The organism is Lacticaseibacillus porcinae, assembly GCF_003946305.1.
Classification (GTDB): Bacteria; Bacillota; Bacilli; order Lactobacillales; family Lactobacillaceae; genus Lacticaseibacillus; species Lacticaseibacillus porcinae.
The window spans coordinates 1-57,671 of sequence record NZ_RHNS01000015.1; the positions used below are offsets into that span (position 1 = coordinate 1).

Consider the following 57,671-nt stretch of genomic DNA (forward strand, 5'->3'; position numbering starts at 1 on the left):
ACTTTATCAGAGAAATCAAAAGTGGTGAACCACGATTCCGTCGAATCATGATCCACCACTAAGGTTAGACTGTTTGTGCGCAACAAAAAGATCCGCTCGCAAAGCCACGTAGGAATGGCTGAACGAACGGATCTTTTCGTTTTTACTAATCAGAAATTATTTACCAGGGACATAATCTTCGTCAATGACCAACACTGGCTTGATGGTTTTACCAGAGCGAGAATCGGCGTTAGCTTCGTTGATTTGATCAAACTTGTAGAACTTTTCGGTTTTATCAAAGTCGAATTGACCAGCTTGATAGAATTGGATCAAGCGAGGAACATCGATTTGGGGAATGGAGTCGCCCATGTTGACACCGACGATCTTCTTGTCATCGACACACAAGTCGTTCCAAGTGTCGACATCGATGTGGTTAGGGGTAACGGCGATGGTGGCAGTGGTGCCGCCTTGAGCTAAGACTTTGATGGAGTTTTCCATGACGGCAGTCACACCAGTGGTATCAACGGCCCAATCAACACCGTAGCCGCCAGTTAGATCTTTAACAGCTTTAACGACATCGACGTCTTTAGAGTTGATAGTGTCAGTGGCGCCGAGTTCTTTAGCTAAAGCCAAACGAGAGTCGACGATATCGATGCCGATGACTTTGACACAGCCAGAGATCTTGCCAGCCATCATCGCAGCTAAACCAACAGCGCCAGTGCCAAAGACGGCAATGGTGTCACCAGGCTTTGGTTGCAAAGTGTTCAACACCGTACCAGAGCCAGTGACATAGCCGCAACCCAGCGGGCCAAGCTTACGCAAGTCGAGTTCTTTAGGGACTTTAACGGCGTTACGTTCGCGGACAACTGTTGTGGAAGTGAAACTCGATTGATCAAACATATCCGCAACATGTTTGCCATCTTCAGTGAAGTGGCTGGAGCCATCAGGACGAATCCCGGACAAATTGTTGTGGGCGTAGTTTTCACATTGCGTTGGAATGCCTTTTAAACAAGACTTACATTGACCACAAGCATAAAATGACAATACCACATGGTCGCCTGGTTGAAATTGGGTGACTTCTGGACCAACTTTTTCAACGATACCTGAACCTTCATGGCCTAAAACAATCGGATAGTCGATCACGGCGTCGCCGATCCGCAAGGCTTCGTCTGAGTGGCAGATACCACTGGCGACCATATGGACTTGGATATCATCTGGGCCCATAGGTGCAAGTTCAATATCATCTTTGATCACAAATGGATCATTTTGCTTTTCAACAACCGCTGCTTTGATTTTCATTGGTGGATCCCTCCTGAATTGGTTTACAGCGTTCATTATTTCACAAAATCACATTAAATCAAGCGCTTACATTATTTATCACAACATATGTTCCGATACGATCGACGATATTGAAACAGTCATTACCTTGATGATGACGCGATTTACCGTCAGACGAAACAGTTTGCTGACAACTGTAATGGAACATATCTACAGTTGATCGATGAATGACGAATTAGCAGCGTTTTGGCGGTCAAACCGTGGCGCGTGGCCGTATTTTTCAGCGTATTTATGATAGAAAAAGCTTTTATTCCGGATGCCAACTGCCGTGCAGATCTCAGTGATCGGCGTTTGGGTGTTTTGAATCAAGTCGTGAGCGCGCAACAAGCGTTCTTCAGTTAACGCCACAGAGAATGGTTTGCCGACGACTTTGGTGAATAAGTTGCTGAGGTAGTTTTTGTTGTAGGCGAATTCGGCAGCCAAGTCATTAAGGGTCAGTTTTTGATAATGGCTGCGGATCTCGTCAAGCATTTGCATCGCGAGCAGTTCGCTTGGCGACAATTGTTGGGCAGTGGTCGGATAATGCCGCACTAATAACGCGATCAAAATCGTCAATTGCGCTTGAATGATGGTGTCGGCAAAGTCGCGTTGTTGATAATATTCACAAATCAACGCTTCAAGAATGGTTTGAATTTCCGGTTGCGCGGTTTGCTTGGCTTGAAATAATAAATGCCGCTGTTGGGTGGTGTCGGCGTGATTCAACAAGAAATCGTAGAACACACTTTTTTGTGCTTGCAGCTGCGTCAGCAAGTCCAGCGATAAATTGCGGTCGCGAAACAAAACGTTGATCATGAGATCATCAGCGCCTAATGCTTTGATCGCATGTTGACTGCCAATATCAAGTAACAACACATCACCTTGATCTAAGTGCAAGGGTTGGCCATCGACGACTTCATCAGCACTGCCGCGCAACATATAGTTGATCTCAAAAAATTGATGAGTGTGTAGTGGATAGTCAGCAAAGCGGTTATGTTTGCGAATGCTGACGCTACTGTTATTGAAGAAATAGTCATTCAACACTGGCATTTGGGTTTGGGAAGTTGCTAGCGTATCGATGGCTGCTGGGGGAATGTCGTCGGCGACCATGTGGCTGTGTTGTTGTTGCCGTTCAACTGAGGTTAAGGCTTGCAGTGATTTTAAAACCGTGATATCCATGTGCCGCCTCCGACTTAGAATAGCTTTAATATAACATTGACCAGACATGTCGTGCGATCTTTTTCAAAAAGCACACATTTCATGGTATGCTTAAGGCAAATCAGCAAAAGGGAGCGATTACATGTTGAGCCTTGCCAAGTATATTGACCATACGTTATTAGCCCCAGATGCCACGCAAGCGCAAATTGATACCGTTATCTCACAAGCTAAAGAATATGGTTTTGCCAGTGTCTGCGTGAATCCTTATTGGGTGCCGCGCGCCCATGCGGCGTTGCGCGATTCTGATGTCAAAGTGTGTACGGTGATCGGCTTTCCGCTAGGGGCGAATACCACTTTTGTGAAAGTCGCTGAAGCCAATCACGCACTTGATGAAGGTGCCCAAGAAATCGACATGGTGTTGAATATCGGTGAATTGAAATTTGGTCATGACGATCACGTCAAAGCCGACATTCAAGCAGTTGCTAGTGCCACTCATGCCAAAGGTGGTTTGTTGAAGGTGATCATCGAAGCCGCATCGTTGACTGATCAACAGAAAGTCCGCGCTTGCGAACTCGCTGAACAAGCCGACGCTGATTTTGTCAAAACCTCTACCGGCTTTGCTAAAGGCGGCGCCACGGTGCATGATGTGGTGCTGATGAAACAGGCAGTCGGTACCCGTTTAGGGGTCAAAGCGGCTGGTGGTATTCACACATTAGCCCAAGCCAAGGCTTTGATCGAAGCTGGGGCCACTCGCATCGGCGCTAGTGCAGGCGTGGAAATCTTGAAGGAGGCTGAACATGAGCAAATTTAACCGGGTCATCGCGATCGTCACCGATTCTATCGGCATTGGGGAAGCCCCAGATGCCGCCAAATATCATGATCTCGGTGCGGATACCTTAGGGCATATCGGAGATCATTTTGATGGGGATCTCTGTTTGCCGAATTGGCAACATTTAGGCCTTGGGAATATTCAACGGCCGCGACCGATTTTAGGCGCCGGTCCAGTGCCTGATCCTAAGGGTTACTATGGCAAAATGTTTGAGATCTCTGCTGGCAAAGACTCGATGGATGGCCACTGGGAAATGATGGGGTTGCCAGTCACGCAACCATTAGGCTTTTTCCCAGCAGGTTTCCCAGATGCGTTGATTCAAAAAATCGAAGCTTTCTCAAAACGTAAAGTGATCGTCAATCTCCCATATTCTGGGACCGAAGTGATCAAAAAATATGGCGAGCAACAACTGCAAACTGGCGACTTGATCGTGTATACTTCCGGCGACTCAGTATTGCAAATCGCTGCTAACACTGCGGTTATTCCATTAGAAGAGTTGTATCGCATTTGTGAATATGCCCGCAGTATCACGATCGACGAGTATCACATCGGTCGGGTGATCGCGCGGCCATATGTTGGGGATGCGGCAGATAACTTTACCCGCACTTCTGATCGCCATGACTACACCCTGAAACCGACGGCGCCGACGGACTTAGATCGCTTGCAACAAGCAGGCGTCCCGACTTATGGAATCGGGAAGATCAACGATATCTTCTCTGGGATCGGCTTAGATGACGGCGTACACACCGTATCTAATGACGACGGCATGGTCAAAACCATTCAAGTGGCGCAGTCTGATCGCAAAGGGTTTATTTTCACGAACTTAGTCGACTTTGATGCGATGTATGGTCATCGTCGCAATGCCCAAGGAGACGGCGAAGCGTTGATGGCGTTTGATCAACGGTTAGGCGAATTGTTGCATGTGTTGAAACCAGATGATTTGTTGTTGATCACTTCCGATCATGGCAATGATCCTGCCTTTCGTGGCACTGACCATACTCGCGAATATGTACCGTTGATCGCTTATAGTCCAAGTTTACAGCAATCAGGTGATCTCGGGGTTCGCAGTCCATTTTCTGATTTTGGGGCCACGATCCTCGACAACTTCAATGTCCCTGCTGGTGAATTCGGACAATCATTCCTGTCGCAACTACAATAGGAGGTCAGGTCATGAGTACACATATTGATGCACCAAAGTCTGCGATCGCGCCGATTGTTTTACTGCCAGGCGATCCACTGCGAGCGAAGTATATTGCCGAAACCTATTTAACGGATGCCAAATGTTACAACACAGTCCGCAACGCTTTTGGTTATACCGGTTACTTTGAAGGTGTCCGCGTATCCGTGCAAGCGACTGGCATGGGGATCCCGTCAATGAGTATTTACGCCACCGAGTTGATGGTGGATTATGATGTGCAAGTGTTGATCCGTGTAGGCACTGCAGGCGGATTGAGTCCAGACGTGCATGTCCGCGATGTGGTGTTAGCCCAAGGGTCGACCACTGATTCATCGATCATTCTCAATACCTTTGGTGCGGGGATGTATTTTGCCCCGCTGGCTGACTTCAAATTACTGGATGCCGCATATCATCAAGCCCAAGCACAAGGCTTAGCGGTGCAAGTGGGCAATGTCCTTGGGGAAGATCGCTTCTATAATGATGAAATGGATCGCCACAAGCTGATCAAATATGGCGTGTTTGCCACTGAAATGGAAACGCCAGCGCTTTATCTGCTAGCGCGAAAGTATCAAAGGCAAGCGTTATCGATTTTAACAGTGTCCAATCATTTGGTGACTGGAGAAGAAACCACCGCCATCGAACGACAAACGAGTTTTGATGACATGATCGCGCTTGCATTTGCGATTGTAAAGGGATTGTAATATTACGCCGACAACCGTGGCCAGCCCCGACTTGTCGGCTTTTTGTATGCCCAGTGAAGCATTTGCGAACACGTATTCGGGTGTGCAAATCCCGTGATGGTGCTATTCTGAAACTATCTATTTAAGAAAATTTAAGCTATTAAAAGTGTCCTTAAGTTTTGATTGGAGGAATCTAGATGACAGAGTCAAAAAAGGCCTTTGCGATCGCTGCAGGTTTAGCTGGGGTTGCAGGTGCTGCCACATTAGTCGCTGCACCAAATACTGTTAGCGCATCGACTGGTACCGTCACCTATTCAGAAGGTGCGACCACAGTTTGGCAAACGCCAGCTTTCAACACTGTGCAACGTTACGTAGTCAAAGACCAGTCCATCGCTATTGTCGGCCAAAAAACCGTCAACGGTACTATTTGGTATCAAATCGGCACAAACGAGTGGATTCCTGAAATCTACCTCCATGTGGATGGCGCAACGCCACAAGCCACTAGCACAGCGAATGTGAAGACGGCTGCGACTACCACCGCGACTGGGACTTTCCAAGTTGAAGCCACTTATACTGAAGGCGCTGTAACTATTTGGAACAGCACCAACTATTCTGATGCTTCAGGCAAGTATTTAACCACTGATGCCACTGCAACGGCTGTATCCACAGTCCAAGCTAACGGTGAAACTTGGTACAAGTTGGCTAACGGCGGCTATGTGCCTGCACGTTTTGCTGCTAAAGCTGGTAGTGCCCAAGCAGTAGCTGCTACTCAACCAGCTGCCACTGCAACGCAAGCAGCAACAACGACAGCACCAGCTGCTGCGACGACTACGCCTGCAGCAGACACGACCAACACTACCACTGGCACGACAGCAGAAGATACGGCAAACACTGCCACGACTGCTGCTGCCGCAACATCCACGACTAGTGCAGCGCCTACCACTGCTGCGACGACCACTGCCACTGCTACCCAAGCACCAGCAGCAGCTCAAAGCACCGCAACGCCTGCCACTAGTGCCACGACTGCCACCGCAACGCAAACTTTGAAAGTGACTTACACAGACTCTGTTGTTACTGAATGGAAGTCTGCAAGCTACTCTCAAGCTGCTGGCAAGTATTTGGCACCAAACCAAACCGTTACTGCAGTTGGGACCACCACTGCAAATGGTGAAACTTGGTATCAATTAAGCGACGGCAACTTTGTTTCAGCTCGCTTCTTCGGCGCTCAAGGCACCGCTAACAGTAGCAAAGCCACGACCACTACACCTGCACCTCAAGCGACAGCGACGACTAGTACGCCAGCTGCAACGCCTGCAAAGACGACCACACCTGCTAAAGTGGCAACACCAGCAGCTACGACGCCAACGACTTCTGCAAGTGCAAATGGCACTCGTGCTGCTCGGATCGCAGCGGTGATCAACGTGGCCAAAGCGCAACTTGGTAAGCCATATGTTTGGGGCGGCAAAGGCCCTAACAGCTTTGATTGCTCTGGTTTAACGCACTACGCTTACTTAAACGGTGCAAACAAAGAAATCGGTGGTTACACCGGTGCCCAAGAATACTCTGGGACTGTGGTTTCCATTGCGAACTTACAAGTTGGGGACTTAGTGTTCTGGGGTACTCGTGGTGCCACTTATCACGTGGCGATTTACCTTGGCGGTGGCCAATACATCGCTGCCCCTCAACCAGGCGAAAACGTCAAAATTTCTTCGATTTCCAGTTACTTTGCACCATCCTTCGGGGTCCGCGTTTTGTAATTGCCAATCAAAAAGCGTCGAACATTGTGTTCGGCGCTTTTTTTTGTGCCCAGTGGTTTTTGAGGCGAACTTAGGTGACTGAGTAGCCTCAAGCGTAGCTAGTCGTGTTACCGTTGCCTCAAAAACCACGCGGTTAAGCTAAATACCGCCCCATGATCGTCAACCAATGGCTCAACTCCAATTTTCTCACTGTCCCTAAACCAGGGAAATGATCTAATGACAACATGGTCTCTAAAGCGTCAGTGCGTGCATCAGGATGCATCGCAAGCCACGGCGCAAGCGTCGCTCGGGCTTCAAAGAATTTGGTGCCAGGATCTTGATAATCGTCATTATTGACCGATACAAAATGCCGCACCCACAGCTGGCCATGTTCGCAATATAGCCAATGCATCGCGATCGCGCGTTGTGGATACCCATGTTCATCAAAATGATGTGTACTCAAAGGATAATCAGCAAAGCCGACGCCAGGCAGTTGACTGCGAGAATATTGATAGAACTCCCGTTGCACTTGATAATAATCTTCTGTTCGTCCGCGGGTGGGATAATGGTCTTCTAAATAAATCGCTTGGGGTAGGTGCATCGCACGCACGCGAGCGGTATTAGGCACCATGGCCAATTGCTCAGGTGGTAGCAGTTGCACTTGACCAAAAGTTTGGGCGATCACGAGATCTGCAGGCAACACGTCAAAATATCGCGCTGTCGCTATTGGCTTTGGTAAAGGCTCAGGTAATACGTGTTTGGGGTGTGATAATAACCCGTATTGGCCAACTTGCGGATTTTTAACGACGAATAATGGCTGGTCGGCTTTTTCAAACGCTTTGACGACGCCGACTAACGCAGGAATATCTTTGACCGGTTCGATCACCGGAATAATATTCGGGCTCAAAGTTTTGGCCATGGTTTTAAGGGCGAGCAAGTCATATTGCCGCCCGCGGATCAAGGGGTAATATTTCATTGATCTGCCGCCATTTTCAATTCAGCTAATTCTGCTGTCAAGGCATCAACTTCTGCTTGCAAGGCGTCGATGGTGTCACTGTGCAATTTGTCGACAAATTGATCATACAAGTTTGCGTCAGGGTCATAAACTTGATAATCTGCCGAGCGTTTACGTAATTCCCGCAACAGTTGCTCATTTGAAAAGGCCCCAAGTCCACGCTTAACGCGCTTGGCTTTGTTGACTTCCCGATCCAAACTGGCAATAAAACGCTCGGTTAACGCCGCCTCATCAACTTGCAACGCTTGATGGCGCGCAGGCTTGGCAATGGTCAATGCACCAGGCGCTAGCGGCGGTTGTGAACTTTCAGCGATGGCTTCTGGATCAAAGGCCCGATAAGTCATCACTCCGATGTGTTCAGGGATCTCCGCTTTGAGTTTGGGATACAAAGTCGCGGGGAAAACAAAATAATTGTAATTCCCGATAAACGACAGTTTCGCATTGGAGTGAAAGTCCGCTTTCGTCACTTTCAGTTCAAAACACCGCCAAATGCCGTCGTTTTGACGCACTAAAGTGTCCACGATCCCAGCGTTGTCAGGCATGGTAACTTCTTCAACGGCAGTGGCGCCTTGTTCTTCCCAATAAGCATATAACGTTTTTTCCAAATCAAGGGTCAAATCAGTTTTCATGAGTCTTCCTTTGTCGTTGCCCAAAATTCTGTCAGCTGTCCTGCCAGTTGTTCCAACCCGTAACTCACTGTGGCATGGGCCCAGTGGGGTGGAAATAACTGCGCATAATCCGGTCGACAAAATCTCGCATCCAGCAATAAAATCACGCCGCGGTCATGCGTCCCACGGATCACCCGGCCACCTGCTTGCAACACATTGTTGAAGCCTGGCAGTTGATAAGCATAAGCAAAGCCGTTGCCATTGACGCGATCAAAATAAGCTTTCAAACGGTCGGTTTCAGAATTTAACCCTGGTAAGCCGACAGACACGATCGCCACGCCGATCAATTGGGCGCCTTTTAAGTCGATGCCTTCACTAAAGATCCCGCCAAGGACGGCAAATCCGATCAACGGTTCTGGATCTTCGCGAAAATGATCTAAAAACTGCGCCCGTGCTTCTGCATCCATGGTCCCAACTTGTTTGACCACTTTCATGTCAGGATTCGCTGCTTCAAAAGCTTCTGCGACTTGCGTTAAATAAGCATATGACGGCAAAAACACCAAATAATGGCCTGGTTGGGCGCCACACATCACCGTTAAGCTGGCGATCACTTCAGGCAAACTTTGCTGGCGCTGCTTATAGGTGGTTTGAATGTTGCCGGTAACGATCACGGCTTGATGTTTCGGGTCAAATGGTGAAGGCAGGCGGTAAGCCAGTGAATTCTCTGAACCACCGAGGACATCTTGATAATAAGGCAAAGGGGATAGCGTTGCGGAAAATAACACAGCACCGCGACCTTTATCAAGGCTGGCACTGATAAATTCTGAAGGATCCAAACACATTTCTTTAATGGTGAGTTTTTGACCATCATCAGTGAGTTTGGTTTCAAAACAATCATTATAAAAGTCGTAGATCCGCAAAAATCCTAAACACACAAAGTATACTGGCAACAACAAGTCGACGACGGCTTGTTGATCGGTCCGCAACTCACCAGATAACCATTCGTGAATACTTTGACTTAAACGATCGAGCGCTTCAACGAAAGCTTCGACTGGATCTGCGCGAAAGACTTCGCGTTGGCCGTCCATACTCAACCGCACCACATCAAATGCGGTGATCAATTTGGTGATATTGCCTTTAATGGCAGGTAAACCTGCCCCTTTGAATGGGGCTAAAGCGACTTTCAATTGCGTAAACGCCGCATCATCGATTTCTGCAGAATACATATCGCGAGCGCGCGACACCAAGTTATGGGCTTCATCGATCAAAAAGAAGTTCGCGTCGTCGGGTTCAGCAAAAAAGCGTTGTAAGAACACTGCTGGATCAAATAAATAGTTATAATCGCAAATGATCACATCACAAAATAAACTGGCATCCAAGGAGAATTCGAAAGGATCCAAGCTGTGTTTGCGGGCGTAAAGTTCGATCGTTTTTTTGGTGATCGCATTTTCATTGGCCAACATATCTTTTAATGCAGGCTTCAGGCGATCGTAATAACCCAGCATATAAGGGTTTTTCGTCGGGTCGTCTGGTTCATCGTCAAAGGTGATGGTGTCTTTGGCGGTCAAGGTGATGCTTTTGGCTACTAAGCCGTGAGTCTCTAGTAATGCCATCGCTGATTCGGCGACATGGCGAGTGGATTGCTTGGCCGTTAAATAAAAACACCGCTGGATCAACCCGGCGCCCATGGCTTTGATCGTTGGGAAAATGGTGGAAATCGTCTTCCCAGTACCAGTGGGCGCTTCGACAAATAAACGTGTGGATGCTGCGATAGTTTTATATGCGGCAGCGGCGAGTTCACGTTGGCCTTGACGATAAGCTGGGAAAGGAAATTCGAGGTCTTCAATGCTTGCGTCACGGGTTTTGATAATGTCGCTACGTAACTTCAACCAATCGCCAAACTCGGCAAGCAAGTCATCGAATTCATCGCTCAAGGCTTCAGCAGTTTGCACTTGAGAAAATCGCGTCACCGCATCATTAGACGTTTGATAATACACGAGATCTAAGGTGATGTGGTCGAGCTCGCGTTCTTGACATAAAAAGTGTCCGTAAACACGTGCTTGTGCCCAATAGCGATCTTTGGTGTTTTGTGGGAGTTGATCCCATGAACGCGCAGACGTTTTGATTTCTTCGACGACGACGCCTTTAGCAGTGGTTTGCACGCCGTCAGCGCGACCATCGATCACATACACTTGATCGTTGACAGTGACAGCGTGTTTCATATAAACTTCTTTTTCATAGGTATCGTCATACGCTGATTGCAGGCGGCGGTGGATCTTGGCCCCGATCAACGCGGTGTTATTTGAATTGGTCGTGACAGGATTGAGATCCCCAGTGCGAACGGTGAATTCCACGAATTCCCGCACCCCGATACGATTGGTGGCCAAGTGCTCACCTCCTTGGTGATGTCGACGGCAGTTTAATCCCTACTAGTATAGAGGAGTTTGGAAAAAAGTTGAACCTTGTCAGAAAAATCGCTATAGTGGGCCTTGTCATGAATTTCTGAAAAAAGGGGATCCCGAAAATGGAAATCAACACCAAAGCCTTCCAAGATGCCATCATGGACGGCAACTACACCACCTTCAATCAAGATGTCACCCCAGAAACTGCAGCCAAAGGCCTAGATGCTGCCTTAGCCCCAGTGTTTGCTGCGGTGGATGATGCGATTGCCGCAGGAAAGCTGATCCAAGCGCAATTGACCATCACTAGCGCCGAACCCACGATCATTCGCTTGGAAACTGGGATCGTGAATTTACCTTTTGCCGATGCCAAAAAAATTATTAATTTCTTAGAACCTGAAGAACAAGTCCCATTGAAACTGTATCTGATCGTGATCGCCGACCATGTCAATGCATCTGGGTTACGCATTGATGAAGTCGCGACTTTAGATCAATACACCGCAAACCCTGCGGCACAACAAGCTGCCATTGTCGCTGCTGGGATGCAAAAGCTCGACGAAATTGCTGAAAATCAATTGCGGCCAGCCCCAGCACCAGTGGAAAAGAAACCTGCTGCTCGCAAAACCACGACGAAGAAAACGACGACTAAACGTAAAACCACGACTCGCAAAACGACTGCTAAGAAAACCACCACTCGCAAGCGCAAGCCAGCAGTGAAAAAGGAGGCTAACGCATGATCACCCAAGCCTTAATTTTTATCGGCGTGGGCCTTGCGGCAGGGATTTTAGGGGCATTATTAGGCCTCGGCGGTGGCATCATCGTCACGCCTGTGATCACCTTGATCCTCGGTTTGCCGATCCAATATGCGATCGCCGCGTCGATCATTGCCGTCATTGCCACAAGTTCAGGGGCGACGATCGCCTATCTTAAAGATGAAATGCTAAACTTGCGAGTGGCGATGTTTTTGGAAATTGCCACGACGGTTGGGGCGGTGCTAGGGGCAGTGGTCACTGGGTTAGTGTCGAGCAAAGTGTTGTATGTCTTGTTTGGCGCGCTGTTGATTTTCTCGACGTATAATATGATCCGTAAAATGATCGGAAAAAAAGACGCCCAACGCGACCCGGTACCGGATCCTGCAGCTGAGAAGTTGCGGTTAAACGGTGCTTACTACGATAAAGCTAGCGACAAAGAAGTCGAATATAAAGTCACCAATGTCCCAGGCGGCTTTGCGATGATGTTTGGTGCCGGGCTTGCGTCAGGACTGCTTGGTATCGGCTCTGGGGCATTTAAAGTCCTTGCCATGGATACGATCATGCAAATGCCTTTGAAGCCTTCTACGGCGACGTCAAACCTGATGATGGGGGTCACTGCCGCAGCTAGTGCCACAGTGTACTTCTTTAACGGTGCTTTGCAACCACAAATTGCCGCGCCTTTAGCCATCGGTATTTTAGTGGGGGCGACCATCGGGACACGGATCATGCAAGTCTTACCAACCAAAGTGTTGCGGCTGATCTTTATTCCAGTGATCGGCTACATGGGCTTGCAAATGCTTTTGAAAGGATTTGGGGTGACCATCTGATGACGCCAGAAATGAAAAAAGAAATCGACGACATCGAAAAAATCATCGGCAAGATCATGCAGATCGGCGTATTGATCGCGGCTGCAGTGATCATTGTCGGGATCTTAGATTTGTTGATCACCGGCTCGACAGGCTATCCAACTGGGGTGCATCCACATGCCCCTGGGACGATCTTGCAAGGGGTCGTGCAATTCAAGTCTTATGCCATCATGATGTTGGGGATCTTTTTATTGATCTTGACGCCAGTGTTGCGAGTGGTGGTATCCATCTATGCATTTATCAAAGAAAAAGATCATCTCTACACTTGGATCACCACGATCGTTTTGATCATTTTAGTGATCGCCATGGTGATCGGCTACTTAGGTTAAAATGAACGCTTCGTGCTTACTGACGGTAGGTGCGAGGCGCTTTTTTGTTTTTTAATGCTGTGACGCTTGTTCATTATAGATGCACACTTTGTTATTAAATTAATGGGATGTATTCCAACTGTTCCTGTTTAGTAACGTTCACGTAAAACTCGCCTGCTAGACTCTAGTTATCAAATGTTGAAGCTTTTGTGATTTTATTAAATCAAAAGCGAACTTTTTTCGAGTATTACGCCAGGAGGAATATCGTGAAAATCAGTAAATTAACCGCATCTTTATTAACCAGTACCGCCGTCTTCGCCGGGGTCCTTGTTGCCCAACAAGGCCAATCGCACACGGTGTCTGCCGACAGCAAATTACGCGTCGACTACTCATCGAACTTGCGTCAACAAGCAGGCACTGACGCCAACATCATCGGTGGCTTAAAAGTCGGCGAAACTTACAGCTATGATAAAACTGCCAATGCCAATGGTTACACTTGGTATGAAATTGGGGCAAACAAGTGGGTCGCTTCTGCCGGCACTAAAGTTACCGGTGGCCAAGTTGTCGTCACTGACGCCTCAAACAAACGCGTTGGCCCATCAACTAGCACCAAGATCGCTGGCGGCTACTACCCAGGTCAAAAGTTGACCTTTACTGAAACCACGCAAGCTGGTGGTTACACTTGGTATAAAGTCGGTAAAAATGCTTGGGTCGCAAGTGCCGGCGTCACTGAAGTTGGCGTAACACGGGTCGCAACAGCATCCGCTACTACGACTGCTGCGCAACCAGCAACCGCGACTACTGCAACTAACGCCCAAACCACTGCCCCTGCAGCAACTGCCACGACACCAGCTGCAAGCACAACCACCACTGCAACACCTGCAACGACGACCACTGCTTCGGCAACACCAACGGTTACTGCTGCTACTGGTAAAGTGCAAACGGCTGTGGCTTCTAACTTACGTAGCAGCGCCAACACTGCTGCAACGATCACTGGGAGCTTGCCAGCAGGCACGATCCGCAACTACACTGCCACCACTGTCGCTGATGGCTACACTTGGTATCAAGTGGGCACTAACCAATGGGTCGCAGGCGCAACGCCATATTACGGGACTGCTAGTGCCACCACTAGCGCACAAAGCACCGCAACCACTGCATCAACTACCACAACGCAAAGCACCGCAGCATCAAGCACGACGACACAATCAAGTGCTACTACCGGTTCCACTTACACTAGCGCCGGCACGCAAACTGCAAAGAACGCTGCAGGTAACACCTATGCTTGGGGCCAATGCACTTGGTATGTGAAGTCTGTTGCACCATGGGCTGGCAACTACTGGGGCAATGGTGGCCAATGGGGCGCTAGTGCTGCCGCTGAAGGCTTCACAGTCAACCACACCCCAAGTGTTGGGTCGATCGTCGTAGTTGCCGGTGGTCAAAACTTCGGTGGCTGGACTGCCGCTGCTGGTTATGGTCACGTTGCTTATGTTGTTGCCGTCAACGGTGACAGTATCACTGTGCAACAAGGCGGCATGGGCTTTACAAACCCTGCAGGTCCTAACACCCAAGTGGTATCAGGCGCAAGCAACTTCACTTACATTCATCGTTAATCACGCCAAAGCGAGTCGTCAACGACTCGCTTTTTGTGTGGTGTTATTTTGACGGCGATCGCATTGTAATATTTGTTATCTTTTAAAACTAAAAAAATACCAAAAATGCTTAAGGATGTTTTAGGATTGTTTGATTTTAGTCATCTTAATGTAACACGACAAGCGTAAACTCAAAAGTGTCAAAAAGTTGATTTTTTGATGTTGAATTTATAAATGAATGTTATTAAAAATGAAATTATTTCGGGGGATCCTATGAAATCAAGCAAGCTTGCCTCATCGTTATTAGCTAGTACTGCAGTATTTGCCGGCGTTTTACTCGCCTCTGGCCACAGCAACAAAGTTTCCGCTGCCAGCTACGTGAAGATCAACTATTCTTCAAATGTGCGTCAAACCCCAACCACTGCCGCTAAAATCGTTGGTGGCTTAAACGTTGGGTCAGTGTTGTCTTACACGAACACTGCCACTGCTAACGGGTACACTTGGTATCAAATCGGGACGAATCGTTGGGTCGCTTCCGCTGGTGCGTCAACGACGAACGCAACGACTAGTACCACTGGCACTGCTGCTAGCGGTAAAGTGCAGATTAAATATGCGTCTAACCAACGCTCAGGTGCCGGAACTGGCTACAGCGTCAACGGCAGTTTACAAGTCGGCGCTGTTTATACTTATACTGCCACAGCTTCTGCGAATGGCTACACTTGGTATAAGATCGGTGATAACCGCTGGGTCGCTTCTGCCGGTGCTGCGGTTTATACCGGTAATGCGTCAACAACGACAAACACGAGCACCTCAACAGGTACCGCAGCGAGTGGCAAAGTTCAAATCAAATACGCCTCTAACCAACGCTCAGGTGCCGGGACTGGTTATGCCGTTAATGGCAGCTTAAAAGTCGGTGCGGTTTATAGCTATACTGCCACAGCTTCTGCCAACGGTTACACCTGGTACAAGATCGGCACCAACGCTTGGGTCGCCAGTGCCGGCGCTTCGGTATATACCGGCAGTGCCTCGACTTCAACGAGCACGTCAACGAGTACGTCCACTTCAACTAACAGTTCTGCTTCTGCAAAAATTGCTGCAGTGATCGCATTAGCGAAAACTGAAATCGGGAAGCCTTACGTATGGGGTGGTAAAGGCCCGAACAGCTTTGATTGCTCAGGGTTGATGTATTACGTCTTCTTACATGCAGCAGGGATCAACATCGGCGGCTACACCGGCGCGCAACAAAATGCCGGCACCCGCGTCAGCTTGTCAGCTTTACAACCAGGGGACATTTTGTTCTGGAGTGCCAATGGCAGCACTTATCATGACGCCTTGTATATCGGGAACAACCAATACATCGCGGCACCTGAACCAGGCGAAACTGTTAAGATCGCCACGATCTCCAGTTACTTCTACCCAAGCTTTGCAGTGCGGGTCTTAAAATAAACCATTGAAAAAACCTTCACGAATTTTTTCGTGAAGGTTTTTTTAGCGGCGTAAACGTTGCGGTTGTGTCAATGCTTGAGCCAATGCATCACATAAAGCAATCGCACCAGTGTTGATTTGAGCAAGGGTCGGACCGGTGAAGTTCAACCGCGCGCCATTGGTCATGCCAGCACCTGGTACCATCACACTAGCTGGGACAAATGAGACATTGGCTTGTGGCATCAAGGTATCATTCATGAAGACTTCAGCGTCAAAGCCAACAGGCAACTGCAACCACAAGAAGAAGCCGCCATCGGGATCATTGACTGTGCAGCCTGCTGGTAAATGTTGCCGCAAAGTGTTGACCATCAAGTTTTTCTTTTCTAAATAGCAAGCGCGGATCTCTTGAATATGAGCGTTCAAGTCGTTGTGTTCAAGATAAGCGTTGATCCCATGCATCATTAAGTTGCTGGATTCAACATCGACGCCACCTTTTAAAGCGGTTAAGTGATGTAATAACTCAGGTTGAGCGACGAGCCAACCGAGGCGTAAACTTGGGGCTAAGATCTTGGAAAAGCTCCCTAAGAAAATCACCCGCCCTTGGGTGTCTAAACTTTGCAACGTTGGTAAGTTGGTGCCGGTGTAGCGTAAATCACGATAAGGGCCATCTTCTAAGATCATCACATCATATTGATTCGCTAAAGCGATCAATGCTTGGCGTTTAGCTAATGACATCACCGTGCCTGTCGGATTTTGAAAATCAGGAATGGTGTAGATCAATTTCACAGATTGCGTCATGAGTACTTTTTGCAACGCTTGTAAGTCCATACCGTCTGCTTCCACTGGCACGGTGTAATAGGTGGGCTGATAGGCATCAAAAGCAGCTAAGGCGCCGACATAAGTAGGACCTTCCACCACCAAGCCGTCGCCGACATTGAGCAGCAACCGCGCGGTGAGATCGATGCCTTGTTGGGCGCCTTGGGTCAATAACACATCGTCATCGGTGACTGCCATACCGTCTTGTTGCATGCGCGTGGCAAGCTTTTGACGTAATGGTTGATAACCAGTTGCTGATGCATATTGCAATAATTCTGGATCTTCGCCAGAGAAGCTGTGAGCGAAGGCTGAGTTGAGTTGTTTGGTGGGGAAAAGTTTGCGATCTGGGTAGCCGCCAGCAAAAGAGATCACCTTGGGGTTGGACGCGGCGAATAACGCCTCTAATCCGGCACTGGCAGTTTGATAATTGCGTTGAGCTAATTCCATGATGATCTTCCTTTCTGTTTGGCTTAACTTGACTTAAGCTTACGTTGTCTTTATGATGAAGTAAAATTCAACTTGTTCAAAGCTACATGAGATTTTCTCATCTATTAGAACAAATAGCGTAACCGCGGGATCTGGAGGCAATTGATGAGTAATTTTAGTTACGAAGTTTTTAGTGCAGTGGTGGAAAAAGGGACCTTTATGCAAGCTGCTCAAGCCTTAAATGTTACCCCAAGTGCGGTATCTCATAGTGTGTCGCAACTGGAAAGTGACCTCGGCTTTCCATTATTCATTCGCAATCGCACTGGGGTGGAATTAACCCCTGATGGGACGGCGATTTTGCCGACGATCCAATCGATTTTGAATTTGGAAGATCAACTGGTGCAAATCGCCGATAACATTAACGGCATCAACACTGGTCGCATTCGCATCGGGGCCTTTTCGTCAGTGTCCAACAACTGGTTACCCGAAATTATTTTGCGGTTTAAGAAACAATATCCTAAAATTGCGGTGTCATTGGTGCAAGCTAGCTTCAATGAAATCGCTGAACAAGTGCGCGTCGGGACCATTGATATCGGGTTTTCATTAATGCCAGTGGCCAAGCAATTGATCGCCATTCCATTGTTGAAAGACCCGATATACTGCATCACCCCGCTGGCTTATACGCCTGCTAACGGGACCTTCATGACGGATCGCGACATGGCGCATCAGAATTTCATTTTGCAACAAGCTGACTATGACCGCGATACGAAAAAGGCCCTTGATCGCTACAATGTGTCAACGAACTCTTTGCATTACTCTTTAGATGACCAATCGATCCTGTCGATGGTAGAAGCAGGACTTGGTCTTGGGGTGTTACCAAAACTGGCGTTAAAGAAGTTAGTTGGGGATGTAAACACCTATTCATTTTCTGAACCTTTTGAACGGACTTTATGTTTGGTGATGAACCCCACCACCCAAAAGTCGCCTTCAGTCGCGCGGATGCAAACCGTGATCGAAGCTTATTTGAAAGAGCATTATCCTGAAGACTGCTTGTTGTAGCCGCCAGTTGCGTTAAAATAATCCTATGAATTAGACGTGAGGAAACCATATATGAATCAAAAACTGATCGCCTTAGATCTAGACGGTACCACCTTAAATCAAGCGGGAACATTGAGCCCGCAAACCATTGCCACGTTACAAGCTGCGCAAACTGCCGGCCATTTAGTGGTGATCGCCACTGGACGGCCTGATTCGATTTCAGAGCATTTCTATGATGAACTCGGCTTAACCGCGCCGATGATCAACTTTAACGGCGCGTTGATCCATAAACCCCATCAACATTGGGGTGGTGAACGACAAGTGGCGTTGACGACGCAAACGGCATTAGCGTTGAAATCATTGAAAACCCAATTTGACATCGAATTGATGGTTGCAGAAGGCAAACAACTGTTACTTGCAGATCACGGATACGTGAATATGCCATTTTTACCAGATCTGCCAGATCCTCAGTCGTTATTTGATGCTGATGGGTTAACGCAAGCCCCGATTTCAGTGACGATGTTTATTCGCGAACACACTTTGACCGCTTTGCAACAAGCGGTCGCCCAACACTTCCCAAGCCTCACCCCAAAAACTTGGGGCGCATGGAGTGGTGAACACACTGCACTTGAAGTGACAGAAGGCAACACCAGCAAATCTCAAGCAGTGGCTTATGTTGCCGGCTTATATGGCATCGATCAAGCAGATGTCATCGCGTTTGGCGATGATTTGAATGATTTGGATTTGATCGATTACGCTGGGGTAGGCGTCGCAATGAAAAATGCGCGACCAGAGATCTTGCAAGCGGCTAATGCAGTGACGGCTTTTGATAATGAAAATTCAGGCATGGCGGATTATTTAGCCGATTACTTAGCCTTGTAAGAAGATGAGTGGATGCAACATACAGTAGAAAATCAAACTTCAGCGCAGTTAGTGGGGATGTTTTGTTGTTCATTGCTGCTCAATGGCTTTGGTAATGGACTGACAGTGGCGATGAACCTCGGCAGTGCGTTGTGGACGACTAGTGCTGTGAATATGAGTCACGCGTTTGGCGTGAGTTTGCTGTTGATCTTGTTGTTAGAAGGGGTGGCTGTGGTGTTGTTTAACGCCGCAGTGCTTGGACATTTGGATTGGCGGCGGATCGCAGGGAACTTTATATTTATGATCCCATTTTCATTTTTGGTATCAGCGTTTGCTGATGTGATCAAAATGACCCCTTTAGTGACGATGCCGTTGGTTATCCGGGTGGGGTTAGATTTAATCGGGATCATTTGCATTGGCTGTGCGATTTCGATTTATCAACGCATTAACGTGGTGATTCATCCCAATGATGACCTGATGCAGATCATTCGCTTTAAATTCTTCCATGGCAATGCTGCAATCGCCCAAGTGGTATCGTTTCTGCCTCCGATCATCATCGATATCTTGTGCGTGTCGTTTACACGGCAGATTTATGCCATTAACATCGGAACCTTGTTTTCCTTGGTGGCGCAAGGTGCAGTGATCGGCTTTGCAGATATGCATGTCTTCCCGAAATTGAAACATCGCCATTTGCAGGTGTAAGATGCTATCGGCGAAGTGTCGGTTATGATGATTGCAAGTAGGCGACAGTGGTCGGGCATTGCGGAGGTGAATTGAACCATTGCCAGTGAAAGTGAAATCAAGAAAGACGCTGGGTTTGCGGCTTGCGCAGATTTCACCGGCAGAATTTGAAACAAAGTGCTTTTCTTTGGTTCAAATTCTAGGTGGAAGAACATCGGCGCACTTTGCCGATTTCTGGAGCCGGCCGCACTGGCAATGGTTCAATTCACCGGAGTGATGCCTGACCTTGCCACCACCACGTTTCTCATAAATTGTTCACGCCCTTGTCAGATTCGATTGCTACACTATTTGCAACAAGCGAAAAGAGGGATTCACATGACGTCGCGCAAACTTACGCAACGCGAATTACTATTTATTGGCACCATGTTGTTCGGCTTATTCTTTGGTGCAGGCAACTTAATTTTTCCAGTATTTGTCGGCCAACAAGCTGGGGATCACTTATGGCCAGCGGTGATCGGCTTTTTAATTTCTGGCGTCGGCTTACCGTTGCTTGGTGTCGCTGCTATTGGGATCACCAAAGTCGATGGGGTGTTTGGCCTTGCTGAAAAAGCAAATCGTCCATTTGCCTATCTATTTACGATTTTGTTGTATCTGTGTATTGGCCCGTTGTTTGCACTGCCGCGATTGGCGTCGATTTCTTATGAGATCGGGTTGACGCGCTTTGTCAGCAATGCGCACCAAACGCCGGCGCTTGCGGTTTATTCAGTGCTGTTCTTTGCAGTGGCGTGGTGGTTTGCGCGCAAACCCAGCAAGATCATGGTGTATGTGGGCAAAGTGCTGACGCCAGTGTTTTTAGTGGTACTGGCGGTGTTATTGATCGCAGTGGTGGTGTCGCCTTTAGGGCATGGCCAATCAGCAGTGGGCACTTATCAAACCGCCGCGTTATCGACGGGCTTTACCGCTGGGTATTCCACCATGGATGCCCTTGCCGCGTTAGCTTTTGGGATCATTGTTGTCAATGCGATCAAACAACTTGGCATTACCCAACCGACTGCGATTGCTAAGCACACGGTGTTAGCGGGGACGCTAGCGGCAGCTTTGATGGGCGTGATCTATGCACTACTGGCATTGCTCGGACGCAATGCCTTAGGGGTATTTTCCCGCGCAGATAACGGTGGGGTGATCCTAAGTAATGTCGCGCATCAATATTTTGGGACCTTTGGTAACGTGTTATTAGCTGTGATCGTCGTGATCGCCTGTTTGAAAACCGCGATCGGCTTGATCACTGCTTTTGGGGATACCGCCAAAGAAATGTTTCCTCGCATCCCTTATCAAGCGGTGATCGCAGTGGCAACGCTGGTGCCGATGTTTTTTGCCAATGTTGGCCTTGATCGCTTGTTAAAGGTGTCGACGCCGGTGTTAATGGCGCTATATCCTTTTGCCATTGTGTTGATCTTAGTGGGGTTGTTGTCAGTGCTGTTTCAACAACATCGCTGGTTGTTCAACTTATCGCTGTTGTTTACCGCGATCTCAGCCTTGCTTGATGGGTTAAATGCCACTGGGTTGCAAGCTAGCTGGTGTACCAGTTTGTTGAAAATCGGGAAATTTTTGCCTGGATTTGCTTCAGGATTAGGCTGGACGATCCCTGCGTTAGTGGGTGCGGTGCTTGGCATCGTTGTCGATCGCGTCACGTTAGCGAAAAAAAATTCTCTTAAAAAATTTTAATTGGCCCACAATTTGTTGAATATAAAGCAATTATGCCTTTGAAAAGGCCGGTATGACGCAACTTTCAGCACAATATGTGGGATCTGATCAAAATCAGGTGATTTTAATTCAGATTTGCCAATACGATGAAATTTAGCTATCGTATAAGAGTGAGTAATTTGAAAGGATGGCGTAAAGCTATGACTAAGTCGATCACTGATCTGACGTCTGATGCGCAAATTAAAGCCCTCAGCGACTTTATTGATTTTTATTTGGATAAATTCCGTAATGAAGGTTTGGACCTGATCGCCCAAGCTGATACCACTGGCCACATCGCCGATATTAATGCTTGGTTGATGGCTAACCAATCCTTTAACAAAGAAGAATTGAAGTCCGGGCTGTTGTCTGAACGTGGGGAAAACTTGATCGCCTTGTTAAAGACGATCAACGCCCCATTTAACGACAATGGGTTGCCTGTAACGCCTTGGAATGAATGGTTCAAAGCGGACCTCGACACGATTCCACAAGGACGTTAAACGGTACTGACGGCTGCAGTTTAGCCGTCTTTTTTTTCAGGAGGGAACCCATGGACAAGTATCTGATCATTTCAGACATCGACGGCACTTTGGCATATGACCATCAACATGTCAGCGCCAAAACCATTGCCGTATTACAACAATTATTAGATGCCGGCCATGAATTCTACGCTGCGACTGGCCGCATGTATAACTTAGCAAAAGTCATCGCCGATCAAGTTGATGACCGCGCCGAGATCATCGCCTCAAACGGTGCCGTGTATGACTTTAACGGCGAACGTGTCCATCATTTAATGGGGGAGCATGCGTTGAGGTTGACGGAACAAGCCGCCGCCATGCAAAATCTTCCGGCAGTGTACTTCACTGATGACACCGTTTATTACACCAAAACGCCAAGTCAATCGGTGATCGATACCATGATGAGCTTTGCTAGCACTGCCGCCAATATTGCCGTTAAGCAAGTGCACACCATTGAAAATTTGCTTGGCCATGTCAACGAGATCACCAATGGGATCATCTTTAGCCCTCATGATCCAGAATCATTGGCACGCACAATGATGACGTTAGCTGCAAGTAACGCGATGCATTTATCTGCTAGTGACGCCACCAATATTGAATTGATCCCCAAACATGTCGACAAGTCGACTGCGATCGCCGAACTCCAAGCCAAAACTGGGATTCCAGCCAGTCGTACGATTGTCTTTGGCGATGGGTTAAATGATTTGGGGATGCTTAAAGCTGCTGGGATCTCAGTGGCGATGGGCAATGCGGTACCAGATGTTGCCAAAGCTGCGCGTTTTCAAACGCAAAGCAACACAGAAGACGGCATCGCGCATTTCTTAGAAAACTATTTCGCATAGTTAAAAGAGGCCTTGTGCCTCTTTTTTTGTGCAGCTGCGAGTAGCGTGCATTTTTTAGTGAAATGATTTGGAAGTTATGAGCTAGTATTGGAAACGGTAACATGCGACAATAAGGCCATCGAGAAAGGATGATAGGGATGTATGAAGCAAAAGCAACGCGGTATGATCACCTAGCAGTACGATCGGTCGGCAATTCTGGTTTGCGATTGCCAGCGGTGTCGTTAGGGTTGTGGCAGCGATTTGACGCGCAGGCACCGTTTGACGAACGGCAAGCCTTGTTGTTGCATGCGTTTGATGCAGGCGTATTTCATTTTGATGTGGCTGATCACTACGGCATTCCTTATGGCTCTAGCGAAGCGTTACTTGGCAAAGTCCTTGCCAAAGAGCTGAAAGGGTACCGCGATGAGTTGGTGATCGCCACCAAAGTCGGTTTTACCATTGGTGCCGGACCTTATGGCGACGGGTTATCGCGCAAGGCGATCATGCAACATATCGATGGGTCACTGCAACGGTTGCAAACTGATTATGTCGATGTTTACTACGCCCATCGCTTTGATGAAACAGTGCCGCTTGAAGAAACGGCATCGGCCTTAGATACCGTCGTTAAAAGTGGTAAAGCGCGCTATATTGGCATTTCCAATTACAATGTCGAACAAACCCAAGCGGTATTGGCGTTGTTTGAAACTTACCATACGCCGGTGGTGGTGTCGCAAATGAGCTACAACATGTTCAATCGCTCAGTGGAAACTAGCGGTTTGTTAGACGTGTTGCAGAAACATCATCAAGGGTTAGTGGCATATGGGCCGCTATCAGAAGGCTTGTTGTCTGATCGTTATTTGAACGGATTGCCGCCAGACTTCAAGATCCACCACACCAATCAAGCGACCTTAAGTGTTGGCGCTGACGCTTTAGTTGAAAAACTAAACGCCTTAAATGCCATTGCCCAAAATCGCGGACAAAGTTTGAGTCAATTGGCATTAGCATGGTTATTGCGCGATCCAGTAGTCGCCAGTGTGATCATTGGGACCACTAGCGCCGCCCATTTAGATGATAATTTACAAGCCGCCCAAAATACGACGTTTACTGCCGATGAATTAGCTGCCATTGATCAAATCGTCACATTGTAGTTGAACAACAAGGAAAGATAAATGCCAACAAGAATGGGGAACCGCACCAAACACAAACGCATATGGGTCGTCATCGGGATCTTATTACCGATCATTTTAGTGATCGGAGGCTTAGTTTATGCGTATAGCGGGACTGACGATGCTGGCGACCACCAACAAACAAGCGCAAGTCAGGTATCAAGTAAGACTAGCAGTAAAAAAACTCGCTCAACGTCTACATCTAGCAGTGCGACCAGCTCATCCAGCAGTTCAACGCAACCAGATCTCACTGGCTTAGGGTTTCAAATCATGCCTGTCTTGTTCAATGGTGAAGGCGTCGATCAAGCGATGGCGGAGAACAAGGCGCCACAAAATACTGTGCATGATGGGGTGATGTTGGGGTATTTCATCAATCAAACGCAAGCACGGGTCAGTGGTTTAGCGCGCTATATGTACGCTCACACGATCGGCTACAGTGTTAATGGTCAGGTGCTGGCGATGAATGGTTGGCAGATCCCGTTAACTGTAACTGACGGACAACTCCAAACCGTGCAGTGGCAGGCACAAGATTCACAAGGCAATACCTTGACTTGGAAACTCGATGCCCTAGATGATGCCCAAACTGAAGTCGACGGCCACGCCAACCCAGATGAAGTCGCCAGTTCAGTCGATGTTCACAACCTCACCACTGCGCAAATGGAACATTGGGTCAGAACTTACCTTCAGTCTACAGTATCGACTTATAACGCCAGTGATTACACCTTTACGCAAAAGTTTGTCGATGGCTATGCAGAAGTTTATCAATATACCGATCAACAGTTAACGCGAGTCTTTCGCGTTGACGCCCAAGGTAATTTACAAGTGAGAAACCCTGCCGACAGTCACTGGCAAATGGCGTCAGACACTTATCAATAACGCAAAAGGGAGGCCACCGTGGCCTCCCTTTTCAGGTTATGATTCAAAATGGTTTAAATGTTCCTTTAAAAACTTCGCAGTGTGGCCACTGCCTGCAGCGACTTGTTCAGGGGTGCCACTAGCAACAAGCTTACCGCCAAATTCACCGCCTTCAGGACCCATATCAAATAAATAATCAGCATTGGCGATCATATCGAGGTCATGTTCGATCGCAAGTACTGTCGCCCCTTGATCGATCAACCGTTGAAAGACTTGGAGCAATACTTGTACATCTAGCGGATGCAACCCAACGCTAGGTTCATCAAACACAAACAAAGTCCCACGTTGCGTTCGCCCAAGATGACTGGTCAACCGCAAACGTTGCGCTTCACCACCAGATAACGCAGGGGTGCTTTCGCCAAGTTGTAAATACCCTAAGCCCATATCATGCAAGGTTTGTAAGGTCGCCGCAATGGCAGGTTGTGTTGCAAAGAATACTTGCGCATCATCAACTGATTGGGCGAGGCATTCAGCAATGTTTTTCCCGTGCCATTGGATCTTTAATAATTCTGGATTGTAGCGTTGGCCGTGGCAAGTCGGACAAGTTTCTTGCATGTCTGGTAAGTATTGAATATCTAAATTGATCTGTCCGGTCCCACCACATGTCGGACAAGCCCCGAGTTTGACGTTATAAGAGAAGTTACTGGCGGTATAGCCTGCAGCCTGGCTTTCAGGTAAACTGGCAAACAATGTTCGTAAATGATCGAGAATATCGGTGTAAGTCGCAACTGTTGAGCGCACATTTTTCCCGACTGGGGTCGCGTCGATGGCAACGACACGTTTGATACCGCCAGTTTGAATGTTTGACACAAAACTTGGTGCCGGTTGTTTCTTAGTCGCTGTTAATGCCGGCACCAACGCATCAAGGACTAAGGTTGATTTGCCAGCACCAGAGAAGCCGGATACCACAGAGAATTGATTGATCGGAAAGTTTGCGGTCAAATGGTGCAAGTTAAAACGATCAGATACTGTCACCCCGAAATGCTTTTTTGCAGGTTGTGGTTGCGGTCGTACCCGCAACGTCGCAGACCCATTGAGAAATGGTGCGATCAATGAATTCGACGCTTTGGACACTTCAGCAGGCGTCCCGAGATTCAACAACTTCCCACCGGCGTTACCAGCTTCTGGTCCGATTTCTAATACTGTGTCTGCGGCTTCAATAATCGCGGTGTCATGATCGACCACTACTACAGAGTTGCCTTGCGCGACCAGTGCCCGCATCACTTCGATCAACCCTTCAACATTGGCGGCGTGCAACCCAATACTTGGTTCATCTAACACGTATAATACACCGGTGGTTTGTGTGCGTAAGGTGCGGGCGAGTTGAATCCGTTGCAATTCACCTGTTGATAACGTGTTGCCAGCACGACTTAACGCGAGGTAACTTAAGCCGAGATCAAGCAAAGGTTTTAGAATTTGGTCGAGCTCGCGTAAAATGTCATCAGCAAGCGCGTGCATGTTCTTTGGCAACCACGCTTTGATCTGTGGCAAAAAGTCATGGAGTTCACTTAGCGTCAGATCTGAAACTTCAGCAATGTTTTTGCCGTCGATGGTTTGGGTGAGGAGCTTTTGATCAAAACGTGAGCCGTGGCACACTGGGCAAACCCCGAATTCGTAGAAACGGTTCAACCGTTGGATGGCGCGTTCATTGGTCGTGGTCGCCATGGAGTCGAGCACTGCGTTATAGGCATTTTCATAAACGGCGTTGTCCATATGGAAGATCTTGCCGGTTTTAGACGGAATGTTGATCGCGTAAGTGCGCTTGGGACCATGCCACACCATGTCTTGTTGATCTTTAGGCAGTTCATTGAAAGGCGTGTCGATATCGATACCTGCGTATTGCGCGACGATTTGCATGAAGTTGCGCCCAGGCAAACGCCATGATGCTACCGCACCTTCACGAATGGTTTTGGTCGGGTCTGGGATCAATCGCGATACGGCTAAAGTTTTGGCAACGCCGGTGCCGTTGCATTCAGTACAAGCGCCAACCGAATTAAACGCAAAACTTTCGGCACCAAACAATCGCACAGGCGCCCCGCACTCGGGACACTTCAACGTTGCTTTTTCCCCTTGGGTGTCCATTAAATGCGCAATGTCGATGGTTGGTGGGATTTGGTGACCATTGGGGCATTGCGGTGACCCTAATCGCGAAAACATCAGCCGCACCACATTCAACGCTTCCGTTGTGGTGCCGACTGTACTGCGGACGCCAGGGACGACAGGACGCTGACGCAAGGCAATGGCACTGGGGATGTGTTCGACTTTATCGACTTGGGCATGACCGACTTGGCCTAAACGCCGGCGCGTGTAAGTCGAAAGCGCTGAGACATATCGCCGCATGCCTTCTGCATATAACACCCCCATCGCTAAACTTGATTTGCCAGAGCCAGAGCGGCCAGTGATGGCAACGAGTTGATGTAAAGGAATGTCGACATTGAGATTTTTTAAGTTATTCACATGGGCGCCACGCACCACAATGTGAGTGGGAATCGTGTTATCATGAACCATATTGAAAACCTTCTTTGAAATGGAGTGACTGTTTTGGATCAAAATGCGTTAGCGCATCGCAGTATTCGTCAATTTAAAGCCCAGCCGATCGACTGGCAAAGCTTAGTGGCCGCAGCGCAAGCCACCAGCTCTAGTGAATTTTTACAATCATTTTCACTGATCCGCGTCACTGATCCAACGCTACGGCAAGCGATTCAGGCTATTTCCACCAGCCCTTGCATCACTGGCAACGGCGAATTATTTATTTTTGTGGTAGACACCGCCCGCGACATTGCGCAAACGCCACAAGCTGCTGACTTAGCTCATTTCACCAACTGGAATGCCTTTTTAGCCGGGTGCTTTGATGCGACACTGGCGGCACAAAACATGCTGAGCACCGCTGAACATAGCGGCTTAGGTGGCGTGATGCTGGGGAGCATCTTGAATGATCCGGCCCAAATGATCAACTTGTTGCATTTGCCGAAGTACACCTTCCCATTGTTAGGGTTGATGATCGGGGTGCCTGATCAAACCACAGAGTTGAAACCGCGCCTGCCGCAAGCAGCGGTACTTGGTGAGAATACCTATCCCAAGCGTGTTGATTTATCCGCGTATGATGCGCAAGTTAGCGACTATTATACCCATCGTTCTAGTGGCGCGCGGGTTGAATCTTTCACCAGCTTGATTGCAAAGCATTTACACGCTGATCAACATCACCGTGATGAAATCGGTGCGATTTTAAAGTCGCAAGGGTTCAACTTACCCCAATAGTGTAACGAATTGGAAGGCAAAATGAAAATTTCAAGTTTACAAACTTATGCTGAAACGGTGGCGCAACATGATGCTAGCGGCCATGCTGCCGACCACATCAAACGCGTTGTGGCGACGGTGAAACAATTATTAAAGCAAACGCCTAAAGCTGATGTCGACATCACCATTGCCGCAGCCACCCTTCATGATACTTACGACGATAAATTAGTGGCTGATGTCGCCGCTGCTAAAGCACAAACCGCCACACAATTGACGCTTGCAGGTGCCACCGACGATCAGCAACACGCCATCTTTGAGATCATCGACCATATGAGCTACAAAGCAAACTTAGCGCATCACTTTCAGTTAAGTCTTGAAGGCCAATTGGTGCAAGACGCAGATCGCTTAGATGCCATCGGCGCCATCGGCATTGCGCGCACGTTTATGTACGGCGGCGCTCACGGCAGTATGATGTATGACCCAGCGATCCCACCGCGCACTGAACTCACGGCTAAAGCTTATCGCCAAACGCAAAGTCCCGTGTTGAATCATTTTGAAGAAAAGCTATTCAAGCTTGAGGCGCAAATGAATACCCCAGCGGCCAAGCGCGTTGCTAAAGCGCGGACGCAGGTAATGCATGATTTTGTTGATGAATTCTTAGCCGAGTATGACGGTCGTCGATGATTTTCCCGCCAAAAGGTTGCAAGGCGTTGGTGGGTTACGGTATATTGAATGAGCAGTTGTTTAACGCAACTGGTCATGCCGTCTTAGCTCAGGAGGTAGAGCGCAGCCATGGTAAGGCTGAGGTCGCTGGTTCAAATCCAGTAGACGGCAGCGCTAAGCCTTCATCATGAAGGCTTTTTTGTTATTTAACCTAGGAGGCAAGCCTGTGGATATTTGGAAAATCATTCGGCGTTGTGCTGGCGTCGTCGCGCTGTTTGCGTTGTACATGATCGCTGAAATGATCGTGATGATCCCAACCGTTGCGACTAATGGCAAAGCCAGCAGCGTGTTAGTCGCCTTGGTGTTTGCCATTGTTTTTGGGAGTTTGATCTATTTGCTGGCGACCACTTACCGCTATTATTTAAGACCAGATCCTGAAGGCTTCGAACCGCATGCCCCAATGCGTGAAACTTGGGTGTTCATGGGAAAAATGGTGCTGGCCTTGGTGGTGGTACAAGTCCTCAGCGGCATTGCCATCAGTTTGCATTGGACCGCAGAATCACAAAATCAAGATGCCTTAATGCAAGTGTTGCAACAAGCACCGCTGACCATGGTGTTGATCGCGGTGGTCGGCGCACCACCAATCGAAGAACTATTGTTTCGGGGGTTGTTGATGCACAGCTTTGGTTCACTGAAAGATAAACGGCGCTTATGGGCGGCGTCGATCATTTCTAGTGTGGTATTTGGTTTAATGCATGCAGGCCCTAGTGAGCCGCTGAATATGATTTCCTATATTGCCATGGGGGCGATTTTTACTGCCACTTATGTTAAAACCAAAGACATTCGCTACAGCATCGCCTTACATTTCTTAAATAATTTCGTCGCCTTAATGCTATAAAAAGGCTGCGACAAAAAGCGGTTTTAGCCCAAAATATAAGTGCCCCTGTGCCACGGTTTGGTTTTAAACCGCGGTGCAGGGGCATTTATATTGCTGGGCGTTGCTTTTTGGAACGCGACTATCAACATATTTGAAATGTTGCGCGACTTTTGCGTTTAAACAGGTAATTCCAGCGGTTGGTACAAGTCCTGTGGCAATGCGGTGATCAAAGGACTGGGTTCATTGATCCCGATCAAGATCAAGTGATGCAAGGCGCGGGTACTTAACGTATATAAAATATCGCGCATCGCTTCGCCGTGGTAGGTGCTTGCTGAAACATCCCAACCGATCACCGCATCAAATTCTAACCCTTTGGCCAAATACACAGGCATGATCAAACAGCCGTTGTGTAAATGGTGATCTTGTGGCGTCAATAAATGCGTCGGGGTGTCGATTTTAAGGGTGGTGTAAAGTTGTTCGGCGGCAGCACGATTTTTGGTGAGGATCGCAACAGTGTGATTGCTGCGCAACAAGGTGTTGGCGAGTTTGGTGACGCCAGCCATCGCTTGATTTTGCGGCAGGCACAAAACTTTGGGCTTTTCACCATCGCGATTGAAGGCGAGGATATGGTCGCTTTCTGGTAGTAAGGCTTTGCCGAAGTTGGTGATCGGCTGCGTTGAGCGATAAGATTTATTTAACGCAATTTGATCGATGCGCATGCCTTTGAACACTAGCTTCAGACTGTCAAAGTAAGGACTAGCTTGATAGTTGCTGGTGAACACATCTTGTTTGGCGTCGCCAAGTAAGGTGAGCTTGGCTTTAGGAAAGGCGTGGTGCAAGTATTTCAATTGCGCCATGGTGTAATCTTGCATTTCATCGACGAACACATATTGGATCTGATGATTTTGACCAGTGCCTGAAATCGCATCGCGCAAATATAAAATCGGCGCGGCATCTTCTAACCGTAAATGATGGGACTCAAGGTCGTCTGCGACAGCTTGACTCATCGTTGCCCAAACGTTTGAGGCAACGTCTGGAACTTGCACCGTCGCCAAAAAGTGTTGATATTCTTGATACTCATCTAAGAAGTAGTCATTATAAATGGCGTCATATACTGGTGCGAAAGCTTTTCTCACCACGGCTTCCGCTAAGAATTGCGCTTCGTCGTCACCAGATTCAAATTCATGGCCGGCTAACAGTTGACGACTGACTTCATCTGACATGAGTTCCAGTTGGGTTTGCACCCAATCGTCATAAACCGCGAGTTTGATGCGGGTGTGGAGGCGTTTGATCAACGCATTTTTGGTGTCGAGGAATTTGTTTGCGGCAGTCGCGCGAGCGGGTTGGGCGGCGTAAATTTTTTGAATGGTGCTAGCTTTGAAGAACACTTCACCATTCAACATGATATCGATGAATGCTGGGACATGACCAGGGGCGTCAACAAAGTGCTGAATCTCATCTAAATAATTGGCGGCTTCTTTATAGCGGCGGATCTTTTTAGTGGTTTCTGGTAAGTTGAGTTGATCTTGTTCGAAGCGTTCAAATAATGTTTGGACATGTAAGCCAGCAAAACGTTTGGCGAAGAATTCATACATGGTGGCTTGGCGCATGTTTTTTTCACCAAGCGATGGCAACACTTCAGAAATATAGTTCGCAAACAATTGGTTAGGAGAGAACAATACCATTTGATCGGCGTCTAGTGTGGTGCGAGCGTGATATAACAAATAGGCCACGCGTTGCAACACCGCAGAAGTTTTCCCAGATCCCGCGACGCCTTGGACAACTAAGACGTCAGCTTTGGTGTTTCGGATAATGTCGTTTTGTTCTTGTTGAATGGTGGCGACGATGTTTTGCATGTAATCATCAGATTGCGCGCCAAGCACTGCTTGCAGGACTTCATCGCCGACAGTTTCTGAGGTGTCAAACATGTTGGTGATCTCGCCATGTTGGATCATGAACTGACGTTTTTTGGTGAGATCGACTTGGCGCTTGCCAACCGGTGTTTCATAAGTCACCGGACCTAATGTGCCGTTGTAATATACGGAAGAAATCGGTGCGCGCCAATCATACACGAGAAACTGGTTATCGTCATCTTGGAAGGTGCCAGTGCCAATATATAACGTTTCTGCGCCATCGACGTCATTGATATCGATGCGACCAAAATATGGATTTGACGCCAAGCGGGTGAGGCGCGTTTGTTCATGTTCTAAAATGGTTTCATTTTCAACTGCGCGGGCGACCATCATTTTCTGCTGTTGGACCGCGGCGTTAGTTTCCATTCGGTCATCGATTTCAGTGATGTTGACTTTGGTGGCATCACCATAGCTTTGTTCGATGCGTTTGGTATCTTCATGGGCTTCTTTTAATTGCCGCGCGATGACGTCTAGGCGCTGGTGGAGTTTGGCTAGGACTTGCGTGACGCGATGTTGTTCTTGAGTTTGGGATGACGACATGCACAAAAGCCTCCTTAGTGATTTGCAATGAGAACGTGCGTTTGCTACACTGTGGGCAACAAATTGGTCTATCTAGTTTATTGCATGTCGCGGCTTTGTGCAAGTGATATGCTGTGAATTAGTAAGCAACACGCGACAAAGTATGGTAAACTGAGAAATATTCAAAGTCGGAAATAATGGGTGTATGGAGGGCTTATGAGCAATTTATGGCAGACCTTTATAGAACGCCGCGGGGACTTATTGGTGGCGTTAGGTCAACATATTCAAATTTCGTTAGTGGCACTGGTGATCGCGGTGGTGATCGCGTTGCCGCTGGCGGTATTTTCCCTTGGCCATAAGCGCTTAGCCAATGTGTTGTTGCAACTCACCGGTATCTTGCAAACCATTCCTTCACTGGCATTGTTAGGGTTGTTGATCCCATTTGTCGGTATCGGCACAACCCCTGCGATCATTGCGTTGGTGGTGTACGCGCTGCTCCCGATTTTTCAAAACACTTATGTCGGCTTATCAGAAATCGATCCTGCTTTTGAAGAAGCAGCGGAAGCTTTTGGGATGACGCGGTTTCAAAAATTACGAAAAGTCGAACTCCCATTAGCATTACCAGTGATCATGGGTGGGATTCGCACGGCGACGGTGTTGATCATTGGGACAGCGACGCTTGCCGCGTTGATCGGCGGCGGTGGCCTAGGGACCTTCATTATGTCTGGGATCAATCGCAATGATACGACCTTGACCTTACTTGGGGCATTAGCCTCGGCTGCCTTAGCGTTAGTGTTTTCTGCAGGACTGGCGTTGATTCAAAAAGTTCGCTTTCGTTGGGTGGTGACTGGATTAGTGACTTTAGGCGTCATCGGCGGTGGTGTTTGGAGCTACCAAGCGTTGCGGCCACAACCAGAAACCATCACCATTGCCGGGAAGCTCGGCAGTGAGCCAGAAGTGTTGATCAACATGTACAAATTGTTGATCGAAGATGGTTCAGACAATGTCGATGTGGTGTTGAAACCAAACTTTGGCCAAACCAGCTTTTTATTTGATGCCTTGAAGTCTGGAAAAATCGATTTATATCCTGAATTCACTGGGACGGTGGTTACTAGCTTAGTAAAACCTAGTGCTAAGCAAACCGCTGCCATCAACCACGGCGCGGATTCTTATCCGATCGCCAATTCATTATTGAAGCAACAAGGTTTAACGTTGTTGAAGCCGATGAAATACAACAACACTTATGCCTTGGTGGTGCGGCAAAGCACTGCCAAGCAATATGGATTGAAAACCATCAGCGATTTGAACAAACTGCCTAACGGTACCGCTGGTTTTGACCTTGAATTCTCTGGTCGCGCCGATGGTTATGCAGGGATCAAACAACAATATGGTTTAAATCTAAAGGTCAATTCACTAGATGCGTCGCTACGTTATCAAGCCTTGTCGCAAAACCATGTGGAGGTGACTGACGGGTATTCCACAGATTCACAAATCGCACAATACAAGCTGCTTGCTTTACAAGATCCGAAACATGTTTTTGCCACTTACCGCGGAGCGCCGATGATGAAAGCAAGCTGGGCGAAGCAACATCCTGCGATCATCAAGCGGTTGAACCGCTTAGCCGGTAAAATTTCAGAAACTGATATGCAACAGATGAATTATGATGTGAATGTGAAGAAGCAATCTGCCGCAAGTGTTGCCAAACATTATTTGACGACTCATCATTTATTGGAGGCGCAAAAATGAGTGAACTCATCGCATTTGATCACGTCACCAAAACTTATGCCTCAGGCGACGCGGTGCAAGATCTCAACCTTAAGATCCACACTGGCGAATTATTTGTGTTAGTTGGCGAATCTGGCAGTGGCAAAACCACCACCTTAAAAATGATCAACCGCTTGATCGCGCCAACTAGCGGTACGATTCAATTCAAAGGCCAAGACATCACTTCATATCCCATTCGTGAATTGCGTTGGCAAATTGGCTACGTCTTGCAGCAAATCGCCTTATTCCCGAATATGACCGTGGGGCAAAACATTGCCTTGATCCCAGAGCTTCGCCATATGCCAAAAGCTGAAGTTACCAATCGCGTTGATGAATTACTTGATTCAGTGGGCTTACCCCCGGAACAATATCGCAATCGCTTCCCTAAAGCCTTATCTGGCGGTGAACAACAACGGGTCGGCATTTTGCGCGCCTTTGCCAACAAGCCGCCAGTGGTGTTGATGGATGAACCGTTCTCAGCCCTTGATCCATTGTCCCGCAATCAATTGCAAGAATTAGTGTTGGACTTGCATCAACGGTTGAACATGACCATTGTCTTTGTCACCCATGATATGAACGAAGCGATGCGGTTAGGTGATCGCATTGCGGTGATGCGCGACGGGCAGTTGGTCCAATGCGACACTCCACAAGCCATTGCCAAAAGCCCGGCAACCGATTGGGTCGCTGAATTTTTTGCAGGGACTAAAGCACGGTTAATGGAAGCCCCACTGCGGAAGCTGACAGCCTTTGCGACACCAGACACCGCGCCAAACCGCCCGTTGACGTCACCAGACGCGTTGTTGAAAAGCATTTTACCAGTGATCGCACAAGGCGAAAAAGTGACAATTCAAACGGATTCGGGTAAGTTTAAGATAGACGCGCAAGCAGTGTTGAATTTTTTAGCTGCCAACGCCTAGTTTTGAGCAAATAGTCGCCGATTGATAACGAAAGGTGAGGATGTGGCATGAATCATTATGATGTGATCATTATTGGGGCAGGACCTGCTGGGGTCGCTGCTGCAAGTGCACTAGCCGACCATAAGCGGGTGATGATTTTTGAACGCGATCTTTGGGGTGGCACTTGTCCAAACCGCGGTTGTGATCCAAAGAAAATGTTGTATCGCGCCGCCGAATTGAAAACAGCGACTCGCGACATGCAACCAGCTGGGGTACGCGGTGAACTGACGATCAACTGGCCAGAACTCATGGCGCACAAGCGCAGTTACACCAACACAGTACCAGGTGGGACACTCACTGGCTTACATGCTTCAGGGGTCAACACCCGCCATGGGGAACTTGAATTTATCAATCGCTACACTGTGTCATTAGGTGGTGATTTATTTGATGCTGATGACATCATCATCGCGACTGGTCGCAAACCATCAATACCTGATATTCCAGGTGCTGATTTATTGAAAACTTCTAATGAATTCCTTGATTTGGATCAACTGCCGCAGCGGATTGCGTTTATCGGTGCCGGCTATGTGTCAGTTGAACTGGCGAATATCGCTGCGGCGGCAGGCGCTGAAGTGCACATCATCAACCGCTCAGAAACGATTTTACGGGGGTGGGATCAACGGGCGACGGCGACATTGAAACAAGCCATGACCAGTGCCCATATTCACTGGCATGATAATATTCACCTCACTAGCGTTGGCAAATCTGACCTTGGTGTGTGGCTTCATGGCGACGACAATTTCAGTTTAAATGTGAATGCGGCATTTGCTGCGACTGGTCGCTCTGCAGATCTGGGGATCGATTTATCGCCGATCGGCTTAACCATGACGCCAAAAGGGTTGCCTGTTGATCAATTCATGCAAACTAAGATCCCTCACATTTATGCGATCGGGGATGCTGTTGATAAAACGCAACCGAAGCTTACGCCAGTGGCTAGTTTTGAAGGCCGCTATATCGCCAAGCATTTGTTAGGGATGAGCGAACCGATCCAATACCCAGTGATCCCAGAAATCGTGTTTGGTACCACTGAAATTGCGCGCGTCGGCATGGATGTCGCCGTTGCTAAAGCAGATCCTGAACGTTATCAAGTGTTCGATCAACCAGTGTCGACGTGGTACACTTATCATCGACAACTCGATGATACCGCGCGCGTGGTCACCATCACCGATCAACACACCGGCTTATTAGTCGGCGCGTTAGTGGTGGGGTTACATGCAGAAGAATTGATCAATCAATTCACTTTGATCATTCAACAACACCAAGCCTTTGATCCGCAAAGCATGTTGTTTGCTTATCCCAGCGCTTCTAGTGATTTACAATATCTGCTTTAAAGGAGCTTTTTATGTCTGCCTATACTTCAATTCTTGTGATCTCAGCGGTGATCCTAGCGATTATTTTCGGTTTTATTTTTGCGATCGGCCGCAAATTCAAATCAGAAAATCCCGGCTTCGGCAAAGCGATGATGATCGTCGGCGTCGTTGGTGCAGTGGTTTGCGTGATCGCTGGGATCGTTGCGGCGATGTTGTAGTCACATTGACATCGCTTTAATCATCTACTATCATGAAGATTAACGTCAAAGCTTGCGATGGTAGTGTCAATTTGCTGGTGTGCAGAGAACTCTTGTGACTGAAAAAAGAGTCACCAGCTGACATGATTTGGCTCGCAAGGGACAATCGGTGTACGCGCCTTAAGCGATTTGAGAGGTCTCAAAACTGATTTTTGAGGCAAGTTAGGTGGTACCGCGCTCAGCCGTCCTATGTTTAACGACATTTGGACGGCTTTTTTATCTATTCAGGAGGAAAACAACATGGCAAAACATACCTTTTTAACTGGGGATCGCCCCACTGGCCGCTTACACATTGGCCATTACATCGGCAGTTTACAAAACCGCGTTGCTTTGCAAAACTCAGGCGACTACAACAACTTTGTGATGATTGCCGACACGCAAGCGTTAACTGACAATGCCAACAACCCAGAAAAAATCCGCAACTCCTTGATGGAAGTGGCTTTGGACTATTTAGCAGTCGGCATCGACCCGAAGAAAACGACGATTTTAGTGCAATCTGCGATCCCGGCATTGTCTGAATTGACGATGTATTACTTGGATTTGGTCACTGTCGCGCGGCTAAACCGCAACCCAACGGTGAAAACTGAAATTAAACAAAAAGCTTTCGGTGAATCAGTGCCTGCCGGCTTCTTTGTTTACCCAGTGTCTCAAGCCGCTGACATCACCGCGTTTAAAGCAGACACAGTGCCAGTGGGTGATGATCAAGAACCGATGTTGGAACAAACTCGCGAAATCGTCCGCACCTTCAACCGCACTTATAACGCTGACGTGTTAGTGGAACCAGAAGGCTACTTCCCACCTAAGGGGTCTGGTCGTTTGCCTGGTATCGATGGCAACGCCAAAATGTCGAAGTCATTAGGCAACGGCATTTACTTAGCTGATGACGCCGACACAGTCCAAAAGAAGATCATGTCCATGTACACCGATCCTAACCACATTCATGTATCCGACCCAGGTCAAGTGGAAGGCAACGTCGTCTTCACTTATCTCGATATCTTCGATCCTGACAAACAACATGTCGCTGATTTAAAAGCTGAATATCAACATGGTGGCTTAGGCGATGTGAAGATCAAACGTTACTTAAACGATGTGATGGATGCCGTGCTTTCACCGATCCGCAACCGTCGTTTGGAATACGCTAAAGACATGGCTTCTGTGCAACAGATTTTGATCGATGGCACAGCCCATGCCAATGAAGTCGCCAACCAAACCTTACAAGAAGTTCGCGATGCCATCGGCTTCAACTACTTCAAATAATCAATCAAAATAGGATCGCAAAGCTGAATTGGCTTTGCGATCCTATTTTTGTGGGGCCGTGATTTGAAGACTTGATCTCTGAACGAAGAAAAGTTGTGGGCGAAGATGATTGGGCAAAACGAAGGTGAACTGGACCATTGCCTGTGGCAGTAAAATCAAGTGAAACGCCGCTTTGTGGCGGTTCGCGCAGATTTTACCGGCAGAATTTGAAACAAAGCGATGTTCTTTGGTTCAAATTCTAGACGAAAGAACATCGGCGGGCTTTGCCGATTTCTGCAGTCGGCCGCACTGGCAACTGGTCCAGTTCACCGTAGTGACGCCAAATCGTCGGCGTCCACAGCTTTTCGCACTGTGACGGTTAGTTGATGAACTTGAATTTGCTCCAAGGCTTGATGAAATCGAGCAACATCAATTCTTCTGGGGCAATGCTGCCGATTTTGTTTTTCCGTGGTTCTTGGTGTGGCTTCAAAATGATTTGCAGTTCATTTTTGTAAATGCCGAAGTTGTCATTGCCGACCACCACGTCACCAGGTTGGAAGGTGATGTCGTTGTCATGTGGGGCATTCGGCACCGCTTTGTAAGTCACCCGAGAAATTGTGGAGCGGATCGCGTTAGGGTTGATGTCGCCGCGGCGGAAGTGTTGTGGGGTCAAAGCGATCGTTTTTTCAATGTCATTGACCTGGTCGACAAAGTCAATGTGAAATTGTACTTGATAGCGGTCCATGTCAGCTAAAGCTTTGAGTTCTGCTTCGCTGGCATAGGCATTGCCAATGATCACATCATCGATCAAATTCGAGGCAAATAAGTGCTTGGCTTGCACTTCGATCGGCAAATAGCGATCAGCTTCAAGCGTTGGCAAGCCGTCGTTGACATTCCATGGCCCCATGTTGCCGACTTGGCTGGCGACAAAGGCCGCTGAGTGAATGTTGAACTTCCGGAAACGTTCAGAGCAAACTTTGAAGAAGTCATAAGGCAAGGCAGTACCGACTTGCGGATAGAAGTTGTGACACCCATATAAAAAGGCAGTGTTAGCTTGATAGCTAATAATGTTGTTTAAGTAATCCACATTGTTGGACATGTTCAACTCAATGATCAAGCCATAAGGATTATAAGACAGCATCGCTTCAGTGGCGCCGTCAAAGCCTTGATCTAAGCGAATGCCAGCCACATGGAGATCGGCAAAGAATTTCAAATCGGAATATGAAATGCCAAGTTGATCAAAAATGCGTGGCGACACGTCTAAAATGGTTTGATAACCGAGGTCGTTGCCGACATCGATAATTTTTTGATATTTGGCTTGCGTGGCGGCTTTTGATTCACCAGCTTCCAACATGCTCATAAAGATGCGAGTGAAGCCGTATTTGTGGCCCAGTTCCAAGTATGCTTTGTTTGCTTCAAAATCACTGTGATCAGGATAAATGGAAAGTCCTAATTGTCTCATTGTCATGGTGAAATGACCTCCGTATTAGATTTATTTTAACCACCGCTGCCAAAAAATCACGCCGCGGCTATTGTTGGTGGTGACCACCACCGGTTGAATTTGTGGGTATTGGGCTTGCACTGTCGCAATCAACGCTTCACGAAACATCGCGTTATGCGTCAACACCGATCCAGATAATGCCAGTTGCATCGGTGCCGGTTGTTGATAGCGGGCCAACAAACCTAAACATTCGCCGCCTAGTGCTTCAGCCGCATGAGTGATGATCGCCGTTGCCGCTGAATCGCCACTGTCAGCTGATTCAGCGATTTTAGCCGCAAAAGCGGCAATGGTTTCGCGAGAAAGTTGATAATACTGACGGACTGCCGCTTTCATGTCGTCTGCATGTAGCAATTCACACATCAGCGTTTGTAAGGCACTATCGCGTTTGCGATCATAATCGTCTAGCGCCTGTTTCATCGCGGCTTCGCTGATCTTATACGCACTGCCAGTGTCGCCGAGCAACTGCCCCCAGCCGCCGAAGCGTGTGATTTGGCCTTGTTGGCGACCGTAGACGATCGAGCCAGTCCCGGCGATGATCAAAGTGCCATCTGCGCCTTCCAAACCGTTGAGCAAAGCCAGTTGAGCATCGGAAATGACTGCAGTGGGCAGATGGAACGTCGCTTCTAATTCTTGGGCGACATCTGCGGCGTTATTGGTGGTTTCCACACCGGCGATACCAATGAGCACTTGGCTACAAGGCTGATCGGCTAATTGTGTGGTCAACGCTTGGATCACTTGCTTGAGGTTGATCAACGTTTGCGTATCATTTAAAAAAATATTTCCTGGTCCAGCAGTGGTTTGGGCTAATAGTTTCCCGTCAGCTTGCCAAGCACTCCCCACAATATGGGTGCCGCCGCTATCGATCCCGATTAAATAAGTCATGTGCTTTCCTCACTTTAATAACTGATGATCCGCCTTTGTTTACCCTTACATTTTAACGAATGGAAATCTTTTTTCAAGCTTTTGTTGAATTTTATGTTTTTTTGTTTTATAAATAGCATGAAACGGATTTTCTTTTATTTGACATGAATATGAGAAAGGAAGGGACAAATTGGCTCATTTGACCTTAACTCGCGCGTCAACCATTTTAGCCAATCAAATGACCATTCACGTGGTCATGCCAGACACCTTACCGGATCAGCCATTACGTACATTATGGCTGTTTCATGGGTTAGGGGATGATGGTTCCGGTTGGTTGCGCAAAACGATGATCGAACCTTTAGCGATCAAAGCTGGCATCGCGGTGGTGATGCCAGCAATGGCTCGCAGTTTTTATCGCAACAGTCCCGGCGCCTTATATGGCGATTATTTGGAACAAGAAGTTTTTGCTGGCATGCGGCAATTGTTGCCGTTGAGTCGCCGCTCGGAAGATAATTTTATTGCCGGCAACTCAATGGGCGGCTTTGGTGCGATGCAATATGCTTGTGCACATCCTGAACAATTCAGTGCAGTGGCGGCGTTATCGCCAGTGTGTGATCTATCAGTGGTGCCGACGATCATGCCAGATTATCAACATGTTTTTGAAGCGCCGATTCAAGACGACCTGCTTGAACAAACCTTCCGCCACAGCGATTTGCTCGCATTGAAGCAGTTGCGGTGGTATCACGGCGAGGGGCTTGATGATTTCATGAAAGCCGATAACGATCGCTTCAATATTTTTTTAACGCAAACATTAGGTCTCAATGTCACTTACCGCACGACCCCAGGAAGCCATGATTGGTTTTACTGGGCCCAAGCGATCACCGATGTGTTTGCTTGGTTATTTGATTAAGGAGTTAATACCCATGGAAAAACCAACAGAAGCCCGAAATCCCGCTACTAGCCATATCGATACCATGAGCACCCAAGCAATCTTGCAAGTGATCAACCAACAAGATCAGCAAGTGCCCAAAGTGATCGCCGCACCCAAAGTGATGACGCCACTGACCACAATCACTGATCAAGTGGTCGAATCTTTGCGCAACGGTGGGCGTTTATTTTATATCGGCGCTGGTACCAGTGGTCGCCTCGGCGTATTAGATGCTGCCGAATGTGTTCCAACTTATGGGACCTCCCCAGAACTGGTGCAAGGATTGATCGCAGGCGGTCAAAAAGCCATGACGGAAGCTGTCGAAGGGGCTGAAGATAGTGCCGTTGGCGGTGCCGATGACCTCAAAGCCCATCAGCTGTCAGCAAAAGATTTTGTCTTAGGATTAGCCGCGTCTGGTCGTACGCCTTATGTCATCGGCGGGTTAGATTATGCGCGTTCGATCGGGGCAAAAACTGGGGCGTTAGCTTGCAATCCTGATGCTGAAATCTCCAAACACGCAGACACCGCGATCGAAGCGGTGGTCGGCCCTGAAGTGGTGACTGGCTCCACGCGAATGAAAGCCGGCACCGTTGAGAAATTGTTGTTAAATATGCTGTCAACGACAGTGATGATCAAGCTAGGGAAAGTCTATGGGAACTTGATGGTTGATGTGAAAGCCACCAACTTGAAGCTGATCGATCGGGCTAAGCGGATCATCGCTGATGCCACAGGGGCGGATTTTGACACTGCCGCGGATTATTATGAACGCGCTCATCATGAACCAAAAATTGCGATCGTAATGTTAGAAGGTCACGTGGATTACGCCCAAGCGACTGCTGCATTAAAGGCAGCTGATGGGTTTATTGCCCGTGCGCTACACGCATTGAATTAAAAGGAGAAGTGATCACATGTCTGTGAATGGTCGCATTTTAAATGCTCGCGGTGATTTGTCTAAAGCGGAGATCAAAATTGCTGATTACATTTTGGCGCACCCGCGAGACGTCATTAACATGACCGCTTCAGAACTGGCAAAAGAAGCAGGGTCTAGTCCGGCAACGGTGATCCGGTTGACCAAAAGCCTCGATATCGAAGGTTTCACTACCTTGAAGATCTTGTTGACGGCAGACATCACCAAGAATCAATCAGTCCCGCAAGATTATGCTGATATCACCCCTAACGAAGACTTAGATTCGATCAAAGACAAATTGCTCGCCAGTGCCTTGCAATCGATCCGTGAAACCACTGATCAAGTCAACGCCCAAGAAGTGTCGGAATTGATCAAAGCCGTGGCTTCCGCTAAGCAATTATTTGTCTTTGGGATCGGCGCTTCTGGCTTAGCCGCGCAAAACATTTGTCAAAAATGGAACCGCATCGGCTATCCCACTGTCGCAGATGACGATTTAAATAACTTATTACCCAAAATGGTCAATGCTCAACCAGGGGATGTGTTATGGGTGATCTCAAATTCAGGGGAATCACCGGAAGCATTAGTTGCCGCCAAATTTGCCCGAGAAATCGGCATTAAGTTGGTGTCTTTGACGCGCTTTGGGAACAACTCTTTAGCCAAAGCCTCAGATATTGCGGTGCATACCTCTCAACCAAAAGAAACGCCAAATCGGATTGCCGCAACCAACTCACTGTTAGCCCAATTTATGATCATCGATATTATTTTCTATGACTTTGTCAGCAACAATTTTGAAGCCAGTTCTGTGGCGTTAGAGAATTCCCATAAAATCGTTCGCGATTATAAACGCCAATTAGGCTAATATTGTAAACGAATAAAATAATAATTCCTTGTTTAAACTTTTTTGAATTAATTCTTGAAATTTAATTTTAACCTGCTACAATTCAAAATGAAGACGATTACATGTCTTCAAGTCGAACTTATTCATACTCACATTACAAGGAGTGATTACTTTGGACAAAACAATGAAATGGGTCGAAAAGCGACTTGTTCCACCAATGGCGAAGATCGGGACCCAACGTCATCTGCTTGCCATCCGTAACGGGGTTGTTTCGTCACTGTCCTTGATTTTGATCGGGACGTTCTTCATGGTGTTTATCAACTTGCCAATTGCCGCATGGGCCAAGTTTTTAGCACCATACTCTGCAACTATCGTTTTGCCATACCGCATGACCATGGGCTTGATGGCCATTTACGCCACCTTCGTCATGGGGCAAGACCTCGCCAAGTCATACAAGCTTGATGGGGTCACCGGTGGGATCTTGTCACTGGGTGCTTTCTTCATGTTACAAATGCCAGTTAACGTGCTGACCCCAAAGTCTGCACCACTTGGCTTTGTCATCCCAATGAGCTCATTAGGGGCTTCTGGGATGTTTGCTGGGATCTTGGCGATGATTTTTGCGGTTGAAACTTATCGCTTCTTCAAGACTCACAACATCACCATCAAAATGCCTGAACAAGTGCCACCAGCGGTATCACGTTCTTTTGAAGCCTTGATCCCTGGGGCTGTGATCATCACTTTTGTTTGGTTGATCCGCGACGTTGCCGGCTTTGACGTCAACGCGGCATTATTATCTTTGTTCCAACCTTTGACCAACATTTTAGGCAATAACTTGTTAGGTGCCTTACTCCCAATGTTCTTGATCCACTTGCTGTGGAGCTTCGGGATCCACGGGATGTCCATCGTCGGTTCTGTGGTTCGCCCAATGTGGTTGATCATGTTGAATGCCAACGGCGATGCTTTAGCTAAAGGCACTGCTGCGACGAAGTTACCTTACATCGCGCCAGAACAATTCTATCAATGGACAGTTACCATTGGTGGTGCTGGGGCAACGCTTGTGGTTGCGATTTTGTTCTTGACCATTTGCAAGTCCAAGTTCTTAAAAGAAGTCGGTCGCTTCTCCATTATTCCTGGGATCTTCAACATTAACGAACCAATGATTTTCGGGGCACCAATGATGTTGAACCCATACATGTTCATTCCATTTAACTTAGTGCCACTGATCTTGACGACAATTTCATACTTCGCCGTTAAGTTCGGGTTAGTCAACGGCTTCACCACGATCCCTGCATGGACGCTGCCAGCACCAATTGGTGGGTTCTTATCTGCTGGGAACGACTGGCGGATGATCGTCTTGATCTTGTTCAACATGTTTGTGGCCTTCATCATCTACCTGCCATTTGTTAAAGCATATGACAACAAGATGTACCTTGATGAACAAAGTGGTCATGGTAAACTGGATGAAGATACTACCGAAGCTGCTAACTAGAATTTGAATTGAGGGATGCCTGATGTTATATTGGTTGATCATTTTCGTCGGATTTTTATTACTCTTTGCGCTTGCGCAATGGCTGATCGCGGTATTAAAGCGGAAGAATATTAAAATCAATCGTTGGGTTTGGGCCTGGGCTGCATTTTTGGTCATGATCATTCCTTATGCGATTTGGCCACATTTGAATAACATTGTCAGTGCTATTCTATACGGGCTGTGTGCGATTTGTGCGATCACCTTTATGATCGAGGAGCACAGTTACTTCTTAGTCAAAGGGCATATGTAAACTCAACGGAAGTGTCGTCTGCGGACGGCACTTTTTTCGATCATTGCTGGACCGCCATCAGGCGGCTGCGCGCTAGCTCCGATACAGTGAGTTGAAATTTGGACTCCAGCTGGCTCGCCGCTACATAGTGAGGGTCCTCGGGAAAGCTAGCCGAGCGCTTCGCTACGCTCACCTCTCGCCGGATCTTTCCCTGCGGCTTTCCGTAAGCGACAAGTCGCTAACGGAAATCTCACCATGTAGCGGCGGCCAGCTTCCGTCCCAATTTCAAATCACTTCCACTCCGCGATCCCGCTGTTACCTGATGGCGATGAAACGTGTGAGGCTGGATGTCATTTAGTTTAGCCACTTTTTCAAATATGTAGGAGGTTTGAAATGTTAGCAGTCGGTTTAATGTCGGGGACGTCGCTAGATGGCGTCGATGCGGCATTAGTGGAAATTAACGGCGTTTCAGAATCAACGCAAGTCAAACTGCGCGCCTTTGAAACGTTGCCATTTGCTCCAGGCTTTAAAGCGTTGATCGCCAAATCATTGAACAATGACACCGCCACGCTAGAAGAGATCTGTAGTTTAGATTTTGCGTTAGGGCAAAAATTTGCTGAAGCAGTGCGACATTTGTGCACCAAAGCCGGCGTTGATTTAGAAGCTTTAGATTTTGTGGCCAGCCATGGGCAAACTATTTATCACTTGCCCAAGCCGCCTGTCGGTGAAGTGGCGTCGACGATGCAAATTGGTAATGCGGCGGTGCTTTGCGAACTCACTCACACCACAGTGGTCAGTGACTTTCGCTCGCGAGATATGGCCGTTGGCGGCTTAGGCGCGCCGATCGTGCCATATTCTGAATATGTGTTGTATCGCAGTGACACCAAGACGCGACTACTCCAAAATATCGGCGGCATCGCCAATGTCACCGTGATCCCGCAACATGCGGGGATGTTTGATCTGTTAGCCTTTGATACCGGGCCAGGGAATATGGTGATCGATGAATTGTGTCGGCGCTATTTCAACGAAGAATATGACGCTAATGGTCAACATGCCGCAGCAGGGCACGTCGATCAAACGGTGTTAAAGGCGTTGCTTGCAGATGATTACTTTAAGCAGACGCCTCCTAAAACCACCGGACGCGAACGTTTCGGGAAACAATATGTCGATCAACTGCTGGCAAACAGTCACCTTGCGCCTGACGATTGGATCGCGACAGCGACTGAGCTAACAGCACAAACCATTGCTGATGCACTACGGCCGTTTTGCCATGAAGAAACGGAATTGATCGTTGGTGGCGGCGGGAGTTATAATCCGACGTTAATGCGTCGAATTCAAATGTTGTTACCAGTGGCCACGGTGTTGCGTCAAGAAGACTTAGGGCTGCGCTCTGATGCCAAAGAAGCCGTCGCCATGGTCGTGTTAGGCAATCAAACCTTGCATCATGAGCCTAGCAATGTGCCAAGCGCCACAGGTGCTAGGCGGCCGGTGATCTTAGGTAGTGTCACGTATTATGATTGATTTCAAAAAGGCGGCGTGATGCCGTCTTTTTGAATACGTGCAGATATCCGCCTTAAGGCTGACGCGACGGGCGTGCGACATGGTACACTTAACTTATTATGAGAGGGGTTATTACCATGCAAAGCAAACGATTAAGTCCTGTGGCCATCACCGGCTTGATCATCGCAGCCGTTGCGGTGATCTTCGGGATCTACGGGGTCAGCACCTACAACAGCTTAGCCAAGCAAAATCAGGAAGTCACAGCGCAATGGAGTCAAGTGGAAAACGTCATGCAACGGCGTGCCGATTTGATCCCAAACTTAGTCAGCGCCGTCAAAGGCTCGATGAATCACGAAACTGAGATTTTTGACAATATCGCCAAGGCTCGCAGCAACTACAACAACGCGACAACAACTAAAGCAAAAGCAACAGCTGACAGTCAATTACAAGCCCAAACGGCAAACTTGATCTCAGTGATCAAAGAATCTTATCCACAGTTGTCATCTCAAGCAAATGTTCAAACCTTGATGACACAACTGGAAGGTAGCGAAAACCGCATCAGCACCGAACGTCAACGCTATATCGAAGACGTGAAGGCCTACAACCAAAGTGTTGTGACCTTCCCGAAGAACATTTTTGCGAATATGATGGGCCTCGGCCAAAAGGCGACTTTCAAAGCAGATCCATCAGCTAGCGAAGTGCCAAAGGTCGACTTGAATAACTGAAAGATGTGATGAGATGAAAAAGCATCGCTGGTGGCTTTTATTATTACCAGTTTTCATGTGGTTGTTTGCCGCCCAGCCGGTGCAAGCTGCCGCCGTACCAGCTAAACCTGCTGGCGTGAATTATTATGATGGGTTGAATTTGTTAGATGATCAAAGTAAATCGTTGATCAATTCAACCAACAAAGCCTGGAGCAACACCACCCAGCAGCCGCAAATCGGGGTTGCTGTGGTGAAATCCAGTGGTGGCGACATTGCCAGTTACGCCGCAGACATTTTGCACAATTGGGGCGTTGGCAATGCTAAGCGCAACAACGGCGTCGTGATCGTGTTTGCCAAAAACAACGGCAACAACAATATGTTCATTTCCACCGGCTATGGCATGGAGTCAGACCTCACTGACGCGCAAGCTGAACAGATCTTACAAGCGCACAAAGCAGACATCAAGTCGAAGTCTGATGCGCAGGTGAACACTGCGATTCGCGGAGTGTTCAAAGATGTTGCCAAAGTCATCGACCAAAAGTACAAATTCAAATCGTCAACGACTGATGCGAATAGTGAATCGCAACAACAAACGGAATCTCGCAGTAACAGTTTGTTTAGCGGCATCATGAAAGTGGCCTTTGGCGTGGTGATCGCGATCATTATCTTGCTGTCTATTGGTGGCGGTGGTGGTAATGGTGGCGGCGGTCGCCGACGTCGCGGCAACAACGACTGGATCTTGTGGGGCCTGCTCGGGAGTTTGCTTGGCAGTGGTCGTCGTGGCCCACGCGGACCGTTTGATGGCGGTTCTGGCGGTGGTTTCGGCGGCGGCGGAGGATTTGGCGGCGGCTCTGGTTGGGGCGGCGGCGATGGTGGCGGCGGTGGCGCTGGCATTTAATCGACGTACGCAACTTCACAAATCGTGAAACACTCAGACTTTTTGGTCTGGGTGTTTTTACATATCATCTTTTATGAAAATACAATAATCTTTATTTACATCGCCTGAACCTAATGACTTTTGGTGCAAACTGGCATAAGATACTCGGAGTTGAAGAAATCGGTTACGCAAAGGAGGGGTAGTGTGCGCACGTTAACAAAAGGCAATCCGTTGAAATTGGTGATTTTATTTACCATTCCACTTTTGATCGGGAATGTCTTTCAACAGTTATATAGTTTCATGGATGCGTTGATTGTTGGCCGAACGATCGGCAAAGATGCGTTAGCTGCCGTTGGGGCGACTGGGAGTATCAACTTTTTGATCATCGGTTTTGCCCAAGGTACCACCGCAGGACTTTCGGTGTTGACCGCTCAAGCTTTTGGGGCGCGCGATGAACAAGGCGTGCGTAAAAGCTTTGGGTCAAGCATTTGGATCAGCGTGGCGTTGACGGCGATATTGACCGTCGTTTCCGTATCAATGACGCGGCCATTGCTGGAATTAATGCAAACGCCACCTGAGATCATCGATCAATCTGTCGCCTTTGTGCGCGTGATCTTCATCGGGGTATTTGCGTCGATGGCGTTTAACTTGTTAAGCAACATGATGCGAGCACTTGGGGATTCGCGGACGCCGTTGATTTTCTTGATCATCGCCACTGTCGTGAACATTTGCCTGGAATTGCTGTTTATTCTCGGATTTCACTGGGGTGTTGCTGGTGCCGGCTGGGCAACGGTGATCGCGCAGACTTTCTCCGCGATCCTGTGTTGGTTGTTCATTAAAAAACATATCCCACTGTTGGTGATTCGCAAACAAGATCTCACGTTTGATTGGCCAAGTATTGTCAAACACTTGAAAGTTGGCTTGCCAATGGGCTTTAGCATGTCGATCATCGCCATCGGATCAGTGATCTTGCAAGTGATGCTCAACACCTTAGGGACTGATGCAGTTGCCGCATATACCGCAGCTGGGCGCATCGATCAACTGGCAACGTTGCCGGCGTCATCGTTTGGATTGGCGATGGCGACCTTTGCTGCCCAAAACTTAGGTGCGCGTGAATATGGTCGCATTCGCCGCGGTGTCCATCAAACCTTAGCGTTGAATGTTGGGGTTTCTGCCGTACTCGGTGCGCTGATCATTTTGTTTGGTAAGCCGTTGGTTAACTTATTCTTAGGTCCCAATCAACCGGCAGTCACAGCGCTGGCCCAAACTTATTTCCACTACAACGCCAGCATGTACTGGTTGCTTGCGATTTTGTTCACCATGCGGAATTTGCTGCAAGGGTTAGGCAAAACGATGGTGCCAACAGTCGCTGGGTTGTTTGAATTAATGATGCGGGCGTTTGCGGGGATCGTGTTAGTGACGCACTTAGGCTTTGCCGGGGCCTCAATGGCGAATCCGCTGGCATGGCTAGGCTCAGTCTTCGTGTTAGTCAACGTCTACTTCAGAACGATGAAGAAGATCCGTCAAAAAGAAGATCGTCAAGCTGCTCAAAAAGCAGCAGAAGCATCAGGCGAGTCGATTTAAAAATTGATAGGATTCGTTGATTCAATGACGAAAGCAAATACGGACAACTGGTTGTGATGACCGGTTGTCCGTGTTTTTATGCGATTTGATACGATTATCTTATTGATAATGATTGATAAAATAACATGCAATAGCCGGCGTCATGTCAGCCATGGGATAATGGAAGTGCGCTGAGTTGATTGCGCGGTGGTCTCACAATCGAAGGGAGTGGTGCAAATGGGTTACCCAGGCACTGGAACTGATCCTAGAGAAAGGAGTCCTAGCTTGTTAACTGTGATAGTCGTCATCGTGGCGATCATCACGTTGCGTAAAAGCTCATGACAGCGATCGATCGAATTTTTTCCAAGTTCGTGAACATCGAAGAGACAGTGCTTAGACATCGTCGCGTCAAACGGGAGCTGATCGCGACTAAAGGTCCAACAAGACCGAAAAAATGCAAGCGAAAAGCCGTACAGAGACTTTGGCGAGTTGGCGTACGGCTTTCTAGTTGGCACTATTAAGATTTAATCACTCGACCACCGCCATAAGACGGTCGCGCGGCCCATATCACATTTGTGGTATGGGTTTTTCAATATCCAAATCATAACATGGGTGTCTAGTCGGGTGCAGGGAACAAAATTCTCGTCGCGATGAGTCGTGAAAGGCTGATGGCACACCAAATCCACGAAACAGTTGCCTATTTCGTGGACCTGTGGCTTTAATGCCGATTCAATTACGTTTTAGCGTGATAACAATACATGTGCGTATCTGCGTCGCCGAAACTTATTAGGCGTCGACCACTTTAGGGACTATTCAGCAATGCATTAGCCTTTCGTCCACAGGCGCACAAGCTTCCTATGTCGCCATAGGGAACTCGACCCGGTGTCACTGGTTTGAACCCCACAGGGGCCCTTCAGTACCGGCACTCTGATACGAGAGATCCAGCGTTGCACAACAACCAAACGTGAGTCGCTGCGGCGCTGCGGGTCTGTCTCATTCGGTTTAACGAAGCTCTTCCGCTTCGCCATGAAGTGGTACAGGCGACTTGGCCTAAGCCGTCTACTCCTCCTGACGATGATGATAACGCGTCCGGCTACCCGTGACAAGACCAAACCCTATGAATGTTTTTTATAAATAAGCTGAAATCATGCGTTTAAGCTTGATGTATCAGACTTTTCGCGCTAAAAAATTGTTTTGGTTGGTGCAATTTTTTCGCAAAAAGTGTGAATTCCAACCAAGGCATTGCAATTGCGGTATAATCGATGCACCAAATCTTGGAGGTCATGCGATGCCCACTGCACAAGAAATTTTTGACGCGATCAAACAAGATCCAGCCAACGCTGAATTCACTAAAGCTGGGATCGAGCCGCTGTATCACGTTGAACCTGAAGCGACGATTTTGATCGTCAGCCAAGCACCGAGCCGCTCGGCACAACTGGCGAAAACTTATTGGCGTGATGCGTCAGGGGATCGTTTGCGAGAGTGGATGGGTGTCACTGCTGAAGAATTCTATGATTCTGGTAAAATCGGCGTGGTGCCGCTAGATTTCTATTATCCTGGCCGCGGGAAAAGTGGTGACTTGCCACCGCGCAAAGGTTTCGCCGAAAAGTGGCATCAACCAATCTTGCAATTGATGCCTCATGTGAAGTTGACGCTGTTGATCGGAATGTATGCCGTGAAATATTATTTGCCCAAACGCGAGCACACGTTGACGGAAACGGTCCGCAATTTTGAAGCCTACCAACCGTATTTTCCCTTGGTCCACCCTTCACCGTTAAACTATGGTTGGTTGCACAAAAATCCGTGGTTTCAACAAAGCGTGTTGCCTGAGTTACAACGCCAAGTGCGTGCAAATTTCTGATAACGATAACAGGTCGCAAATGCTTGCGCTTACATTGTCTCAACTTGTATCCTATAGCTAGGAGAAAGGCGGTGGGCGTATGGCACATTGGTATGATCAAGCAATCATTTATCAGATCTATCCCAAGTCATTTCAAGATTCAAATGGTGATGGCATCGGGGATCTTAATGGGATCAAACAGCGGATCCCATATTTAAAAGCATTGGGGATCAACACTGTGTGGTTGAATCCCGTGTTTGCCTCGCCTCAAGTTGATAACGGCTATGATGTCGCCAATTATTATACGATCGATCAAAGCCTCGGGACGATGGCGGACATGGAAGCGTTGATTCAGGCGTTGCACGACGCTGATATGCATTTGTTGTTGGATATCGCGTTGAATCACACGTCAGATCAACACCCTTGGTTTCAAGATGCGACGAGCTCAGTGAACTCAATTTATCGCGATTATTATATTTTCGCTGGTCACGATGGCAAAAAGCCGAATAACTGGGGAAGCTTTTTTGGTGGGTCGGTGTGGAGCCCAGACCCTACAGGGAGTGGTGCGTCATACTTCCACTTGTTTGATACGCATATGCCAGATCTCAACTGGGCGAATCCAGAACTCCGTCACGCGATGGAAGATGTGTGTGATTTCTGGTTAGCTAAAGGGATCGATGGCTTGCGTGCTGATGCCTTTATTCATATTGCCAAAGCTCCGCTAAATCAAAATTATCCCACTGCCACTGGCGACGATGAAGCAGTGGTGGCAGAAAGCTTTTTTGCTAATCTGCCGCAAGTAAAAACTTGGCTGCAGCCGTTTGTCACCCATTTGAAAACTGACTATCCAAATATGTTCTTATTGGGGGAAGCGGCCAGTGCCAGTGTTGAACTTGGCACGCGTTACACCGATCATTTAATGGATGCGGTGATCACCTTTCGGTATTTCACTGCTGACGCCACCCAGACGGATCCAGCGTTGCCACAAGCCTATCAGCCGTTGCCAATGGATTGGTTAGCCTTCAAGCAACAACAAGTGATTTGGCAGCAGACTTTGCCAAGTGCACCGATTTTATATTGGGGCAATCATGATATGGCGCGGGTGTACGGGCGCGTGGCGCATAGCGAACTTGCAGCTAAAAGTTTAGCGTTGTTGATGTATTTGCAACGAGGCTTGCCGATCATTTATTACGGTGAAGAACTCGGCATGCAGAATTTAACGTTTGAAACGGCTACGGACTTTGACGATCAAACTGTCGATACTTTTATGCAAGCGGCGCACAAACAAGGCCTCACAGCCGATGAAGCACTCGCGATGGTCAATGCGACCCATAAGCTACCTGCCCGAGGCCCAATGCTTTGGGATACGTCTGCTCATGCCGGTTTTTCAACGCAGACACCTTGGCTTGAAGGCCACAGTCACGCGACGGATACTGTGAGTGTTCAGCGCCAAGCACCTGATAGCATGTTGCACTTTTATCAACAAGTGCTGGCGTTGAAGCAGTTGCCGTTGTTTCAACAAGGGGATTATTTGCAACTGACCACTGATGATCAAAGTTATGTGTATCAACGTCAACTTGATGCGCAAACTGCAATCGTCGCGGTTGCGATCGGCACCCAAAAAACCACGTTAACCCTACCTGCAAGTGATTTTGAAGTGGCGCTAGCTTGTGGCGACTATCAACTCGATGGTGACCGCTTGACGTTAATGCCTGAAGCAGGAGTGGTATTGCGCAAAGGAGGAATTCATGAAACTTGAGGCCATCAGTCATCGTCCGCAGTCAGAAGACTGTTTTATGATTACTGCCAACACTGTCCGTCTGCGAGTCCATGCGGCAATCGATGACTTGCAACAGGTCACGGTGTTTTATGGTGATCCTTATGCAACGCAACCAGAATCTGCGCAGTGGCAAAGTTTCTCTAAGTCAATGACGAAAGTGGCCAAAGGTGAAGTCCATGACTATTGGCAAGCGGATGTAACAGTCCCTAATGCGCGTCTGCAGTATTGGTTTATTGTCTCAGATCATGCTGGTGGTCGTATGTTACTTGGCGATCGCGGCTTTCGCGCTGACACGCAAGCGATGCGTCAAGATCCAAATAATGCCTTTCATCTCCCGTATTTACATCCAGAAGGCCAAGTTGATGTGCCGCAATGGGTGACGCAAACGGTGTGGTATCAAATTTTCCCTGATCGTTTTGCCAATGGCGATGTGCAATTAGATCCGCCTTCAGTGCGGCCTTGGGATCCACAAGCTCATCCCAATCGCGAAGATTTCTTTGGTGGCGATTTGCAAGGGGTGATCGATCATTTAGATGATTTAGCAGCGCTTGGGATCAACGGCTTATATTTTTGCCCAGTGTTTAAAGCCAAGTCCAATCACAAATATGATACTTGCGATTATTTCCAAATCGATCCCGGCTTTGGGGATCTGGACTTATTTAAGCGGTTGGTCGCCGACGCGCATGCCCGCGGAATGCATGTGATGCTTGATGCGGTATTCAATCATATCGGGTATTTCTCACCGCAATGGCAAGATGTTTTAGAAAAAGGGCAACAGTCGCCATATGTTGATTGGTTTCACATTCACGAGTGGCCCCTGATCCCCTATCGCGATCCAAACCAAGGCGCTGGCCAACCGCAATATGAAACTTTTGCTTATGAATCGCAAATGCCGAAGCTCAACACAGAAAACCTTGAGGTGCAAGCATTTTTATTAAAAATCGCGACTTATTGGATCCAAGTCGCAGATATTGATGCTTGGCGGTTGGATGTGGCCAATGAAGTTGATCATCACTTTTGGCGAATGTTACGGCAAGCCGTGACAGCATTGAAGCCTGATGTTTATTTGGTGGGTGAAGTGTGGCACAATGCGCAACCTTGGTTGAATGGCGACGAATTTACTGGAGTGATGAATTATCCTTTCACCCAACAAATCGCCGATCACTTTTTAACTGGGGCAAGCACGGCAGCGCAAATGATCGCGCGGTTGTCCGATCAATTGATGCATTATCGCACAGCCACTAACACTGCGATGTTGAATCAACTGGATTCCCATGATACCCCACGCTTATTGACGCAAGCAGGCGGTGATATCAGCAAAATGTTGCAAGCCTTAGCCTTTATGTTCATTCAACCAGGGGCGCCATGTTTGTATTACGGCACGGAAATGGGGATGTTTGGCGATGACGATCCTGACGATCGCAAAGCAATGGACTGGGCACAACTTGGTGAATCCACGTGGCAAAAGGTCCATACCCTGGTCCAAATGCGTCGGCAATATTCTGAATTGTTAAGTCAAGGCATCCTGCAATATCACCTCACCGATCATGGGTTGATCAAAGTGACTCGCCAAACTTCGACCCAACAACTCACGGCATGGTTTAACACCACCAGCGCTTCTGTCGCGTTTAAACCCACAGGCCAGTGGCAACAAGGGGCGGCATTTGGTGAATTATCACCACATGGTTTTGTGATCACTGTTGAATAAGTTACGAACAGGCAAGTGCAAGCTTGCCTTTTTGTATGGGTTAAATTTCTGATAACGGTAACAGCCGCTCACCACTTGTAAAAGCGCTTTCCAGGCTGGTACGCTGGAGTAGTGAAAAGTGAAACGGAGTGAGTATAAATGAGTGTAAAACGATTATTTGATATCGATGCTTGGCTGGTGCCCACTCACCAGTTAGATCGAGAAAATAAACGCCTGCAAGAATCTTTGACGGCGATTGGGAATGGCTACATGGGCATGCGTGGGAACTTTGAAGAAGGCTATTCTGGCGACACCTTGTTAGGGACCTACTTAGCAGGGGTGTGGTTCCCAGATAAAACCCGCGTCGGCTGGTGGAAAAACGGCTATCCAGAATATTTTGGCAAAGCGATCAACGCCCCGAGTTTTATTAACTTAGGGATCACCATCAATGGTGAAAAACTCGACTTGGCTAAAAACGATTTCCGCGACTTCAACTTACAATTGGACTTGCATCAAGGACTGTTGACTCGCAGTTTCGTTTATGTTGGCGCGGATGTTGAAGTCGCCTTCAAATTTGAACGGTTCGTCTCAAACGCTATGCAACAAGCTGGCTTGATCAAGGTCGATGCCAAGGTGTTGAAAGGTAGCGCCCAGTTGACTTTTGACGCAGCGATCGATGGCAATGTCACCAACGAAGATGCCAATTTCGACGAACATTTCTGGATCCCGCAACATGAAGACGCAGATCTCGGATCGATCCAATTGGAAACTAAAGCCAATCCTTTCGGTGTGCCGCAGTTTACGGTATTGCTTAAACAAGCGCTGAAAGTTAATGGTGATGCGATCACTGGGTTGCGGGCAACGAGTGCTGGCCGTTTAGATGAAACCTTGAACTATGATTTAGCGCAAGGTGATACCCTCACCGTTGAAAAGCGCGTGATCGTCTTAACCAGCCGCGATGTTGAACCAGCCCAACAACCAGACCTTGCCGAAAAGCTGATGGCAGAACTATTGCCACAAAGCTTTGACGACGCCTTAGCTGCACACACTGCAGTTTGGACCAAGCGCTGGGCCCAATCAGATGTGGTGATCGACGGCGACGCTGCGGCGCAACAAGGCATTCGTTTCAGCATTGCGCAACTGTTTATGACCTATTACGGCGAAGACACGCGCTTAAACATTGGTCCTAAAGGCTTCACCGGTGAAAAATATGGTGGTGCCACTTATTGGGACACTGAAGCTTACGTGGTGCCAATGTATTTAGCCGTGACGCCACCGCATGTTACTCGGGCTTTGTTGCAATATCGGCATGATCAATTGCCAGGTGCTTATCACAACGCCCAACAACAAGGATTAGCCGGGGCGTTGTTCCCAATGGTGACCTTCAACGGCATTGAATGCCACAACGAATGGGAGATCACGTTTGAAGAACTCCACCGTAACTCTGATATTGCTTTTGCCATTAAGCAATACACCGACTACACCGGCGATGAATCATATGTTAACGGCGATGGCATCGACGTGTTAGTTGGCGTTGCCCGCTTTTGGGCAGATCGGGTCCATTTTTCCAAACGTCATGGGCAATATATGATCCATGGTGTCACTGGCCCTAACGAATATGAAAACAACGTCAACAACAACTGGTTTACCAACACCATGGCAGCTTGGGAGTTGCAATACACCCTTGAACGCCTACCAAAAGCTGATGTTGATAAAGTGAGTGCGCTGGCTGTTACTGACGACGAAAAGGCCCATTGGCAAGATATTGTTGATCGGATGTATTATCCAGAAGATAAAGATTTAGGGATCTTTGTGCAACACGATACGTTCTTGGATAAAGACTTGCGGCCAGCTAGTTCGATCCCAGCAGATCAACGCCCACTGAATCAACACTGGTCATGGGATAAGATCTTGCGGTCACCATTCATCAAACAAGCTGACGTGTTGCAAGGCATTTACTTCTTGAATGATCGCTTCACCCGCGAGCAAAAAGAAGCGAACTTTGACTTCTATGAACCGATGACAGTGCATGAATCGTCACTGTCTGCTTCAATTCACGCGATTTTAGCTGCAGAATTGGGCAAAGAAGAAAAAGCGGTCGAACTTTACGCACGGACTGCACGTCTAGACCTTGATGATTACAACAACGACACTGAAGATGGGCTCCACATCACGTCGATGTCTGGTGGTTGGTTAGCGATCGTCCAAGGCTTTGCCGGGATGCGTTACACCAATGGTCAACTAAGCTTTAAGCCGTTCGTACCAAAAGGTTGGACCCATTATAGCTTCACCTTGAATTATCGCGGCCGGTTGATCGCCGTTGATGTTGCAGATGACACCACGTTGAAGCTGGTGTCAGGTGATCCGATCGATGTCTTAGTCAACAACGAAACTGTCCATTTAAGTTAGGAGAGGTTGCATGCTCAAAGGATTGATTTTTGATTTAGATGGCGTGATCGCAGATACGGCACGCTTTCATTTACAAGCGTGGAACCAATTGGCCAAACGCCTTGATATCGTGTTGCCACCAGAGGCCAACGACGCGCTACGTGGGCGTTCACGGCTGGACTCACTGAATTTGATCTTAAGCTATGGCAACAAAGTCGATGCCTATTCAGACGACGAAAAAGCCGCTTTTGCCAAAAGCAAAAACGACTTATACCTCGAATTGATTCAAACGCTGACGCCTGAAGATATTTTACCAGGCATTGCGCAATTGTTACGGGATGCCAAAGCCCAAGGGTTGCATATGAGTATCGCGTCAGCGTCAAAAAACGCCCCGACGATCTTGCAACATTTGCAACTAAGCGACGCTTTTGATGCGATCGTGGATCCCGCAAAACTTCATCGCGGCAAGCCAGATCCAGAAATTTTTGAACTGGCCCAACAAGCGTTGCACCTTAACGCCGATGAAGTGATCAGCTTTGAAGACGCGTCAGCTGGGGTGCAAGCGATTAAAGCAGCGAACCAATTTGCTGTCGGGATCGGGGATGCCAAAGTGTTGCATCAAGCTGATTACATTGTGCCAAGTACAGCAGACTTATCACTTGATGCAATTCGCCAAGCATTTGACGCTTAATGTCAAAACCTTTAAGGAGGTGGGGTCTATGGCTTAATAAAGTTTGCCTTGACCCAGGCCAACAGCGGTTGGTCTAATGCCACCATCGGCACGAACAAGCAAGTGCTTAATACGATCAAAAGCAATGGGCTAAACCAAGCACCGATCGCAAAGCCGATGAAGACAAGTAATAAATTAGCGAACAGCGTTAATTTGTTCGCCGCAAACCCACCGATGGCCAAACGCCAGTAATCACGGTATTGGAAGGTGAAATTGGCATTGATCATCCACACGGCAGTTTGCAATAGCAATAATACCAAG

50 protein-coding genes and 1 tRNA gene (1 of these 51 running past the window's edge) are annotated in these 57,671 nt (G+C 48.0%); 40 read left to right on the top strand and 11 right to left on the bottom strand.

The window, feature by feature from the left end:
- Positions 1-156 precede the first annotated feature (156 nt).
- Together EKM92_RS10615 and EKM92_RS10620 are read right to left on the bottom strand one after the other, a co-directional pair.
- Complete coding sequence (locus EKM92_RS10615; RefSeq protein WP_125710605.1) at positions 157-1,278, bottom strand: NAD(P)-dependent alcohol dehydrogenase; 1,122 nt, start codon at positions 1,276-1,278, stop codon at positions 157-159.
- 189 nt (positions 1,279-1,467) lie between these two features.
- A complete protein-coding gene (locus tag EKM92_RS10620; RefSeq protein ID WP_125710607.1) occupies positions 1,468-2,472 on the bottom strand; it encodes an AraC family transcriptional regulator in 1,005 nt (334 codons plus the stop codon).
- A gap of 121 nt (positions 2,473-2,593) precedes the next feature.
- Here EKM92_RS10620 and deoC point away from each other — a divergent pair, with 121 nt between their 5' ends.
- From deoC to EKM92_RS10640, 4 genes are all read left to right on the top strand, one after another.
- Positions 2,594-3,262, top strand: a complete 669-nt coding sequence (deoC, locus tag EKM92_RS10625) for a deoxyribose-phosphate aldolase (protein WP_125710609.1) — start codon at positions 2,594-2,596, stop codon at positions 3,260-3,262.
- Positions 3,249-4,439, top strand: coding sequence for a phosphopentomutase (locus tag EKM92_RS10630; protein WP_125710611.1), 1,191 nt, complete (start codon positions 3,249-3,251; stop codon positions 4,437-4,439). The genes deoC and EKM92_RS10630 overlap by 14 nt, the downstream gene beginning before the upstream one ends.
- A gap of 11 nt (positions 4,440-4,450) precedes the next feature.
- Positions 4,451-5,158 carry a purine-nucleoside phosphorylase gene (gene deoD, locus EKM92_RS10635; RefSeq protein WP_125710613.1) on the top strand — a complete coding sequence of 236 codons (708 nt, stop codon included), beginning with the start codon at positions 4,451-4,453 and terminating at the stop codon, positions 5,156-5,158.
- Positions 5,159-5,334: 176 nt separating this feature from the next.
- Positions 5,335-6,894 (top strand): C40 family peptidase, encoded by a 1,560-nt coding sequence (locus EKM92_RS10640; protein WP_125710615.1) that lies wholly within the window; start codon positions 5,335-5,337, stop codon positions 6,892-6,894.
- A gap of 133 nt (positions 6,895-7,027) precedes the next feature.
- Here EKM92_RS10640 and EKM92_RS10645 read toward each other — a convergent pair whose 3' ends face one another.
- The 3 genes from EKM92_RS10645 to EKM92_RS10655 are packed head-to-tail and all read right to left on the bottom strand — an operon-like array spanning position 7,028 to position 10,883.
- Positions 7,028-7,849 (bottom strand): sce7725 family protein, encoded by an 822-nt coding sequence (locus EKM92_RS10645; RefSeq protein WP_125710617.1) that lies wholly within the window; start codon positions 7,847-7,849, stop codon positions 7,028-7,030.
- The gene (locus EKM92_RS10650; protein ID WP_125710619.1) at positions 7,846-8,517 is read right to left on the bottom strand and encodes a hypothetical protein; all 672 of its coding nucleotides are present in this window, start codon (positions 8,515-8,517) and stop codon (positions 7,846-7,848) included. Before EKM92_RS10650 ends, EKM92_RS10645 begins: the two co-directional genes overlap by 4 nt.
- Positions 8,514-10,883, bottom strand: a complete 2,370-nt coding sequence (locus tag EKM92_RS10655; RefSeq protein WP_125710621.1) for an ATP-dependent DNA helicase — start codon at positions 10,881-10,883, stop codon at positions 8,514-8,516. Before EKM92_RS10655 ends, EKM92_RS10650 begins: the two co-directional genes overlap by 4 nt.
- Before the next feature lie 137 nt (positions 10,884-11,020).
- On the opposite strand from EKM92_RS10655, the gene EKM92_RS10660 reads away from it, so the two are divergent.
- The 5 genes from EKM92_RS10660 to EKM92_RS10680 all read left to right on the top strand — a co-directional run bounded on the left by EKM92_RS10660 (position 11,021) and on the right by EKM92_RS10680 (position 15,856).
- On the top strand, positions 11,021-11,632 hold the full coding sequence (locus EKM92_RS10660) for a hypothetical protein (RefSeq protein WP_125710623.1): 612 nt from the start codon (positions 11,021-11,023) through the stop codon (positions 11,630-11,632).
- Complete coding sequence (locus tag EKM92_RS10665) at positions 11,629-12,474, top strand: sulfite exporter TauE/SafE family protein (protein ID WP_125710625.1); 846 nt, start codon at positions 11,629-11,631, stop codon at positions 12,472-12,474. The genes EKM92_RS10660 and EKM92_RS10665 overlap by 4 nt, the downstream gene beginning before the upstream one ends.
- Positions 12,474-12,842 carry a DUF1634 domain-containing protein gene (locus EKM92_RS10670; protein ID WP_125710627.1) on the top strand — a complete coding sequence of 123 codons (369 nt, stop codon included), beginning with the start codon at positions 12,474-12,476 and terminating at the stop codon, positions 12,840-12,842. Before EKM92_RS10665 ends, EKM92_RS10670 begins: the two co-directional genes overlap by 1 nt.
- A gap of 245 nt (positions 12,843-13,087) precedes the next feature.
- A complete protein-coding gene (locus EKM92_RS13845; RefSeq protein ID WP_275937826.1) occupies positions 13,088-14,431 on the top strand; it encodes a CHAP domain-containing protein in 1,344 nt (447 codons plus the stop codon).
- Between the two features lie 252 nt (positions 14,432-14,683).
- A complete protein-coding gene (locus EKM92_RS10680; protein ID WP_225420792.1) occupies positions 14,684-15,856 on the top strand; it encodes a C40 family peptidase in 1,173 nt (390 codons plus the stop codon).
- Positions 15,857-15,898: 42 nt separating this feature from the next.
- Here the strand turns inward: EKM92_RS10680 and EKM92_RS10685 are convergent, their stop codons facing one another.
- Complete coding sequence (locus EKM92_RS10685) at positions 15,899-17,098, bottom strand: aminotransferase-like domain-containing protein (RefSeq protein WP_125710631.1); 1,200 nt, start codon at positions 17,096-17,098, stop codon at positions 15,899-15,901.
- A 144-nt stretch (positions 17,099-17,242) separates the two neighbouring features.
- On the opposite strand from EKM92_RS10685, the gene EKM92_RS10690 reads away from it, so the two are divergent.
- The 8 genes from EKM92_RS10690 (at position 17,243) to EKM92_RS10725 (ending at position 24,778) form a co-directional block, all read left to right on the top strand.
- A complete protein-coding gene (locus EKM92_RS10690; protein ID WP_125710633.1) occupies positions 17,243-18,136 on the top strand; it encodes a LysR family transcriptional regulator in 894 nt (297 codons plus the stop codon).
- 51 nt (positions 18,137-18,187) lie between these two features.
- Complete coding sequence (locus tag EKM92_RS10695) at positions 18,188-18,997, top strand: Cof-type HAD-IIB family hydrolase (RefSeq protein WP_125710635.1); 810 nt, start codon at positions 18,188-18,190, stop codon at positions 18,995-18,997.
- A 12-nt stretch (positions 18,998-19,009) separates the two neighbouring features.
- Positions 19,010-19,678, top strand: coding sequence for a DUF6198 family protein (locus EKM92_RS10700; protein WP_125710637.1), 669 nt, complete (start codon positions 19,010-19,012; stop codon positions 19,676-19,678).
- Positions 19,679-20,032: 354 nt separating this feature from the next.
- A complete protein-coding gene (gene brnQ / locus EKM92_RS10705; RefSeq protein WP_125710639.1) occupies positions 20,033-21,382 on the top strand; it encodes a branched-chain amino acid transport system II carrier protein in 1,350 nt (449 codons plus the stop codon).
- A gap of 179 nt (positions 21,383-21,561) precedes the next feature.
- Positions 21,562-21,897 carry a hypothetical protein gene (locus tag EKM92_RS10710; RefSeq protein WP_125710641.1) on the top strand — a complete coding sequence of 112 codons (336 nt, stop codon included), beginning with the start codon at positions 21,562-21,564 and terminating at the stop codon, positions 21,895-21,897.
- Positions 21,898-21,947: 50 nt separating this feature from the next.
- A complete protein-coding gene (locus tag EKM92_RS10715) occupies positions 21,948-22,757 on the top strand; it encodes an HAD family hydrolase (protein ID WP_125710643.1) in 810 nt (269 codons plus the stop codon).
- Between the two features lie 137 nt (positions 22,758-22,894).
- Complete coding sequence (locus EKM92_RS10720) at positions 22,895-23,884, top strand: aldo/keto reductase (RefSeq protein WP_125710645.1); 990 nt, start codon at positions 22,895-22,897, stop codon at positions 23,882-23,884.
- Positions 23,885-23,905: 21 nt separating this feature from the next.
- Positions 23,906-24,778 (top strand): hypothetical protein, encoded by an 873-nt coding sequence (locus EKM92_RS10725; protein ID WP_125710647.1) that lies wholly within the window; start codon positions 23,906-23,908, stop codon positions 24,776-24,778.
- Between the two features lie 36 nt (positions 24,779-24,814).
- Here EKM92_RS10725 and EKM92_RS10730 read toward each other — a convergent pair whose 3' ends face one another.
- Positions 24,815-27,325 carry an excinuclease ABC subunit UvrA gene (locus EKM92_RS10730; RefSeq protein ID WP_125710649.1) on the bottom strand — a complete coding sequence of 837 codons (2,511 nt, stop codon included), beginning with the start codon at positions 27,323-27,325 and terminating at the stop codon, positions 24,815-24,817.
- A 33-nt stretch (positions 27,326-27,358) separates the two neighbouring features.
- On the opposite strand from EKM92_RS10730, the gene EKM92_RS10735 reads away from it, so the two are divergent.
- The 4 genes from EKM92_RS10735 (at position 27,359) to EKM92_RS10750 (ending at position 29,615) form a co-directional block, all read left to right on the top strand.
- A complete protein-coding gene (locus EKM92_RS10735; RefSeq protein WP_164509976.1) occupies positions 27,359-28,075 on the top strand; it encodes a nitroreductase family protein in 717 nt (238 codons plus the stop codon).
- A gap of 21 nt (positions 28,076-28,096) precedes the next feature.
- A complete protein-coding gene (locus tag EKM92_RS10740) occupies positions 28,097-28,738 on the top strand; it encodes an HD domain-containing protein (protein WP_125710653.1) in 642 nt (213 codons plus the stop codon).
- A 77-nt stretch (positions 28,739-28,815) separates the two neighbouring features.
- Positions 28,816-28,888: transfer RNA gene (locus tag EKM92_RS10745), tRNA-Thr, on the top strand.
- Positions 28,889-28,943: 55 nt separating this feature from the next.
- The gene (locus EKM92_RS10750; RefSeq protein ID WP_164509977.1) at positions 28,944-29,615 is read left to right on the top strand and encodes a CPBP family intramembrane glutamic endopeptidase; all 672 of its coding nucleotides are present in this window, start codon (positions 28,944-28,946) and stop codon (positions 29,613-29,615) included.
- Positions 29,616-29,770: 155 nt separating this feature from the next.
- Here the strand turns inward: EKM92_RS10750 and helD are convergent, their stop codons facing one another.
- Positions 29,771-32,047, bottom strand: coding sequence for an RNA polymerase recycling motor HelD (gene helD / locus EKM92_RS10755; protein WP_125710657.1), 2,277 nt, complete (start codon positions 32,045-32,047; stop codon positions 29,771-29,773).
- Between the two features lie 195 nt (positions 32,048-32,242).
- On the opposite strand from helD, the gene EKM92_RS10760 reads away from it, so the two are divergent.
- From EKM92_RS10760 to trpS, 5 genes are all read left to right on the top strand, one after another.
- Positions 32,243-33,772, top strand: a complete 1,530-nt coding sequence (locus tag EKM92_RS10760) for an ABC transporter permease/substrate-binding protein (RefSeq protein WP_125710659.1) — start codon at positions 32,243-32,245, stop codon at positions 33,770-33,772.
- Positions 33,769-34,707: an ABC transporter ATP-binding protein gene (locus EKM92_RS10765; protein ID WP_125710661.1), complete on the top strand. Its 939-nt coding sequence runs from the start codon at positions 33,769-33,771 to the stop codon at positions 34,705-34,707. The genes EKM92_RS10760 and EKM92_RS10765 overlap by 4 nt, the downstream gene beginning before the upstream one ends.
- Before the next feature lie 47 nt (positions 34,708-34,754).
- Positions 34,755-36,077 (top strand): dihydrolipoyl dehydrogenase family protein, encoded by a 1,323-nt coding sequence (locus EKM92_RS10770; RefSeq protein ID WP_125710663.1) that lies wholly within the window; start codon positions 34,755-34,757, stop codon positions 36,075-36,077.
- 11 nt (positions 36,078-36,088) lie between these two features.
- Positions 36,089-36,274 (top strand): hypothetical protein, encoded by a 186-nt coding sequence (locus EKM92_RS10775; RefSeq protein WP_125710665.1) that lies wholly within the window; start codon positions 36,089-36,091, stop codon positions 36,272-36,274.
- Positions 36,275-36,553: 279 nt separating this feature from the next.
- Positions 36,554-37,570, top strand: a complete 1,017-nt coding sequence (gene trpS, locus EKM92_RS10780) for a tryptophan--tRNA ligase (protein ID WP_125710667.1) — start codon at positions 36,554-36,556, stop codon at positions 37,568-37,570.
- 358 nt (positions 37,571-37,928) lie between these two features.
- Here the strand turns inward: trpS and EKM92_RS10785 are convergent, their stop codons facing one another.
- Positions 37,929-39,017: a DUF871 domain-containing protein gene (locus EKM92_RS10785; RefSeq protein ID WP_125710669.1), complete on the bottom strand. Its 1,089-nt coding sequence runs from the start codon at positions 39,015-39,017 to the stop codon at positions 37,929-37,931.
- A gap of 24 nt (positions 39,018-39,041) precedes the next feature.
- Positions 39,042-39,932, bottom strand: coding sequence for an N-acetylglucosamine kinase (locus EKM92_RS10790; RefSeq protein ID WP_125710671.1), 891 nt, complete (start codon positions 39,930-39,932; stop codon positions 39,042-39,044).
- A gap of 169 nt (positions 39,933-40,101) precedes the next feature.
- On the opposite strand from EKM92_RS10790, the gene EKM92_RS10795 reads away from it, so the two are divergent.
- From EKM92_RS10795 to pgmB, 14 genes are all read left to right on the top strand, one after another.
- Positions 40,102-40,821 carry an alpha/beta hydrolase gene (locus tag EKM92_RS10795; protein ID WP_125710673.1) on the top strand — a complete coding sequence of 240 codons (720 nt, stop codon included), beginning with the start codon at positions 40,102-40,104 and terminating at the stop codon, positions 40,819-40,821.
- A 13-nt stretch (positions 40,822-40,834) separates the two neighbouring features.
- Positions 40,835-41,731, top strand: a complete 897-nt coding sequence (murQ, locus tag EKM92_RS10800; RefSeq protein ID WP_125710675.1) for an N-acetylmuramic acid 6-phosphate etherase — start codon at positions 40,835-40,837, stop codon at positions 41,729-41,731.
- Between the two features lie 16 nt (positions 41,732-41,747).
- Complete coding sequence (locus tag EKM92_RS10805) at positions 41,748-42,605, top strand: MurR/RpiR family transcriptional regulator (RefSeq protein ID WP_125710677.1); 858 nt, start codon at positions 41,748-41,750, stop codon at positions 42,603-42,605.
- A 151-nt stretch (positions 42,606-42,756) separates the two neighbouring features.
- Positions 42,757-44,073 (top strand): PTS sugar transporter subunit IIC, encoded by a 1,317-nt coding sequence (locus EKM92_RS10810; RefSeq protein ID WP_125710679.1) that lies wholly within the window; start codon positions 42,757-42,759, stop codon positions 44,071-44,073.
- A 22-nt stretch (positions 44,074-44,095) separates the two neighbouring features.
- On the top strand, positions 44,096-44,362 hold the full coding sequence (locus EKM92_RS10815; RefSeq protein WP_125710681.1) for a diacylglycerol kinase: 267 nt from the start codon (positions 44,096-44,098) through the stop codon (positions 44,360-44,362).
- Positions 44,363-44,734: 372 nt separating this feature from the next.
- Entirely contained in the window at positions 44,735-45,862 is a 1,128-nt protein-coding gene (gene anmK, locus EKM92_RS10820) for an anhydro-N-acetylmuramic acid kinase AnmK (protein WP_125710683.1), read from the top strand.
- A gap of 116 nt (positions 45,863-45,978) precedes the next feature.
- On the top strand, positions 45,979-46,566 hold the full coding sequence (locus EKM92_RS10825; protein ID WP_125710685.1) for a LemA family protein: 588 nt from the start codon (positions 45,979-45,981) through the stop codon (positions 46,564-46,566).
- A 13-nt stretch (positions 46,567-46,579) separates the two neighbouring features.
- The gene (locus tag EKM92_RS13830) at positions 46,580-47,443 is read left to right on the top strand and encodes a TPM domain-containing protein (protein WP_164509978.1); all 864 of its coding nucleotides are present in this window, start codon (positions 46,580-46,582) and stop codon (positions 47,441-47,443) included.
- Positions 47,444-47,626: 183 nt separating this feature from the next.
- Positions 47,627-49,006, top strand: a complete 1,380-nt coding sequence (locus EKM92_RS10835) for an MATE family efflux transporter (protein ID WP_125710687.1) — start codon at positions 47,627-47,629, stop codon at positions 49,004-49,006.
- Between the two features lie 1,267 nt (positions 49,007-50,273).
- Positions 50,274-50,846: a uracil-DNA glycosylase family protein gene (locus tag EKM92_RS10840; RefSeq protein WP_125710688.1), complete on the top strand. Its 573-nt coding sequence runs from the start codon at positions 50,274-50,276 to the stop codon at positions 50,844-50,846.
- Positions 50,847-50,925: 79 nt separating this feature from the next.
- A complete protein-coding gene (locus tag EKM92_RS10845) occupies positions 50,926-52,584 on the top strand; it encodes an alpha-glucosidase (RefSeq protein WP_125710690.1) in 1,659 nt (552 codons plus the stop codon).
- Positions 52,574-54,313: a glycoside hydrolase family 13 protein gene (locus EKM92_RS10850; protein ID WP_125710692.1), complete on the top strand. Its 1,740-nt coding sequence runs from the start codon at positions 52,574-52,576 to the stop codon at positions 54,311-54,313. Before EKM92_RS10845 ends, EKM92_RS10850 begins: the two co-directional genes overlap by 11 nt.
- Before the next feature lie 138 nt (positions 54,314-54,451).
- Positions 54,452-56,701: a glycoside hydrolase family 65 protein gene (locus EKM92_RS10855; protein WP_125710694.1), complete on the top strand. Its 2,250-nt coding sequence runs from the start codon at positions 54,452-54,454 to the stop codon at positions 56,699-56,701.
- 10 nt (positions 56,702-56,711) lie between these two features.
- On the top strand, positions 56,712-57,371 hold the full coding sequence (pgmB, locus tag EKM92_RS10860; protein ID WP_125710696.1) for a beta-phosphoglucomutase: 660 nt from the start codon (positions 56,712-56,714) through the stop codon (positions 57,369-57,371).
- A gap of 26 nt (positions 57,372-57,397) precedes the next feature.
- On the opposite strand, the gene EKM92_RS10865 is transcribed toward pgmB, so the two are convergent.
- Positions 57,398-57,671, bottom strand: the final stretch of a protein-coding gene (locus EKM92_RS10865) for a hypothetical protein (protein ID WP_125710698.1). The gene runs 407 nt beyond the window's last position; the window shows 274 of its 681 coding nt (coding positions 408-681); its start codon lies beyond the right edge, outside the window; the stop codon is at positions 57,398-57,400.

Excerpts from the sequence above, each read along its gene's own strand:
- EKM92_RS10690 (WP_125710633.1), top strand. The coding sequence starts at position 17,243 with ATGAGTAATTTTAGTTACGAAGTTTTTAGTGCAGTGGTGGAAAAAGGG.
- EKM92_RS10760 (WP_125710659.1), top strand. The coding sequence starts at position 32,243 with ATGAGCAATTTATGGCAGACCTTTATAGAACGCCGCGGGGACTTATTG.
- EKM92_RS10615 (WP_125710605.1), bottom strand. The coding sequence starts at position 1,278 with ATGAAAATCAAAGCAGCGGTTGTTGAAAAGCAAAATGATCCATTTGTG.
- EKM92_RS10790 (WP_125710671.1), bottom strand. The coding sequence starts at position 39,932 with ATGACTTATTTAATCGGGATCGATAGCGGCGGCACCCATATTGTGGGG.
- EKM92_RS10765 (WP_125710661.1), top strand. The coding sequence starts at position 33,769 with ATGAGTGAACTCATCGCATTTGATCACGTCACCAAAACTTATGCCTCA.
- EKM92_RS10700 (WP_125710637.1), top strand. The coding sequence starts at position 19,010 with ATGCAACATACAGTAGAAAATCAAACTTCAGCGCAGTTAGTGGGGATG.
- EKM92_RS10620 (WP_125710607.1), bottom strand. The coding sequence starts at position 2,472 with ATGGATATCACGGTTTTAAAATCACTGCAAGCCTTAACCTCAGTTGAA.
- EKM92_RS10775 (WP_125710665.1), top strand. The coding sequence starts at position 36,089 with ATGTCTGCCTATACTTCAATTCTTGTGATCTCAGCGGTGATCCTAGCG.
- murQ (WP_125710675.1), top strand. The coding sequence starts at position 40,835 with ATGGAAAAACCAACAGAAGCCCGAAATCCCGCTACTAGCCATATCGAT.
- deoC (WP_125710609.1), top strand. The coding sequence starts at position 2,594 with ATGTTGAGCCTTGCCAAGTATATTGACCATACGTTATTAGCCCCAGAT.
- EKM92_RS10710 (WP_125710641.1), top strand. The coding sequence starts at position 21,562 with ATGACTAAGTCGATCACTGATCTGACGTCTGATGCGCAAATTAAAGCC.
- EKM92_RS13830 (WP_164509978.1), top strand. The coding sequence starts at position 46,580 with ATGAAAAAGCATCGCTGGTGGCTTTTATTATTACCAGTTTTCATGTGG.
- EKM92_RS10770 (WP_125710663.1), top strand. The coding sequence starts at position 34,755 with ATGAATCATTATGATGTGATCATTATTGGGGCAGGACCTGCTGGGGTC.
- EKM92_RS10685 (WP_125710631.1), bottom strand. The coding sequence starts at position 17,098 with ATGGAATTAGCTCAACGCAATTATCAAACTGCCAGTGCCGGATTAGAG.
- EKM92_RS10650 (WP_125710619.1), bottom strand. The coding sequence starts at position 8,517 with ATGAAAACTGATTTGACCCTTGATTTGGAAAAAACGTTATATGCTTAT.
- brnQ (WP_125710639.1), top strand. The coding sequence starts at position 20,033 with ATGACGTCGCGCAAACTTACGCAACGCGAATTACTATTTATTGGCACC.
- helD (WP_125710657.1), bottom strand. The coding sequence starts at position 32,047 with ATGTCGTCATCCCAAACTCAAGAACAACATCGCGTCACGCAAGTCCTA.
- trpS (WP_125710667.1), top strand. The coding sequence starts at position 36,554 with ATGGCAAAACATACCTTTTTAACTGGGGATCGCCCCACTGGCCGCTTA.
- EKM92_RS10680 (WP_225420792.1), top strand. The coding sequence starts at position 14,684 with ATGAAATCAAGCAAGCTTGCCTCATCGTTATTAGCTAGTACTGCAGTA.
- EKM92_RS10660 (WP_125710623.1), top strand. The coding sequence starts at position 11,021 with ATGGAAATCAACACCAAAGCCTTCCAAGATGCCATCATGGACGGCAAC.
- deoD (WP_125710613.1), top strand. The coding sequence starts at position 4,451 with ATGAGTACACATATTGATGCACCAAAGTCTGCGATCGCGCCGATTGTT.
- EKM92_RS10840 (WP_125710688.1), top strand. The coding sequence starts at position 50,274 with ATGCCCACTGCACAAGAAATTTTTGACGCGATCAAACAAGATCCAGCC.
- EKM92_RS10630 (WP_125710611.1), top strand. The coding sequence starts at position 3,249 with ATGAGCAAATTTAACCGGGTCATCGCGATCGTCACCGATTCTATCGGC.
- EKM92_RS10740 (WP_125710653.1), top strand. The coding sequence starts at position 28,097 with ATGAAAATTTCAAGTTTACAAACTTATGCTGAAACGGTGGCGCAACAT.
- EKM92_RS10785 (WP_125710669.1), bottom strand. The coding sequence starts at position 39,017 with ATGACAATGAGACAATTAGGACTTTCCATTTATCCTGATCACAGTGAT.
- EKM92_RS10845 (WP_125710690.1), top strand. The coding sequence starts at position 50,926 with ATGGCACATTGGTATGATCAAGCAATCATTTATCAGATCTATCCCAAG.
- EKM92_RS10715 (WP_125710643.1), top strand. The coding sequence starts at position 21,948 with ATGGACAAGTATCTGATCATTTCAGACATCGACGGCACTTTGGCATAT.
- EKM92_RS10720 (WP_125710645.1), top strand. The coding sequence starts at position 22,895 with ATGTATGAAGCAAAAGCAACGCGGTATGATCACCTAGCAGTACGATCG.
- EKM92_RS10825 (WP_125710685.1), top strand. The coding sequence starts at position 45,979 with ATGCAAAGCAAACGATTAAGTCCTGTGGCCATCACCGGCTTGATCATC.
- EKM92_RS10640 (WP_125710615.1), top strand. The coding sequence starts at position 5,335 with ATGACAGAGTCAAAAAAGGCCTTTGCGATCGCTGCAGGTTTAGCTGGG.
- EKM92_RS10645 (WP_125710617.1), bottom strand. The coding sequence starts at position 7,849 with ATGAAATATTACCCCTTGATCCGCGGGCGGCAATATGACTTGCTCGCC.
- EKM92_RS10665 (WP_125710625.1), top strand. The coding sequence starts at position 11,629 with ATGATCACCCAAGCCTTAATTTTTATCGGCGTGGGCCTTGCGGCAGGG.
- EKM92_RS10850 (WP_125710692.1), top strand. The coding sequence starts at position 52,574 with ATGAAACTTGAGGCCATCAGTCATCGTCCGCAGTCAGAAGACTGTTTT.
- EKM92_RS10815 (WP_125710681.1), top strand. The coding sequence starts at position 44,096 with ATGTTATATTGGTTGATCATTTTCGTCGGATTTTTATTACTCTTTGCG.
- EKM92_RS10670 (WP_125710627.1), top strand. The coding sequence starts at position 12,474 with ATGACGCCAGAAATGAAAAAAGAAATCGACGACATCGAAAAAATCATC.
- EKM92_RS10725 (WP_125710647.1), top strand. The coding sequence starts at position 23,906 with ATGCCAACAAGAATGGGGAACCGCACCAAACACAAACGCATATGGGTC.
- EKM92_RS10730 (WP_125710649.1), bottom strand. The coding sequence starts at position 27,325 with ATGGTTCATGATAACACGATTCCCACTCACATTGTGGTGCGTGGCGCC.
- EKM92_RS10695 (WP_125710635.1), top strand. The coding sequence starts at position 18,188 with ATGAATCAAAAACTGATCGCCTTAGATCTAGACGGTACCACCTTAAAT.
- EKM92_RS10805 (WP_125710677.1), top strand. The coding sequence starts at position 41,748 with ATGTCTGTGAATGGTCGCATTTTAAATGCTCGCGGTGATTTGTCTAAA.
- anmK (WP_125710683.1), top strand. The coding sequence starts at position 44,735 with ATGTTAGCAGTCGGTTTAATGTCGGGGACGTCGCTAGATGGCGTCGAT.
- EKM92_RS10855 (WP_125710694.1), top strand. The coding sequence starts at position 54,452 with ATGAGTGTAAAACGATTATTTGATATCGATGCTTGGCTGGTGCCCACT.
- pgmB (WP_125710696.1), top strand. The coding sequence starts at position 56,712 with ATGCTCAAAGGATTGATTTTTGATTTAGATGGCGTGATCGCAGATACG.